This window comes from Carboxydothermus pertinax, assembly GCF_001950255.1.
Classification (GTDB): Bacteria; Bacillota; Z-2901; order Carboxydothermales; family Carboxydothermaceae; genus Carboxydothermus; species Carboxydothermus pertinax.
Window position 1 is genome coordinate 56,505 of the sequence record NZ_BDJK01000009.1, and the last position, 56,236, is coordinate 112,740.

Annotated in this window: 63 protein-coding genes and 3 tRNA genes (2 of these 66 only partly in view); 57 read left to right on the plus strand and 9 right to left on the minus strand. The window is 41.1% G+C overall.

The features are described 5' to 3' along the window. The 8 genes from cpu_RS03295 to cpu_RS03330 form a co-directional block, all read left to right on the plus strand. On the plus strand, positions 1-150 hold the 3' portion of the coding sequence (locus tag cpu_RS03295) for a pro-sigmaK processing inhibitor BofA family protein (RefSeq protein WP_075858584.1). 54 nt of this gene lie to the left of the window's left edge; the window shows 150 of its 204 coding nt (coding positions 55-204); the start codon falls outside the window, past its left edge; it ends in the stop codon at positions 148-150. A 99-nt stretch (positions 151-249) separates the two neighbouring features. Continuing rightward, entirely contained in the window at positions 250-1,635 is a 1,386-nt protein-coding gene (locus cpu_RS03300) for an NAD(P)/FAD-dependent oxidoreductase (RefSeq protein WP_075858585.1), read from the plus strand. A 12-nt stretch (positions 1,636-1,647) separates the two neighbouring features. Continuing rightward, a complete protein-coding gene (locus cpu_RS03305; RefSeq protein WP_075858586.1) occupies positions 1,648-2,931 on the plus strand; it encodes an adenylosuccinate synthase in 1,284 nt (427 codons plus the stop codon). A 2-nt stretch (positions 2,932-2,933) separates the two neighbouring features. Then, complete coding sequence (locus tag cpu_RS03310) at positions 2,934-3,791, plus strand: aminotransferase class IV (RefSeq protein ID WP_075858587.1); 858 nt, start codon at positions 2,934-2,936, stop codon at positions 3,789-3,791. Then, positions 3,791-4,261, plus strand: coding sequence for an HAD family hydrolase (locus cpu_RS03315; protein ID WP_075858588.1), 471 nt, complete (start codon positions 3,791-3,793; stop codon positions 4,259-4,261). Before cpu_RS03310 ends, cpu_RS03315 begins: the two co-directional genes overlap by 1 nt. A 76-nt stretch (positions 4,262-4,337) precedes the next feature. Continuing rightward, positions 4,338-4,413 (plus strand) — tRNA-Lys (locus cpu_RS03320). Positions 4,414-4,423: 10 nt separating this feature from the next. After that, positions 4,424-4,498 (plus strand) — tRNA-Glu (locus cpu_RS03325). A gap of 4 nt (positions 4,499-4,502) precedes the next feature. Continuing rightward, a tRNA-Gly gene (locus cpu_RS03330) sits at positions 4,503-4,577 on the plus strand. A gap of 142 nt (positions 4,578-4,719) precedes the next feature. Here cpu_RS03330 and cpu_RS03335 read toward each other — a convergent pair. Beyond that, a complete protein-coding gene (locus cpu_RS03335; RefSeq protein ID WP_075858590.1) occupies positions 4,720-5,070 on the minus strand; it encodes a coiled-coil domain-containing protein in 351 nt (116 codons plus the stop codon). A gap of 264 nt (positions 5,071-5,334) precedes the next feature. On the opposite strand from cpu_RS03335, the gene scfA reads away from it, so the two are divergent. The 6 genes from scfA to cpu_RS03365 all read left to right on the plus strand — a co-directional run bounded on the left by scfA (position 5,335) and on the right by cpu_RS03365 (position 9,934). Further along, on the plus strand, positions 5,335-5,466 hold the full coding sequence (gene scfA, locus cpu_RS03340; RefSeq protein WP_075858592.1) for a six-cysteine ranthipeptide SCIFF: 132 nt from the start codon (positions 5,335-5,337) through the stop codon (positions 5,464-5,466). Between the two features lie 107 nt (positions 5,467-5,573). Beyond that, complete coding sequence (gene scfB / locus cpu_RS03345) at positions 5,574-6,947, plus strand: thioether cross-link-forming SCIFF peptide maturase (RefSeq protein ID WP_075858594.1); 1,374 nt, start codon at positions 5,574-5,576, stop codon at positions 6,945-6,947. Positions 6,948-7,043: 96 nt separating this feature from the next. Beyond that, positions 7,044-7,586: a hypothetical protein gene (locus tag cpu_RS03350; RefSeq protein ID WP_075858596.1), complete on the plus strand. Its 543-nt coding sequence runs from the start codon at positions 7,044-7,046 to the stop codon at positions 7,584-7,586. Between the two features lie 100 nt (positions 7,587-7,686). After that, positions 7,687-8,337 (plus strand): M23 family metallopeptidase, encoded by a 651-nt coding sequence (locus cpu_RS03355; RefSeq protein ID WP_075858598.1) that lies wholly within the window; start codon positions 7,687-7,689, stop codon positions 8,335-8,337. 143 nt (positions 8,338-8,480) lie between these two features. Then, a complete protein-coding gene (locus cpu_RS03360; protein ID WP_075858600.1) occupies positions 8,481-9,080 on the plus strand; it encodes a tetratricopeptide repeat protein in 600 nt (199 codons plus the stop codon). Positions 9,081-9,163: 83 nt separating this feature from the next. Next, positions 9,164-9,934 (plus strand): gluzincin family metallopeptidase, encoded by a 771-nt coding sequence (locus cpu_RS03365; protein ID WP_075858602.1) that lies wholly within the window; start codon positions 9,164-9,166, stop codon positions 9,932-9,934. A gap of 73 nt (positions 9,935-10,007) precedes the next feature. Here cpu_RS03365 and cpu_RS03370 read toward each other — a convergent pair whose 3' ends face one another. After that, positions 10,008-10,265 carry an AbrB/MazE/SpoVT family DNA-binding domain-containing protein gene (locus cpu_RS03370; RefSeq protein ID WP_439951466.1) on the minus strand — a complete coding sequence of 86 codons (258 nt, stop codon included), beginning with the start codon at positions 10,263-10,265 and terminating at the stop codon, positions 10,008-10,010. 185 nt (positions 10,266-10,450) lie between these two features. On the opposite strand from cpu_RS03370, the gene metG reads away from it, so the two are divergent. From metG to cpu_RS03400, 6 genes are all read left to right on the plus strand, one after another. Then, positions 10,451-12,418 (plus strand): methionine--tRNA ligase, encoded by a 1,968-nt coding sequence (gene metG, locus cpu_RS03375; RefSeq protein ID WP_075858606.1) that lies wholly within the window; start codon positions 10,451-10,453, stop codon positions 12,416-12,418. Positions 12,419-12,667: 249 nt separating this feature from the next. After that, on the plus strand, positions 12,668-13,432 hold the full coding sequence (locus cpu_RS03380; RefSeq protein ID WP_075858608.1) for a TatD family hydrolase: 765 nt from the start codon (positions 12,668-12,670) through the stop codon (positions 13,430-13,432). Positions 13,433-13,539: 107 nt separating this feature from the next. Continuing rightward, positions 13,540-14,064 carry a cob(I)yrinic acid a,c-diamide adenosyltransferase gene (cobO, locus tag cpu_RS03385; protein WP_075858610.1) on the plus strand — a complete coding sequence of 175 codons (525 nt, stop codon included), beginning with the start codon at positions 13,540-13,542 and terminating at the stop codon, positions 14,062-14,064. Between the two features lie 322 nt (positions 14,065-14,386). Beyond that, positions 14,387-15,394, plus strand: a complete 1,008-nt coding sequence (locus cpu_RS03390; RefSeq protein WP_075858612.1) for a resuscitation-promoting factor — start codon at positions 14,387-14,389, stop codon at positions 15,392-15,394. 230 nt (positions 15,395-15,624) lie between these two features. Further along, complete coding sequence (gene rsmA / locus cpu_RS03395; protein ID WP_075858614.1) at positions 15,625-16,515, plus strand: 16S rRNA (adenine(1518)-N(6)/adenine(1519)-N(6))-dimethyltransferase RsmA; 891 nt, start codon at positions 15,625-15,627, stop codon at positions 16,513-16,515. Positions 16,516-16,601: 86 nt separating this feature from the next. Continuing rightward, on the plus strand, positions 16,602-17,093 hold the full coding sequence (locus tag cpu_RS03400; protein WP_075858616.1) for a ribonuclease H-like YkuK family protein: 492 nt from the start codon (positions 16,602-16,604) through the stop codon (positions 17,091-17,093). Between the two features lie 51 nt (positions 17,094-17,144). Here cpu_RS03400 and cpu_RS03405 read toward each other — a convergent pair whose 3' ends face one another. After that, complete coding sequence (locus cpu_RS03405) at positions 17,145-17,837, minus strand: DUF6385 domain-containing protein (protein ID WP_075858618.1); 693 nt, start codon at positions 17,835-17,837, stop codon at positions 17,145-17,147. 121 nt (positions 17,838-17,958) lie between these two features. Here cpu_RS03405 and cpu_RS03410 point away from each other — a divergent pair, with 121 nt between their 5' ends. From cpu_RS03410 to cpu_RS03430, 5 genes are all read left to right on the plus strand, one after another. Continuing rightward, positions 17,959-18,780 (plus strand): DNRLRE domain-containing protein, encoded by an 822-nt coding sequence (locus cpu_RS03410; protein WP_075858620.1) that lies wholly within the window; start codon positions 17,959-17,961, stop codon positions 18,778-18,780. Between the two features lie 154 nt (positions 18,781-18,934). After that, positions 18,935-19,777 carry a sporulation peptidase YabG gene (yabG, locus tag cpu_RS03415; protein WP_075858622.1) on the plus strand — a complete coding sequence of 281 codons (843 nt, stop codon included), beginning with the start codon at positions 18,935-18,937 and terminating at the stop codon, positions 19,775-19,777. A gap of 13 nt (positions 19,778-19,790) precedes the next feature. Further along, positions 19,791-20,078 carry a hypothetical protein gene (locus cpu_RS03420; protein WP_075858624.1) on the plus strand — a complete coding sequence of 96 codons (288 nt, stop codon included), beginning with the start codon at positions 19,791-19,793 and terminating at the stop codon, positions 20,076-20,078. 15 nt (positions 20,079-20,093) lie between these two features. Then, a complete protein-coding gene (locus tag cpu_RS03425) occupies positions 20,094-20,963 on the plus strand; it encodes a glycosyltransferase family 2 protein (RefSeq protein WP_075858626.1) in 870 nt (289 codons plus the stop codon). A gap of 60 nt (positions 20,964-21,023) precedes the next feature. After that, positions 21,024-21,890 (plus strand): glycosyltransferase, encoded by an 867-nt coding sequence (locus tag cpu_RS03430; RefSeq protein ID WP_075858628.1) that lies wholly within the window; start codon positions 21,024-21,026, stop codon positions 21,888-21,890. A 35-nt stretch (positions 21,891-21,925) separates the two neighbouring features. On the opposite strand, the gene cpu_RS03435 is transcribed toward cpu_RS03430, so the two are convergent. Continuing rightward, positions 21,926-22,603 carry a hypothetical protein gene (locus cpu_RS03435; protein ID WP_075858630.1) on the minus strand — a complete coding sequence of 226 codons (678 nt, stop codon included), beginning with the start codon at positions 22,601-22,603 and terminating at the stop codon, positions 21,926-21,928. 253 nt (positions 22,604-22,856) lie between these two features. Then, positions 22,857-23,243 (minus strand): hypothetical protein, encoded by a 387-nt coding sequence (locus cpu_RS03440; RefSeq protein ID WP_075858632.1) that lies wholly within the window; start codon positions 23,241-23,243, stop codon positions 22,857-22,859. A gap of 523 nt (positions 23,244-23,766) precedes the next feature. Here cpu_RS03440 and cpu_RS03445 point away from each other — a divergent pair. Further along, positions 23,767-24,171, plus strand: a complete 405-nt coding sequence (locus cpu_RS03445; protein WP_075858634.1) for a ferritin family protein — start codon at positions 23,767-23,769, stop codon at positions 24,169-24,171. Between the two features lie 52 nt (positions 24,172-24,223). On the opposite strand, the gene cpu_RS03450 is transcribed toward cpu_RS03445, so the two are convergent. After that, positions 24,224-24,514 carry a YbaB/EbfC family nucleoid-associated protein gene (locus cpu_RS03450; RefSeq protein ID WP_075858636.1) on the minus strand — a complete coding sequence of 97 codons (291 nt, stop codon included), beginning with the start codon at positions 24,512-24,514 and terminating at the stop codon, positions 24,224-24,226. A 102-nt stretch (positions 24,515-24,616) separates the two neighbouring features. On the opposite strand from cpu_RS03450, the gene cpu_RS03455 reads away from it, so the two are divergent. Next, on the plus strand, positions 24,617-24,865 hold the full coding sequence (locus cpu_RS03455; RefSeq protein ID WP_075858638.1) for a hypothetical protein: 249 nt from the start codon (positions 24,617-24,619) through the stop codon (positions 24,863-24,865). Positions 24,866-25,060: 195 nt separating this feature from the next. On the opposite strand, the gene cpu_RS03460 is transcribed toward cpu_RS03455, so the two are convergent. Next, entirely contained in the window at positions 25,061-25,612 is a 552-nt protein-coding gene (locus cpu_RS03460) for a CAP domain-containing protein (RefSeq protein WP_075858640.1), read from the minus strand. Between the two features lie 141 nt (positions 25,613-25,753). Between cpu_RS03460 and cpu_RS03465 the strand changes: the two genes are divergently transcribed. The 5 genes from cpu_RS03465 (at position 25,754) to rd (ending at position 29,890) form a co-directional block, all read left to right on the plus strand. After that, positions 25,754-27,280, plus strand: coding sequence for an SPOCS domain-containing protein (locus cpu_RS03465; protein WP_075858642.1), 1,527 nt, complete (start codon positions 25,754-25,756; stop codon positions 27,278-27,280). Between the two features lie 249 nt (positions 27,281-27,529). Beyond that, positions 27,530-28,051, plus strand: coding sequence for a rubrerythrin (gene rbr / locus cpu_RS03470; RefSeq protein ID WP_075858644.1), 522 nt, complete (start codon positions 27,530-27,532; stop codon positions 28,049-28,051). Positions 28,052-28,104: 53 nt separating this feature from the next. Then, positions 28,105-28,437: a rubredoxin-like domain-containing protein gene (locus cpu_RS14180; protein WP_075858646.1), complete on the plus strand. Its 333-nt coding sequence runs from the start codon at positions 28,105-28,107 to the stop codon at positions 28,435-28,437. A gap of 147 nt (positions 28,438-28,584) precedes the next feature. Further along, the gene (locus cpu_RS03480) at positions 28,585-29,709 is read left to right on the plus strand and encodes an NAD(P)/FAD-dependent oxidoreductase (RefSeq protein ID WP_075858648.1); all 1,125 of its coding nucleotides are present in this window, start codon (positions 28,585-28,587) and stop codon (positions 29,707-29,709) included. A 22-nt stretch (positions 29,710-29,731) separates the two neighbouring features. Beyond that, positions 29,732-29,890, plus strand: a complete 159-nt coding sequence (rd, locus tag cpu_RS03485) for a rubredoxin (protein WP_075858649.1) — start codon at positions 29,732-29,734, stop codon at positions 29,888-29,890. 130 nt (positions 29,891-30,020) lie between these two features. Here the strand turns inward: rd and corA are convergent, their stop codons facing one another. After that, positions 30,021-30,989, minus strand: a complete 969-nt coding sequence (corA, locus tag cpu_RS03490; RefSeq protein WP_075858650.1) for a magnesium/cobalt transporter CorA — start codon at positions 30,987-30,989, stop codon at positions 30,021-30,023. Positions 30,990-31,121: 132 nt separating this feature from the next. Here corA and cpu_RS03495 point away from each other — a divergent pair, with 132 nt between their 5' ends. The 16 genes from cpu_RS03495 (at position 31,122) to cpu_RS03570 (ending at position 46,370) form a co-directional block, all read left to right on the plus strand. Then, on the plus strand, positions 31,122-31,589 hold the full coding sequence (locus cpu_RS03495) for an SH3 domain-containing protein (RefSeq protein WP_075858651.1): 468 nt from the start codon (positions 31,122-31,124) through the stop codon (positions 31,587-31,589). 180 nt (positions 31,590-31,769) lie between these two features. Continuing rightward, on the plus strand, positions 31,770-33,122 hold the full coding sequence (locus cpu_RS03500; RefSeq protein ID WP_143299296.1) for an LCP family protein: 1,353 nt from the start codon (positions 31,770-31,772) through the stop codon (positions 33,120-33,122). Between the two features lie 159 nt (positions 33,123-33,281). Next, on the plus strand, positions 33,282-34,385 hold the full coding sequence (locus tag cpu_RS03505) for a FlgD immunoglobulin-like domain containing protein (RefSeq protein ID WP_075858654.1): 1,104 nt from the start codon (positions 33,282-33,284) through the stop codon (positions 34,383-34,385). Continuing rightward, positions 34,378-34,812 carry a 3-hydroxyacyl-ACP dehydratase FabZ gene (fabZ, locus tag cpu_RS03510; protein ID WP_075858655.1) on the plus strand — a complete coding sequence of 145 codons (435 nt, stop codon included), beginning with the start codon at positions 34,378-34,380 and terminating at the stop codon, positions 34,810-34,812. Before cpu_RS03505 ends, fabZ begins: the two co-directional genes overlap by 8 nt. Positions 34,813-34,891: 79 nt before the next feature. Then, positions 34,892-35,938, plus strand: a complete 1,047-nt coding sequence (locus cpu_RS03515; protein WP_075858656.1) for a glycosyltransferase family 4 protein — start codon at positions 34,892-34,894, stop codon at positions 35,936-35,938. A 70-nt stretch (positions 35,939-36,008) separates the two neighbouring features. Beyond that, positions 36,009-37,094 (plus strand): CDP-glycerol glycerophosphotransferase family protein, encoded by a 1,086-nt coding sequence (locus cpu_RS03520; protein ID WP_075858657.1) that lies wholly within the window; start codon positions 36,009-36,011, stop codon positions 37,092-37,094. Positions 37,095-37,111: 17 nt separating this feature from the next. Further along, the gene (locus cpu_RS03525; RefSeq protein WP_075858658.1) at positions 37,112-39,034 is read left to right on the plus strand and encodes a DUF5693 family protein; all 1,923 of its coding nucleotides are present in this window, start codon (positions 37,112-37,114) and stop codon (positions 39,032-39,034) included. 5 nt (positions 39,035-39,039) lie between these two features. After that, on the plus strand, positions 39,040-39,771 hold the full coding sequence (locus cpu_RS03530; RefSeq protein ID WP_075858659.1) for a WecB/TagA/CpsF family glycosyltransferase: 732 nt from the start codon (positions 39,040-39,042) through the stop codon (positions 39,769-39,771). After that, complete coding sequence (locus cpu_RS03535; RefSeq protein WP_075858660.1) at positions 39,771-40,484, plus strand: phosphocholine cytidylyltransferase family protein; 714 nt, start codon at positions 39,771-39,773, stop codon at positions 40,482-40,484. Before cpu_RS03530 ends, cpu_RS03535 begins: the two co-directional genes overlap by 1 nt. A 10-nt stretch (positions 40,485-40,494) precedes the next feature. Beyond that, the gene (locus tag cpu_RS03540; RefSeq protein WP_075858661.1) at positions 40,495-41,544 is read left to right on the plus strand and encodes an iron-containing alcohol dehydrogenase family protein; all 1,050 of its coding nucleotides are present in this window, start codon (positions 40,495-40,497) and stop codon (positions 41,542-41,544) included. 63 nt (positions 41,545-41,607) lie between these two features. After that, on the plus strand, positions 41,608-42,483 hold the full coding sequence (gene galU, locus cpu_RS03545) for a UTP--glucose-1-phosphate uridylyltransferase GalU (RefSeq protein ID WP_075858662.1): 876 nt from the start codon (positions 41,608-41,610) through the stop codon (positions 42,481-42,483). Positions 42,484-42,663: 180 nt separating this feature from the next. Further along, on the plus strand, positions 42,664-43,401 hold the full coding sequence (locus tag cpu_RS03550) for a DUF421 domain-containing protein (protein WP_075858664.1): 738 nt from the start codon (positions 42,664-42,666) through the stop codon (positions 43,399-43,401). A 2-nt stretch (positions 43,402-43,403) separates the two neighbouring features. After that, positions 43,404-44,789: a phosphoglucomutase/phosphomannomutase family protein gene (locus cpu_RS03555; RefSeq protein ID WP_200800632.1), complete on the plus strand. Its 1,386-nt coding sequence runs from the start codon at positions 43,404-43,406 to the stop codon at positions 44,787-44,789. A gap of 256 nt (positions 44,790-45,045) precedes the next feature. Then, positions 45,046-45,639 (plus strand): YeeE/YedE thiosulfate transporter family protein, encoded by a 594-nt coding sequence (locus cpu_RS03560; protein ID WP_077177152.1) that lies wholly within the window; start codon positions 45,046-45,048, stop codon positions 45,637-45,639. After that, the gene (locus cpu_RS03565) at positions 45,640-45,861 is read left to right on the plus strand and encodes a sulfurtransferase TusA family protein (protein ID WP_075858667.1); all 222 of its coding nucleotides are present in this window, start codon (positions 45,640-45,642) and stop codon (positions 45,859-45,861) included. A gap of 5 nt (positions 45,862-45,866) precedes the next feature. Continuing rightward, positions 45,867-46,370, plus strand: a complete 504-nt coding sequence (locus tag cpu_RS03570) for a YeeE/YedE thiosulfate transporter family protein (RefSeq protein WP_075858668.1) — start codon at positions 45,867-45,869, stop codon at positions 46,368-46,370. Here cpu_RS03570 and cpu_RS03575 read toward each other — a convergent pair. Then, positions 46,367-47,275: a LysR family transcriptional regulator gene (locus cpu_RS03575; protein ID WP_075858670.1), complete on the minus strand. Its 909-nt coding sequence runs from the start codon at positions 47,273-47,275 to the stop codon at positions 46,367-46,369. The two genes, cpu_RS03570 and cpu_RS03575, sit on opposite strands and share 4 nt — an antisense overlap. A 208-nt stretch (positions 47,276-47,483) precedes the next feature. On the opposite strand from cpu_RS03575, the gene cpu_RS03580 reads away from it, so the two are divergent. The 9 genes from cpu_RS03580 to cpu_RS03620 form a co-directional block, all read left to right on the plus strand. Further along, positions 47,484-49,655: a molybdopterin-containing oxidoreductase family protein gene (locus cpu_RS03580; protein WP_075858671.1), complete on the plus strand. Its 2,172-nt coding sequence runs from the start codon at positions 47,484-47,486 to the stop codon at positions 49,653-49,655. Next, positions 49,648-50,187: a 4Fe-4S dicluster domain-containing protein gene (locus cpu_RS03585; RefSeq protein ID WP_075858672.1), complete on the plus strand. Its 540-nt coding sequence runs from the start codon at positions 49,648-49,650 to the stop codon at positions 50,185-50,187. Before cpu_RS03580 ends, cpu_RS03585 begins: the two co-directional genes overlap by 8 nt. Positions 50,188-50,199: 12 nt before the next feature. Then, positions 50,200-51,057: an NrfD/PsrC family molybdoenzyme membrane anchor subunit gene (gene nrfD, locus cpu_RS03590; RefSeq protein ID WP_075858673.1), complete on the plus strand. Its 858-nt coding sequence runs from the start codon at positions 50,200-50,202 to the stop codon at positions 51,055-51,057. Between the two features lie 15 nt (positions 51,058-51,072). Then, entirely contained in the window at positions 51,073-51,651 is a 579-nt protein-coding gene (locus cpu_RS03595; protein ID WP_075858674.1) for a TorD/DmsD family molecular chaperone, read from the plus strand. A 177-nt stretch (positions 51,652-51,828) separates the two neighbouring features. Beyond that, positions 51,829-52,209: a DUF4405 domain-containing protein gene (locus cpu_RS03600; protein WP_075858675.1), complete on the plus strand. Its 381-nt coding sequence runs from the start codon at positions 51,829-51,831 to the stop codon at positions 52,207-52,209. 90 nt (positions 52,210-52,299) lie between these two features. Continuing rightward, positions 52,300-53,133, plus strand: coding sequence for an N-acetylmuramoyl-L-alanine amidase (locus cpu_RS03605; RefSeq protein ID WP_075858676.1), 834 nt, complete (start codon positions 52,300-52,302; stop codon positions 53,131-53,133). 107 nt (positions 53,134-53,240) lie between these two features. Next, complete coding sequence (locus cpu_RS03610) at positions 53,241-54,350, plus strand: DUF2680 domain-containing protein (RefSeq protein ID WP_075858677.1); 1,110 nt, start codon at positions 53,241-53,243, stop codon at positions 54,348-54,350. Between the two features lie 114 nt (positions 54,351-54,464). Continuing rightward, a complete protein-coding gene (locus cpu_RS03615; protein WP_075858678.1) occupies positions 54,465-55,154 on the plus strand; it encodes a response regulator transcription factor in 690 nt (229 codons plus the stop codon). Between the two features lie 4 nt (positions 55,155-55,158). Continuing rightward, positions 55,159-56,236 carry the 5' portion of a sensor histidine kinase gene (locus cpu_RS03620; RefSeq protein ID WP_075858679.1) on the plus strand. 257 nt of this gene lie beyond the right edge of the window, so 1,078 of the gene's 1,335 nt are visible here — the first part of the coding sequence; it begins with the start codon at positions 55,159-55,161; its stop codon lies beyond the right edge, outside the window.

The window sequence follows — 56,236 nt, forward strand, 5'->3', positions numbered from 1 at the left end:
TTTATCTTTTTAGGGATATTTAATTTAATAGGTAAAAAGTTTAGCTGGCATCTCGCGGTAAACCCGGTAACTGTATTTATTGCAGGAATCCTGGATTTACCGGGGATACTATTACTGGCGGCCTTGCGTTATATCGCTTTTGTTCTTTAAAGTATACACATAAAAAGGGGCTCTTTAGCCCCTTTTTTTCTTGACACATTTGTACCTAGCTGCTATTATAAATTGGGTTTTCAAGGAGGTGGCCTGTCGATGAAAAAATATGATGTTATAATCGTTGGGGCAGGACCGGCAGGAATTTTTGCCGCCCTGGAGATTACCCAGACTAAACCCGATGCCAAGGTATTAATTTTAGAAAAAGGTCCTGATGTTAACAAAAGGATCTGTCCATCCAAAGAAAAGGGTATACCGTGTATCAACTGTAAGCCCTGTGCCATTGTTACCGGCTGGGGAGGAGCGGGAGCTGTTTCCGACGGTAAGCTTACCCTGTCCACCGAAGTGGGTGGGCATCTAGGTGAATATATTGGAGAAAAGGAATTAAACGGGCTCATAAAATACGTTGACGATATATATCTTAAGTTTGGCGCCCCGGACGTGGTTTATGGGATGGACCGGGAGGAAGAAATCCGGGAAATTCAAAAAAGGGCTGTTTTAGCCGATTTGCGGCTGGTGCCGGCGCCTATTAGGCACCTAGGTACCGGTAGAGCATTAGAGATTGTGGCAGCAATGAAAGAGGAACTACTGAGCCGGGGTGTGGATATTGCCACTCATACGCAAGTGGCAGAAATATTAGTTAATCACGGAAAAGTAAAAGGAGTAGAGACCACTTCTGGCGAATATTATGAAAGTACGGCAGTGGTAGTAGCTCCAGGCCGGGAAGGGTCCGAGTGGCTTTTAAAAGAATCTCTGAAGCTTGGTCTTAAAACTGCTGTTAACCCGGTAGATATTGGGGTGCGGGTGGAGCTTCCGGCGGTAGTGTTTGAGCCAATTACGAATGTAGTTTACGAATCAAAGTTCATCTACTACTCCAAAACATTTGAAGACAAAGTCAGAACTTTTTGTATGAATCCCTACGGAGAGGTAGTGCAGGAGAATAACGATGGGATTATTACCGTAAATGGCCATTCCCATGCCCATAAGAAAACCGAGAACACCAACTTTGCCCTGTTAGTAAGTAAAACCTTTACTCATCCCTTCAAAGAGCCTATTGCCTACGGCAAATACATTGCTCGCCTCGCCAACTTATTAGGAGGTGGGGTACTGGTACAACGGCTTGGGGATTTAATTGATGGTCGCCGGACTACCGAGGAGCGGTTAAAAAAAGGTCTGGTACGACCAACTTTGGAAGATGCAACGCCTGGAGACTTAAGCTTAGTTTTTCCCTACCGCCATTTAATGGCGTTGGTAGAGATGTTACAAGCTTTAGACAAAATTGCCCCGGGGGTATTTAACCGCAATACCTTATTGTACGGGGTGGAAGTAAAGTTTTATTCTTCGCGCTTAGAGTTAAGTCCAGTTTTGGAAACCAAAATCCAAAACCTTTTTGCCGCTGGCGATGGTGCTGGAGTTACCCGGGGGCTGGTGCAAGCATCCGCTTCGGGGGTAGTTATTGGCCGAGAGCTGGCAAAACGCCTTTAAGGGGGAATTTAATTGAAAACTGTGGTTTTAATTGGAACCCAATGGGGGGACGAAGGCAAAGGAAAAATCACCGATTTTTTGGCGGAGAAAGCTGACCTGGTAGTACGCTACCAGGGGGGGAATAATGCTGGACATACCGTTGTGGTGGGGGAAAATTCTTTTAAGCTCCACTTAATTCCTTCGGGTATTTTATACCCGGATAAAATTTGCGTAATTGGCAACGGTGTGGTGATTGACCCCAAAGTTTTAAAAGAAGAACTTTTATATTTAAAAGAACGCGGAATAAATACCGATAATCTAAAGATTAGCTTAAGAGCACACATCATTATGCCCTACCACAAAAAGCTTGATGAATTAGAAGAAGAAGATAAAGGAGATAACAAAATCGGTACTACCAAGCGGGGAATTGGCCCGGCTTACCGGGATAAAGCATCCCGTACCGGTATTCGGGTCTCGGACCTTTTAGATAAAGAACTTTTTGCCGAAAAATTAGCTTTAAATCTTAAAGAAAAAAATAATCTTTTGAAAAAGATTTATGGGGTAGAAGGCTTTAGTTTTGATGAGTTATACCAGGAGTATTTAGAATATGCCGAAATCATAAGGCCGTATGCTACCGATACCTCCAGGCTTATAAATGATTCCATTGAGGATGGGAAAAAAATCCTTTTTGAAGGAGCCCAGGGGACGTTACTGGATCTTGACCATGGCACCTACCCCTATGTTACTTCCAGCCACCCGGTAGCCGGGGCGGCATGTATTGGAGCCGGTATTGGTCCGACCAAGATTCACAAAGTAATTGGAGTGGTAAAGGCTTATACCACGCGGGTAGGTAGTGGCCCCTTTCCTACAGAGCTTTTAGATGAGACTGGCGAGTTTTTACGAAAACAGGGGTACGAATTTGGCACTACCACCGGTCGGCCTCGCCGCTGTGGTTGGTTTGACGGGGTAATTGCCCGCTATGCGGCTCGGGTAAATGGTTTATCCGGCCTTGCGGTTACCAAGCTTGATGTTTTATCCGGTCTTGAAACCGTAAAAATAGCGGTAGGCTATCGGTTTAACGGGGAAATCATCCGGGAATTTCCCGCAAGTTTAAAAGAACTTTCCCAGTGCGAACCAGTTTATGAGGAACTTCCCGGGTGGAAAGAAGATATTAGCGGAGCTAAAAAACTTACTGACCTTCCGGAAAACGCCAGGAATTACTTAAAGAAAATTGAAGAAGTTACCGGCGTTCCTGTTGCTATTATTTCTGTAGGAACCCGCCGGGATCAAACTATTATTTTAGACCAGGTTTTTTAGAAATGGACAAAATATTTATAAACGGCAAAGTTCTTCCCCGGGAAAAGGCGGCAATATCCCCTTTTGACCGGGGTTTTTCCTATGGTGACGGAGTCTTTGAAACCATTGGCGTTTTTTCCGGAGTGCCTTTTTTGTTGGAAAAGCATTTACAAAGGATGTTTTTGGGGCTTAAGCTTTTAGAAATTAAATTCCCCTTGAGCCGCGAGCAATTTATCAGCACCGTTTTCAAGTTTTTAAGAGAAATGAAAGTAGCCGATGGAGTTTTAAAGATTATCGTAAGCCGGGGCGAGAGCGAGCGGGGACTTTTGCCAGCCAGGGATTTAGAACCGACGGTATTAATGAGTTTGTCGCCCCTACCGGCAAGGGATTTTAAACCCATTAAAACAGCGTTTCTTTCTGTACCGGTATTACCGCCTAAACTGGTAATAGGGCAGATTAAAACTTTAAACCAGCTTCCCCAGGTGTTAGCGGCTAAAGAATGTCAGAAAAAAGGGATTGTCGAAGGTATCAGGCTTACTATAGAAGGCTATTTAGCCGAAGGTAGTATGGCTAATCTTTTCTGGGTCAAAAACGGGGTACTGAAAACTCCTGAAAAAAACCTGGTTTTACCTGGAATTGCCCGGGAGCTTATTTTACAACTGGCTCGAATCGCCGATATTCCGGTGTCTGAAGGGAAATATCCGGTAGAAGAAATATATGGGGCAACGGAAATATTTTTTACCAATTCGGTACGGGGGATTATACCCGTAGGTCAACTCGACCAGCGAGAATTACATGACTATTCGGTAACCAAACGCTTATGGGCTTTATACGAAGCTTATTTGGAAAAATACATAGCTGAAAATAGGGGAGAAGGATAATGTTAACCGTAGAGATTCCAGGAAGATTTACTTTGAATCTGGCTTATCTGGTGCTGGATTATAATGGTACAATTGCTGTGGACGGAAAACTGTTGCCCGGGGTAGGAGAGCTTTTAGTTGAGCTAAATAAATTTTTAAAAATTTACGTTTTAACCCGTGATACCTTTGGAAAAGTAAGGGAAGAACTGGCTTTATTTCCTTTTGTGGAATTAATAATAGTGGGGGAGCCAGGGGCCCAAGAAAAACGTAAGTTTTTAGAAAAGCTCGGAGCGGAGAAGACGGTAGCCATTGGAAATGGTTATAATGACCGGCTAATGTTAAAAGAAGCAGCTTTAGGGATTTTAGTTATTGAAGAAGAAGGGGCAAGTATTGAGGCCTTACTTAGTGCCGATATCATAGTTAAATCGCCGATAGATGCTTTAAAGCTATTAACCAATAAAGGCCGAATGGTGGCGACTCTTCGTTGTTAATTATTAACAGGATAAATTCTCAATAAAAATTGTTGACACTAGGGGTGATTTATTGTAATATTATTTGTGCACGGATGAGCCATTAGCTCAGTTGGTAGAGCACCTGACTTTTAATCAGGGTGTCGGAGGTTCGAGTCCTCCATGGCTCACCATTTTATTTATGGCCCCATGGTCAAGTGGTTAAGACACCGCCCTTTCAAGGCGGTAACCCGGGTTCGAATCCCGGTGGGGTCACCATTTGGCGGGAGTAGCTCAGTGGTAGAGCATCGGCTTCCCAAGCCGAGGGTCGCGGGTTCGAATCCCGTTTCCCGCTCCAGAAATTAAAAGGGTTCCGGGACTTTTAGTTGGTGCCGGAACCCTTTTTTGGTGCCATTTTGGTGTCATTTTTTAACGCCGTATCTATTTTGGCGGTAGCAGTTTTTTTTAACCTCAAGGGTAACCTGCGAGTAATTTTTGCTTTATGGTTTAATACGCTTGAGATTGAATATATCGGCATCGTGATGAGCAAGTTTAAACAGGACATAATCTAACTTTTCTGTGTGTTCTTTAAGCGTTTGTTTAACTTCTTTCATATCGCTTTTAAGTTCGTCTACATCTTTTCTAAGTCCTTCTACATCTTTTCTAAGTCCTTCTACATCTTTTCTAAGTCCTTCTACATCTTTTCTAAGTCCTTCTACATCTTTTCCAAGCCCTTCTACATCTTTTCTAAGCCCTTCTACTGCGGCGTTGGTATTGCCGACTATGCGGATTAATTCAGTTAGCATGTCCGTAATTTGATCTAAGCGGGCTTCGGTTTTGGTAATATCCATGTAATCATCACCTACCTGTAGTTATTTTCTTCTTCCAATAGCCTTAAGCAAGTTTTTTTGTGGTTAGTCCTTTGATTTGTCTGAGTTCTATTATTCTTTCAGCAAATGTATCTGAGTATTGGCTTTAAAATTAGCTTCAATAAAATCTTATCATAAAATAGTACTGGTTTAAAATAGAAATATTGTAGAAAAATAAAAATTTGACGCTGCAAAAACTTTTAAGCTATAATAATCAAGGAAAGTTTGCCAAAGGAGGTTTTTTAGATGAAGCATATTAAGTCTTTAAAAGGAAGTCTTAGCCATTTTGAGGGTAAAGGTTGCGGCAATTGCCAGGCATCTTGCCAATCGGCCTGCAAAACTTCCTGCACTGTAGGAAATCAGGTTTGTCAGAACTAACCTAAGATTAACCTAATCCAATGGGTTAGGTTAATTTTTTTATTTAAGTCTATTTGTAAGACCGTCTCCGACCGCAGACGAAATAGGTGGATAAAGGAAGGGTTAATATGCACATTTATCGTTATAAAGGAACCAATATTGCCATAGATGAATTTTCCGGTGGCATTCATGTCTTAGATGAAATTACTTACGAAATTCTCAAAGATTATGATGGGTACCAGGGAAAAGCTCCTTTACAAGATCTTACTTTAGAAAAGGTTTTACCAAAGTTAGAGGGGCGTTATTCTCCAGGGGAAATAAAGGAAGCATTAGAGGAAATAAAATCTTTAATTGCCGAAGGCCAGCTTTTTTCCGAGGATAAGTTTCAACAACACTATAAGCCTCCGAAAACTGAAATAAAAGCTATGTGCCTGAATATCGCTCATGACTGCAACATGCGCTGTCGCTACTGCTTTGCGGGAACAGGAAGTTATGGCCATGAACGGGGGCTTATGTCCCTTTCTACCGCCCAAAAGGCCATTGATTTTTTAATAGAAAATAGTGGGCAGCGAAAAAACCTTGAGGTGGACTTTTTTGGGGGCGAACCTCTTTTAAACTGGGAAGTGGTTAAGGCGACTGTTATATACGGTACAGAAAAAGCCCAGGCTTTTGGTAAAAATATAAGCTTTACCCTTACCACCAATGCCATCCTCCTTACCGATGAAGTTCGGGAGTTTTTAGCCGAGCACAATATGGGGGTTGTGTTAAGCTTAGATGGCCGGGAAGAGGTCCACGACCGAATGCGTCCACTACCCGGTGGCAAAGCGTCTTATAAAACAGTACTTACAAATATCAAAAAATTCCTGGAGAAATGGGGGGAGCGTTCCTATTATATCCGTGGAACTTTTACCGCCCAAAATCCGGACTTTGCCGAAGACTTTAAGGCTTTGGCCCAGGAAGGATTTAAATCCATTTCCTTAGAGCCAGTGGTACTGCCGGAATCTTCCCCCCTTGCTTTAAAAGAGCAGCTTTTACCTGTCTTAAAAGCTCAATACGACGAATTGGGAGAATATTTATATAAGCTCTGGCAGGAGGGAAAAAATGTGGAATTTTTCCACTTTAATTTAAATCCCTATGAAGGGCCATGTCTTCATAAAAGGCTTTCCGGCTGTGGAGCAGGTTTTGAGTATGTGGCGGTATCTCCAGAAGGAAATATTTATCCCTGTCACCAGTTTGTTGGCAAAGAAAAGTATCGAATGGGGAATGTAAATGAAGGGATTATCCATAAAGATATTCCAGAGACCTTTAAAAACGCCCATATTTATAATAAAAACGATTGTACCTCCTGCTGGGCCCGGTATTACTGCAGCGGTGGCTGCCATGCTAATAATCTTAATATGACCGGAAATATTTTAAAGCCCTATAAAACCTCTTGCGAAATGATGAAAAAGCGGGTAGAAATTGCTCTCTATCTAGCCCTAAAGAAAGAAGGTCTTATTTAAAGCTCCCTTTTGGTTGGGGGCTTTAACCTTTTTTAAGGTAAAAACATACTTTAGTAGTAAGTAAAATAATTTTTTACCCAAAAGGAGGGATTTACCTTGAGTTTACCTACACCTGTTCCTATTGGCGTTGGTGCTGGACTTTCCCTGGATGTAGAGTATATTAAGCCCCGCGAACAGCTATTAGGTGGTCGGAGAATTTTGGTTTATCCGGTAAAATTTATTTGCGGCTTCATTCCAAACCCTTCAGGACCTCCAGAGGCAACATTGCCACCGGGCGAAGAGCCGCCATTAAAGCCTGCTAATTATGCCACGGCGATCAATGTAATAAACCTTACCGATCATACAATTTCCTTTAATAAAAAGGCGGTAATAGCGCTGCCGGAAGGAGAACACAATAATCCTATAATCGGAGATAAAATTACTGAAACTTTACTTCCCAATGCAGCATTGGAAATAGACTGTAACGATATTGTTAATAATCTCTTATATGGAAAAAACCTTCCACCGGTAACGCTTTTAAAGGGGTTTGTGGTAATTGAAATTCCGAAATTGGTAAGCTGTGTGAAGGATTTTCACCCGCTGGAGGTAGTAGCAATTTATACTGCTCTTCATAAACAATTTGTTTTATCAAGTGTATAAAGGGCAGGGGTATACCCTGTCTTTTTTTTTGCTTTTGTTGGACAAAAAGAAAAAATTTTGGTAAAATATTTAAAGATTATGGTCAATTTGGAGGTTTTAAATGAGGTTAGCTAAGAAGCTATTTCTAATAACGGTGGTAATGTTTGTAGCCTATATCATTGTCTTAGGCAATACCTCTCAAGGTATTTTCCATATTGAAAAAGCTAAAGTTTTTCCCAATGCTTTACTTGTTAGCTTAGAGCCAAGTTTGGTTTTAGCTCAAAGCAATACTACTAAAAACCAGTTTAATAATGCTAAGGTAAAAAAAGTTTCCCCAAAGGTTGCGGTGAAAAAAACCCAGAAAACGTCCCGGAAGGCCCGCTTAATAGCTTCCCGGGATGAAGCGGAAAGATTTATCTGGCCTGCACGCGGAGGAATTAACTCCCCCTTTGGCGAGCGCTGGGGTAGGATGCATGAAGGTATAGATATTGATGGCTCTACCGGTGATCCGGTACGGGCCTCCCGGGAAGGGGTTGTGACCTTTGCCGGCTGGGAAGATGGCTATGGGAAGCTTATTGTCTTGGACCATGTCGGGCCTTATAAAACTAAGTATGGCCATCTGTCCAAAATTTTGGTACGAGTCGGGCAGAGAGTAGAAGCAGGGGAAGTAATTGGTCTAATTGGTAGTACCGGCCGTTCTACTGGTTCCCACCTGCATTTTGAAATCTTAATTAACGGAAATCCGGTAAATCCTTTAAGATACTTACCGTAAAATAAGAAAAGTAAAGCGGGCTTTTAGCTCGCTTTCTTTATATTGATAAAATTTATTTGTTAAAAAATTAACATAATAAAGCAGGATTCGGAAAAAGAAAGAAGAATTTATATATAGAAATTGACTGCGTAAGGGGAGATAAAATGAGTATTTTACAATTAAGAGCAAAAAAGCGGCAACAAAAAATAATTTTATGGACAATTGCTTTATTTTTGGGGTTTGGCTTGGTGGCATCATCGGTTGCCTGGACTATTGGCAACAATACCGGAACCACATCAACCCAAACCAATCAAGGAATTGACCCGGCAATTGCTTTAGAGGCGGAAGTACTGGCAAATCCTGCAGATGTAAATAAGATGTATCAGCTAGCTATTACTTTATTTGATAAAGGCACACCGGAAGGATACTTAAAATCTGCCTATTATTTAGGCAAAATTTTAGAGCTAAACAGCACTAATGTTCCGGTGATGGTTGACCGGGCAATTGCCCTTTTTTATATCGGTCAGGTGGATGATGCCATAAAACAGGTTCAAGAGGCGTTAAAAATTGACCCCAATCACCCTAAAGCTCATTTTAATTACGGGATCTTCCTGGGGTACGGTAAGCAAAATTATAAAGAAGGAATTGCCGAACTCCAAAAAGCAATAGCTTTATCTGACCCTACATCTCCTGATGTGCAAAACGCAAAACAAATAATTAGTGATTTTGAAAAAAGCTTAAATAGTGGTAGCGGTAAAAAATAAACTGCCAGAATTTTAAACTATCATAAATATTAAAAATAATATAATATAATTGTAAAAAAGGCCCCATAGAGGAGGAAATCCCCATGCGGGCTTTATTATTTGCCCGAAGAAAAGGATTAATTTTTATTTTTTTAGCGGCATTTCTTTTCCTGGGTCAAATTTCCTTTAAAGAATGGCTTACATTAAAACAAGAAGTTTTTTTGTTAGGGTATAGATTTACCCAGGCAAAAATTTATCTGTATCAAGATATAACTGTAGTAAGTAAAAAGCCTATACCCCAAAGCTATTTAATAAAAGTAAACAACCTTTTTCAAAAAGAAAAAAAGTATTTTTCTTATGAAGGTAAAGAGCGGGTAGTAATTATTTTTCAAAAAAAACAAAGTTTAGGGGGGTTATTTTCCCCGCCAAGTGAGGGGTATTACTGGGGAGGAGTTGTTTATCTTTCTGAGGATTTAGAAAGTAAAGCCTTAGCCCATGAAATGGCCCATTTTTTACTAGACCTTAAAACCGGTGGTAAACTTTCGCGCTATTTACACGAAGGGCTTGCCCAGTGGATAGAAGTTAATCTTGGTTTACCCCCTGCTTTTTTGGGAGATGAAAAGAAAGTATTTATTTCAATTCTTGAATTAGAAAAAAACCTCGATGATGCCGAAAATCAGTATGCTGCTTATCGGCAAAGTTATTATTTTATCAAGTTTTTAGAAAAGAAAAAGGGTAGAGAGGGGATAGATAAATTTTTAGAGGAAGTAAAAAGAAGCGGAAAAGATAAAGCTTTTATAAAGGTTTACGGTGAACGGGAAAAAGATCTCTTTAAAAACTTTATAATTTGGTATAAATTAAATATGCCGTTTTAGAGGGTTGAGGTTCCAACTTCCAAAAGGGTTGCCCCTACAAAAAATATAAAAAGCGAAGCAGATGCTTCGCTTTTTATATTGCTTTTGCGTCCTCAGCCAAAGATTTTAAGCAGTCGGTGCAAACGAGCTTACCTTTATAATGATGTACGTTTGCGGCGTTACCGCAGAAAATGCAGGCAGGTTCGTACTTTTTGAGGATGATTTTTTCGTTGTCAACGTAAATTTCCAGAGCATCCTTTTCTTCAATGCCCAAAGTTCTTCTCAGCTCAATGGGGATAACTACCCGGCCGAGCTCATCTACTTTTCTGACTATTCCAGTCGATTTCATGATGAATTCTCCTCCTTTATTATTGCAATATTCGACAAAATTCTTTCAGCTAAATATTACCAAAGTTAACTCTAATAGTCAATAAGGTTTGTCCAATTTTATTAAAAAATTCTAAGCAGTTGACGGTTATTGTTAAGTTTGGTACGATATCACCAAAAAGTACCTGTAAGGCAGGAGGCGTGTTTTAAGTGGGTAAGAGTTTTTATATAACAACACCAATTTATTATCCCAGTGATACCTTACATATTGGTCATGCTTATACCACAGTGGCAGCGGATACCATGGCCCGGTTTAAGAGGATGACAGGGCATGATGTCTGGTTTTTAACCGGTTCCGATGAACACGGTCAGAAAATTGAAAGGAAAGCTAAAAGCAAAGGGCTTTCTCCCAAGGAATATGTTGATCCGATTGTCGAAAGCTTTAAAGAATTATGGCGGCTTTTGGACATCAGCTATAACGATTTTATCCGCACTACCGAAGAGCGGCATAAAAAAGTGGTACAGGCGATCTTTCAAAAACTGTACGAGCAGGGAGATATCTATAAGTCTGCCTATGAAGGCTGGTACTGCACTCCCTGTGAAACCTTCTGGACCGAAGGAAAACTTATTGACGGCAACTGTCCTGACTGCGGCCGACCGGTAGAGTGGGTACGGGAAGAAAGCTATTTCTTTAAAATGTCAAAATACGCGGATAAGCTTTTAAAGCATATTGAAGAAAATCCGGAATTTATTGTTCCCGAATCTCGTAGAAACGAAATGATAAATTTTATAAAGCAGGGGTTAGAAGACCTGTGTGTTTCGCGGACGACCTTTAACTGGGGGATACCGGTACCTTTTGATCCAAAGCACGTGGCGTATGTTTGGGTCGATGCCCTGACCAATTATATTTCCGCTTTGGGTTATGGAACAGAAGATGACAAGCTTTTCCAGAAATACTGGCCGGCGGATGTCCACTTGGTCGGTAAAGACATTGTCCGTTTTCATACGGTAATCTGGCCAATAATTTTGTTAGCCCTTGGGGTAGAATTACCCAAAAAAGTGGTAGGTCACGGCTGGTTTGTTTTAGAAGGGGGCAAGATGTCTAAGTCAAAAGGCAATGTTGTTGACCCGGTAAAATTAATTGAAAAATACGGAGTGGATGCGGTTCGCTACTTTTTAGTCCGGGAAATGCCTTTAGGTTTGGATGCGGTTTATTCGGAAGAAGCGTTAATTAATCGAATAAATGTTGACTTAGCCAATGACCTTGGTAATCTTTTAAATCGCACCCTGTCCATGTTGGAAAAGTTTTTAGGGGGCGAAATACCTCTACCGTATGAGTATGAAGAAATCGACAGAGAAGTAATTGACCTTGCTCAGGCGCTGCCTAAAGAAACGGAAGAGTTAATGAATAAGTTTGACCTGGCGGGGGCGTTAGCTAATATCTGGCGGCTTGTTACCAGGCTAAATAAATATATCGATGAAGTGGCTCCCTGGAGTTTAAACAAGGAAGGCAAAATTGAGCGGTTAAAGACCGTCCTTTACGTGGTGCTGGAAGGATATAGGTTTATCACCGTTTTACTAAAACCCGTAATGCCCAACTTCCCGGCAAAAGTTGCAGCTCAGTTAGGTGTTAGTGAGGAAGACCTCTTTACCTGGGAATCTTTATCCAACTGGGGACGACTCCCGGCAGGGGTAAAAACGAAAAAAGGTGAGCCGTTATTCCCCCGCCTTGACCCTGAAGTAATGTTAAATCCCGTAGGGGACGTAGAGCCAACTTCCGGTGGCGAAACCGCAGGTGCGGCTTTAGCTGATAAAAAGGAGGAAATATCTGTGACCGAACAAATCCCAGAAAAATCTCTCATTACTATAGACGAATTTGCTAAAATAGAGCTAAAGGTTGCTAAGGTTCTTGAGGCTGAACGGGTTCCCAAAACTGATAGGCTTTTAAAGCTAAAAGTTACCCTTGGAGACGAAGAACGCACCATTGTCGCCGGTATTGCCCAGTATTATGAACCAGAAGCCTTAGTAGGAAAACAGCTGGTTATTGTAGCAAACTTGCAGCCAGCAAAATTACGGGGTATCGAATCCCAGGGTATGATATTAGCAGCTTCCGGCAATGGAAATCTTCAAGTATTATTTGTTGACGACCAGATCCCACCAGGAAGCAAAGTAAAATAAAAACGGAAATTTGCAAGTCTCCCCCTTGTTAAAAGTTTGTAGGGCAGGTATTGCTCCTTATAAAGACAATTGGTCAAAGGATCAATTGATCTTTGAGAAAGAAAATTTTATTTTCTTATCTCTTCTGTGCGAGCCTGCCCTACAAATAAGAAGTGAGCAGTGAGAGGTGTGAAAGGCCGACTTCTGTCGACCAAGAAAAAAGCGCACGGAAGTGCACCCTACGAAAAATAAAAACTAGGAGAGATGCCTATGCTTATTGACAGTCACGCCCATTTAAACGACCCAAAATTTAAAAATGACTTAGAAGAGGTTTTAAAACGGGCCCGGCAAAACGGTGTAGTAAAGATTATCACTGTAGGCTATGATCTTCCCACATCGGAAGAAGCAGTAAGATTAGCGGATAAATATCCGGAAATTTACGCCGCTGTAGGCATCCATCCCCAATATGCCAAAACCCTAAATGACCGGGTTTATGATCGTCTCTACCAGCTTTTAGACCATCCCCGGGTAGTGGCCTTAGGGGAAATTGGCCTTGATTTTTACCGGGATTTATCACCGCGGGATATCCAGCGGGAAGCTTTTATCCGCCAGTTAAAACTTGTCCGGGAAAAAGGAAAGCCGGTTATTATTCACGACCGGGATGCCCACCAGGAGGTTTTTGACATCTTAAAGGAACATGCAAAGGGCGTTTTCGGGGTAATACACTGCTTTTCCGGCTCGGTGGAGCTTGCAGAAAGGTATATTAAGGAGCTTAATTTTTTCATCTCCTTAGCGGGACCTCTTACTTTTAAAAACAATGTCAAAGGAAAAGAAGTCGCTAAAAAAGTGCCGCTGGACTACCTTTTAGTGGAAACCGACTGTCCTTATCTAACCCCGGAACCTTTTCGGGGGCGGAGAAACGAGCCGGGCTTAGTAACCCTGGTGGCCGAAGAAATCGCCCGGATAAAAGGTTTGCCCAAAGAAGAAGCCTTTTTGGCTTTTACTGCCAACACAAAAAAGCTATTTAATTTGTAGGACCATTAGAGAGGTCAAAGATTAGAGGTTGGAAATTGGAATTAGGTTTTTTCTAACCTCCAGCTTCCAACTTCTAATAGGCCACTGTTAAAAGAGGGGGAAAAATTATGGGGAAAGAGAAGGGGCTTGTCCTGGTTTTTACCGGAAATGGCAAGGGTAAGACTACCTCAGCTTTAGGCATGGCCTTTCGGGCCTGGGGGCAGGGGATGCGGATTTTAGTTTTACAGTTTATTAAAGGTGGCTGGAAATATGGAGAGTTAAAAGCTGCCGAAGCTTTAGGGGAGCGTTTTGTTATGCGCCAGCTCGGGGAAGGCTTTTTATCCGAAGAAAAATTTGACGAGCACCGTAGGGCTGCCCAGGAAGCTTTAATTGAGGCTAAAAAAGAGATTCTCTCAGGAAACTGGGATATGATAATTCTTGATGAAATCATTTACTCCATTGGCTATGGCCTTGTTGACGAAGAACAGGTGCTGGATTTAATAAAAATTAAACCGGAAAAACTCCATCTAGTTTTAACGGGAAGAAATGCCTCAGAGCGGATAATTGATGCGGCAGATTTAGTCTCAGAAATCCGGGAAATAAAGCATCCCTACCAAAAAGGTATTCCTGCCCAAAAAGGAATCGAGTTTTAAAAATACCCCCTGAACCATCAAAGTTCAGGGGGTTAAAGTTTTTTTTGTCAAAAAACAGGATTATCGGGGATATAAGGTTTTTTGATGACTTATTTTACGAAAAGCTACTTATAATTTTCTCCTAAAGCTACATAATTTCACAATTCTCTTCTTTTGGATAGAGATTGTTTTGTTGTAAAACCAAAAAGAATGGCATATAATGTAGTAAGGTTTTTTGTTATACTGGGAGGAATTTACTATTAAATAACCGAATATAAATTTAAAAAATTAATTTTTCTAATTTTCAACTCTATACCTCCAACTTCTAATAGGTGGTGAATAAATGAAAGAATGGTATATACCTGATGTAAAGACCGCAGTAATTCCCAGGTATAAAAAGAGAACCGGGGTTCTGGGGCTGGCATTGGGGCTTATTTTAATTTTAATTTTCGGCGTAAGCTATTATATCTATATCGTAAAAGAAGTTACCATTGTGGACGATGGCAAAACGTTGGTGTTAAAAACCAAAGCCGCAACGGTAGAGGAGCTTTTAAAAGAAACAAACCGTATCTTAGGATTAAAAGATACAATTAATGTACCGTTAACCGCTAAATTAAAAGAAGGAGAAAAGATAGTCATTAACCGGGCTAAACCGGTGAAAATTGCTGTTGATGGACGAGAAATTAAGCTATTAACCGTTGCTAAAACCATTGCCGATGCTATTAAAGAAGCGGGGATTACCGTTGGCCCTCAGGACATTGTAGAGCCTTCCCCTTCGGAATTAGTTGGCATTAATACCGAAGTAAAAATAATTCGGGTCAAGGTAGAAGAAAAGACCCAGGAGGTAGCTCTGGCTTTCCGGACTATTAAGAGGCCTACTAACGGCCTTTTTAAAGGCCGGACCAAAGTTTTAACTAAAGGGAAAACTGGCCTTGCCCGCACTTACTATAAAATAACTTATTACGACGGTAAAGTGGTAAAAAAAGAAGTGGTAAAACAAGAAGTGGTTAAAAAACCGGTGGATGAAGTAATCCTCGTTGGAACTAAAGACACCGTCTCCCGGGGAGGCAAAGTTATTAGATTTTCCCGGGTAATAGAAGTAGTGGCTACTGCCTACACCCATACCGGCTACCGTACAGCTACCGGAGTTTATCCCCACCGGGGTGTGGTGGCGGTGGATCCCGATGTTATCCCTTACGGTACCCGGCTTTATATCGACGGCTACGGCTATGGTACCGCTTTAGACACTGGTAGTGCCATAAAAGGGGCCAGGGTAGACCTTTTCTTTGATAGCTACGGCGAAGCGATAAGCTGGGGGCGAAGATTTACCCGCGTATATGTGTTAGAATAAAGGCAGGAAAACTGCCTTTTTTCTGTTTATAATATAAGTAATAATAGTAGAACCGACTCTGTCGACGTAAATAAAATTGGCAGCTAAAGCTACCTCTAAAAAACAGTGATTGGTGGCAAAAGTGTAATAGCCTTTATAATTTATAATTTCTAACCTCAAATCTCTAACATCCAACTTCCAATAGGGCTGCCACTACAAAAATAACAATTTTTACAAAAAAGGAGTTAACCATGAATCTTTGGTCGCCCAATACTCTAAAAGAAATCTTGGCAAAACATAATCTTACCTTATACCACGGCTTGGGCCAGCATTTTTTGACCGATTATGGGATATTATCTAAAATAATAGAGAAAGCAGAAATTAAAAAAACCGATGGGGTTTTAGAAATAGGGCCGGGAGCTGGAGTATTAACCCGGCTTTTAGCCAAGGCTTCAAAAAAAGTCGTGGCTCTGGAAATTGACAAAAAGCTTTTACCGGTCCTAGCTGAAACTACCGGGGACCTGGGGAATGTTGTGGTGGTAAATGCCGATGCCCGGGAAGTAGATTTTGACCGGGTAATGGCGGAGCATACCAACGGTGAATTTGGCTTTCAGGGAAAACCTTACTTAATCGTAGCTAATTTACCTTATTATGCCACGAGCCCTTTAATCTTTAAAGTGTTTGAAGAAGGGTGTAATGTTTTCAGCATGACCTTAATGATGCAAAAGGAAGTTGCCGAAAGAATAATAGCAAAACCCGGTAGCAAAGCTTATGGCAGCTTGTCGGTTGCCTGCCAGTTTTTTTCTGATCCAAAAATAGTTTTAAAAGTTCCGCGTACTGTTTTTTTCCCGCCGCCGGATGTGGAGTCGGCGGTGGTAAGATTTACATTAAAAGAAAATCTACTTACCCCAGATGAGCGGCAAAACTTTTTCCGGGTGGTCCGGGCGGCTTTTGCAATGCGCCGAAAAACCATCGCCAAATCGCTGTCCGGGGTTTTGGGCTTAGAGCGGGATTGTGTAGAGGAGATTTTATTAAAGACCGGGATAAATCCCAGTTTTCGGGCAGAACAAGTAAGTCCGGAACATTTTTACCACCTAAGCCAAATAATGATGAGATGCCTCACAAAGGAATTAGGCAGCTAAAGCTACTTCATAAAAAGAAAATGTTTTTACTGACCACCGACCACCGACATAAAGAAAAAGCGTAATGATAGAAAAGAAGGGATAATATGCCCAAAAAGCGGGAAGAAATTTATTTTAGCCCGACTAAAGGCCTTCTTACCTTTACCCGGGTGATGGAAGATATCGAAGCCTACATTGCAGGACTCCCAACGTCTTCTTATAAAATTATCATTGGCTCCGACTCCCAGGCTAAAAACGATGAAACGGTGTTTGTGACGGCCATTGTAGTGCACCGGATCGGCAAAGGGGCTCGCTACTACTATAAGAAAAAAAGCGAGCGGCATGTAGTAAGCTTACGGCAAAAAATTTTTTTTGAAACCGCTTTAAGCTTGGAAGTTGGAAGCCAGGTTGCTCACTACTTTTCCAAACACGGACGTTCAGAACTGCCGGTGGAAATCCACATCGATGTAGGCAATAAAGGCGAGACCCGGGAGCTCATTAAAGAAGTGGTAGGGATGGTCTTAGGCTCCGGCTTTACTCCTAAAATTAAGCCGGAAGCGTATGGAGCAACGTCGGTGGCGGATAAGTATACCAAATAGCTAAAGCCTGCCCTAACAAAAACCCTCTTGCGTAGAAGCAAGAGGGTTTTTTTACGACTGTCCTTGGAAAATGACGCTTAAATCGGTGGATTGGCCAGGAAGGGTGGATTTATACGCTACCCGGATGTATCTAAGAAAAGTAGAAACAGTAAAAGCAGTGCTGCTTCCGGGAGTGAGGGTTACTTCAGCTGAATCGTCCAGCCAGTCGGAGTTGTTGGGGCTTATCTGGAGCTTTACGGTAGCTGAATTGGTGGCGCCGGTATTTTTTACAAACATGGTGTAGGTGGCCATAGTTGATACGTCCTGGGCTGTGGAGCCGGTGTAGGTATCACCGGTGATTACCGCTTCGGTATACTCGCTAAATGTACGGATTGTAGATGACAGAAGGTTTCCGCTAGCATCGGTTTTAATGGCCCGATTCTGGGTGCCGTCGTAACCATAAATAAGGATGTTATCTTGGATGTTGGAAAGATTTCTGATATCAAAGTCAGTAGCGGTAATGTTTAAAGCGGTGGCACCGTCGGTGTAAACGGCAACGTAACCGGAACTATTGGTTTTTAGAACCTGGTTGGTGGTACCATCGTTGCCGTAAACCAAGATACTATCGGTGGAATTTGCTAAAGGTCTGATATCCGGACGCCCTGTATCATCTGTTTTAAGTGGCCGAACAACTGTACCATCAAAGCCGTACGCCTGGTTTTTTAGTTTTTCTGGCTGATCCTGCAAAACTTTAAAGTTAGGCATTTAAAAAACCTCCTTTATTAAGATTAGGGTGTTCTGATTTATTTTATGAGAAGAAACCATGAGGGGTTACTAAACCAATAAAGGACTATTTGAATAAACTAAAATAGAGGGGGAATGAAAAATGGCTACCAAAACCATAAAACCTCCAAGAAGTGATACGTATGTGGTGTATCCAAATATTTACGGTTCAATCTTTGGGCAAAGAGAGCTATTTGTCGGAAGGTCCTATAATAAAACTTACCGCTCCTATATATTTTTTGACCTGACCGGTCTTGAAGGCTATGAGATAAGGTCAGCAACCTTGTCTTTATATCTTTTTTTTAACTCCATTCCTGCAATTGTAAAAACTTTAAAATTATTTCGGGTAATTTCTTCCTGGGATGAAAAACTTTTAAACTGGTACAACCAACCTTCCGTTGCGCTACCTGAGGAAGGAGAAGTTACTATTACCGGGGAAGTGAACACCTTTATAGATTTTAATATTACAAACCTGGTAAGAAGCTGGCTTATTGGGGATAGTGCTAATTTTGGAGTGCTTTTACGGATGGCCAATGAGGTCCAAAATAATTTAATTGGCTTTAAAAGCCGGGAAGAAGGTTATTCCGATTACTGGCCAAAACTTACAGTAGAGTACACCAGAAATTTAAATGATAAAATTGACCAAGAATTTATTGTTGTTGCAGGGATAAATTGGAAATATCTTCCTGCGATAGATGTTTTAACTTTAAATTATAGCTTTATTATTGAAAATTTCGGAAGCACACCCGGAGAGGTTGTTTTAGAAGTTGGCGCTGATGGTGTTTCGTGGGTGAGGGATAGCGAAGTAAAACTGTTATTGCCAGGACAAATTTTAATCCTTATTCCCAACGTGATTACCCGATATGCTCGGGTGGCTTATCGAGGTTCGCAATTTAAAATTTATTTTCAGGGACGAAACTTTTAAAATTTATGGAAGAAAGTTCGGAATTCCATAACAGAAAGTAAAAAACAAAAGCTCTTGCCGTTTAAAAAATGGTAAGAGCTTTTGTTTTTTTAATGCTTCACCAATATTTTTAAGATTGAATATTTTAATAAAAAAGAGTAAAGGAGGTACGCCAGTGATTTCAGTAGGTGATATAGTTGCTAGAAAGTCTTATGGGATGGATATTTACTTTCGAGTAGTGGAGGTTAATAAAAAAAATAATGTGGAAATAGCTCATTTAAAAGGCATAGATGTTCGCTTATGTGCCGATGCTCCCTTAACGGATTTGGTGAAAATTAATACGGCTGATTACCAGAGATATCTAAGTCGCATAATGGATAAGGTCCGGGAAAAAAAAGATTATATAAGGAAAGAAAGGAACTTAAGGTATTATATGCGGGGAGACCAGGGGGAGCAGTATTTTAAAAGGCCGGGAACGGTTTTGCACTTAGATGGAGATCCCAATTATTTAGAAATGTGCTTACACACTTATCAGGAGTTAAATATACCGTCATATGGCTATGTTGTGCCAGAAAAAGACCAGCCAGAGCGCGTTGAAGAACTTTATTATAAGCATTTACCGGATATTGTAGTATTAACCGGACACGATGCTCTTTTAAAAAATAAATCAAATCTTAAAGATTTAAATAGTTATCGCAACTCCCGCTATTTCGTAGAAGCGGTTAGAATTTTACGGCAAAAGATAGACCGGGATAAAGATAATCTTGTTATTTTTGCTGGTGCCTGTCAATCGTATTTTGAAGCTTTACTTGAAGCGGGAGCAAATTTTGCAAGTGCTCCGGAAAGGGTTTTAATCCATGCCTATGATCCTGTTTTTGTTGCTGAAAAAATAGCTTATTCCTCAATTTACGATCCCTTAACGGTGAGAGAAGTAGTAATTAACACTATAACCGGGTCTAAAGGTATAGGTGGAGTAGATACCCGGGGTAAATTGCGGCTTGGTTTTCCTATGGTTTAGGAGGGATAGCTAAATGAATACTGATAAGTTTGAAAAAGGATTTTTTGAAGGGAAAAGACTTGGGTATACCGAAGGTTTTGCTGAAGGTTTTGAAGCGGGGTATGAAAGGGGATTGGTGGAAGGCAAAGCTTTGGGCTTTAATGATGGTTCACTTTCCATTTTAACCATGGAGGAGCATAAGCTCTGGCATGAATTTTTAACCTTAATGAAAAAGTATGGAAATGAAATAACCATTAATGGCCCAAAAAGTTTGGAGGTAAAAATGCTTTTAAAAAAATTGGGGATAACTTTAAGAGAGTGATGGGAGGGCAAACCATTGGCATTAGCCTCAATAATTATTATTTCCTATAATGAAGGGCAGTGGTTACGAAAAACTGTTGAAAGTTTTCTTGCGGCAAAAACCAAAATACCTTTTCAAATAATAGTTGTAGATGATGGTTCTACAGACCAGAGTACTGCTTTTTTAAACTCCAGTCGGTATAAAAATATTGACCTTATTAAATTAAAACGGTCCGGCATAACCAAGGCCAAAAATATAGGAGCAAGTCAGGCCAAAGGAGAGGTTCTTCTTTTTTCCGATGCCCATATCCTGGTTGAAGATTTCTGGTTAGACAGGATGTTAGAAGACCTCAAAGAAAAAACGATTTTATCTCCTTTAGTTGCTTCTTTGTTAGAACCCCATCGTGTTGGAATGGGGCTTACATTAAATGAGGAACTTTTACCGTGTTGGCGAAGTTATAAGACCAACGTTGTAGAAAAGGTTCCGATGCTACCCGGGGGATTTATGTTAATTAAAAAAAGTGATTTTGATGTTCTTGGTGGCTATGATGAGGATTTGAAAATTTGGGGATACGATGATTGTGAATTTTCCCTTCGGGCCTTGCTTTTTGGTTTTAATTTGTTAGTTACCCCCAAGACCAAAGTTTTTCATTTATTCAGAAGTGGCCAAACTTATAAAGGATATAATGAAAATGTCTTATTTAATTTAGGATGGCTTGCCTGTTTACATTTTAAGACTCAGAGAATTTTAAAGGTGTTAACTAAAATTAACCGTTTTCCCCGGGCTTTTACAATAACCGAAAAGCTAGCAAAGGAGCAAAAACTTTGGCAGCTTCGAGAAAAATATTTAAAAATAAGGGTTTATGACGATGACTGGTACTTTAGCACTTTTGGAATAGATTTTTAAAATTAAAAAAAGGTTCTTTTACCCCCGAAATTTCATAAATTAAACTGAGGGGGTATTTTTATGTTTTCGATCATAATAACCACGAAAAATGAAGGTATAAATCTGAAGAATACAATTTTTTCTTTAACCCATAACCGGGTGGGAAAGCCCTTTGAAATAATTGTAGTAGATGATGGTTCAACCGATCACTCCACCGCTTTTATCGAAAAAGACTCAAGATATAACCAAATAAAACTAATAAAAACCGAAGGGATAGGCCTTGCCCGGGCCAAAAACTTGGGGGCCAAATATGCTTCGGGCAAATACCTGGTTTTTTCTGATGCTCACATGAGTTATCAGTCTTTTTGGCTTGATTACTTAGAAGGTGTCTTAGCGGAAAAAGATGTAGGGGGCGTATGCCCGGCGATTGCTTCCCTTGCCGAACCGGATAGGATTGGTTATGGGCAGACCCTTTCGCCAGAATTTCGCCTTGTGTGGCTCTCTAAACCCAAAGAAGTAGTCGAAGTTCCTGTAATGCCCGGAGGGCTGATGGTATTAAAAAGTAAAGTGTTTTTTGAATTAGGTGGTTTTGAAGAATTAATGGAGAGGTGGGGGTGGGAAGATGCCGAGCTGTCCCTGCGACTCTGGCTAATGGGCTATCGCCTCTTAGTAGCGCCTAAAGTTGTAGTTTATCATTTATTTCGGGAGCGTCAACCTTACCCTACCAGCAGAAAAGCTACCATAAAAAATCTTTTTATTTTGGCCCTAAACCATCTAAGTGAAGAACGGGTGAAAAAAATTTTAAAGCTTTATAGCCACTGGTCGGATTTTCCCGAAGCTTTTGGGGAAATACTGTTTACCTATCCCTGGACAAGAAGGCAGGAACTTTTTAAGGCCAGAAAATATGATGATGACTGGTTTTTCAAGAAATTTAAAATTGTTTTTTAAATGAAAAATCCCCCCGGTATAGAGGGGGGAATTTTTTATGGGGTTCCGGTAACTTGTGGTGGCGGGCAGGAGGTGCATTCATTATCCGGGGTATTGGGATTATCCTGACACCAGGATGGACACTCGGTAGTTTCCAGATAATCCGGGCATTCGCCTGCTGGAGGTCCTTCGCCGGGAGTACAGAACTCGGGTGGGCAAAGAGGCAGACAGACCACTGCTTTACAGTGTTTAAACGCCATAAATTCTTTTTCCACAATTACTCTGATGCGGACAACGGGAGAACCCGTGCATTGCCCCTGACAGGAACCGGTGGTATCCATTTCAACGGTAGCAAAAATTACATGGATTTTAGTGGCGGTTGCACATTCTTCCTCGCAGCAGTCGCACTTAGCAACGATGCAGTCGGTTTTAGCTAATGGTACGTTTATATCAAAATCAAATTGCTCGTCGGCAGTACCTACCTGGGTTTGGTTATCAAATTCGTAAAGGACCCTCACCCTGTAGGTACCTTTAATGTTCATGCAGCCATTAACCTGTTGAACTGAAATAATATTTAAGTCATAAACGATAGCTTTTAAAATACAAGCGTCAATTGGAATGCAATTGCCATTGGTATCTTTACAGAGAATGTGGGTGTTGTGGAAGCACTTTATCCCTGACTCGGTAACCGCGTCCATGACCACCGGACAGCAGTTTACTTCAACCTGGCGCATGTAATTTCCTCCCTTCCAAAGCTTTTATTTGTTCGGTGCTATTGTATAATATGAAGTTTTTTAGAAAAGGGTGCTGTCAGAAACCTTTAAAAAAATTTTTTCATATTCTAATAGCAAAGGGGAAAAGGGAGGTGCAAAGACATGACTGTTCGTCACCACCACCACTGGGTCGTAACTTTCTTCTTCCTTTTGCTCTTCTTGGTATTACTGGATGGAGACTGCTAGATGCGCCAGACCAGCGGATTTTTTTTTCCTACTTTCGGTGGTCGTCTTTCTTCCCCTCCTTTTCCGGAGGGAGTTCTTTTTTTGGGGGTTCGGAAGTTTGAGCTAAAAAATTGGTTAAAAGGCTAATTAATGCCGGGTTTAAATTTCCGCTACCACCACCTTTACTTTGCACTAAGGAAGTGAGTATGGGCATAAGGGAGCTTAAATCACTTGCCTGGGGAGCAGAGCTTGGAACTGCCCTTTGAAAACTGTTAGGAGAAAGCCGTTGCAGTACCAGGTTGGTTACAGCGGTGATATTTAGTAAAAGCATAGTTAGTAAAACCTTATCGGCATCGATGCTCCTTTTTCCTTCCAGTTCTAATAGGTATAAAAACGTGTCTATTAAGGAGCCACTACTTTCTTTTTCCTCAGCCATTTTACCACCTCGGCTTATTAGTGTCTTTTAACATTTTATGTATTTAAAGAATATTTTAGAACTGCTGTAACCTCTTAGCTTTTATTTTCATAAGTTAAATTAGACAGAGTAAAAGGAGGGACGCTAATGTCAACACACGGAGGTAACAGATGGTTCTTGCTATTCATCCTAATCCTTTTGATCTTTGGTCTGAAGGATCATCATGAGGACCACGACCATGAAACTTATAATTCTGAAAAGGGGGTAGTGTAATGGGCTTTCAAAAAAGAGGCATGGATTTCTTTTTGTTCCTAATCCTCATCCTCTTGATCTTTGGCATAGAGGATTAATTTGTAAATACTCGGGAGCGGGTGAAAGGAGGTCAGCGTATGGGTTTCAGTGGCAATCATGAGCATCATCACCAACGTCCTATGAATTTCTTACTATTTTTCTTTTTAATTTTATTAATCTTTGGTATGGAAGAGTAAATTAAAAGCCCTCTCTGGAGGGCTTTTTTTATAAAAAACAGGAAGAAGGGGTGAATATGGATTACGATAAACTCGTAACTATGCTCGATAAAGCGCTTAAAGCCGAAAAAGAAGCCGAACTTTTTTACACCGAAGTGTTAAAAGCTTCAAATGATTATTTAATACGTGAAGCATTTGTTGAAGCCCGCCATGATGAAAGGGAACATATTGTAAAATTGTCTGATCTATACAGGGATTTAACCGGTAAAAACCCCGTAATAAGTGGAACAATACCAGAAAAAGTTACCAACATGAAAGAGGCTGTACAAAAAGCAATTGCCGGTGAAGAAGCGGCAATTAGAGATTATCTGGATCTTATTAATTATTCAACCTTAGAAAAAGTTGATCGGGTTATTTATGAAATTAGAAATGATGAGATTGTGCATTTGGAAAAATTTCAAGCTCTTTATAATACCCTTTAGCAAAAAATGACCCTCTCAATTTTCCGGTCTGGAATTGAGAGGGTTTTTTGGTTTAGCTAAAAAGATTAAAAAGATTACTTAATGGGGAGCTGGCAAGGTTTTTTTCTACTTCCTGGGCAATTATTTTTTGCGCTCTTTTAGCAGCCAAGTTAAAAGTTTCTTTTAACAATTTTTCTAAATAATCTACTTTTTCTTCTTTAAAAAGAGAAGGGCTTATTTTTATTTCCATTACTTCCATCAATCCGTTTAAGACTACTTTAATCCCGCCACCGGGACTTACTGTTTCAATTTTTTTAGCTAAAAGTTCCTTTTTTCCCTGGGCCAAAAGTTTATCTAAATCCAATTTCTCCACCTCCCAAAAGTTCTTTAATACCATATTATGCGGCAATTAAAAAAAAGAACCACGGTACCTTTTTTTTCATAATTTAATAAAGGAGGTGAAGTTATGGAGGAGGCGATAAATGCTCTACCCGAACAGGCTTCATTTAATTTTGCCTCAAATAAAAACTTGAAAATTCTTCTAATTATTGTGGTCTTAATTGCCCTGTCCGAAGATATGGATCGTCACATACGGTCGGTAAGCTTTACTTTAGATACGTTTAAGAAAACCTTATCTACCATAAGTTTTACTATTTCAAACTTACGCGAAATCCTCGAATACAAACCCGGTAGTAACCCCAGTGAAGCCTCTTGAATATTATAAGGTAGAAAGCAAAAGGAGGGAGAAAGATGAGCTGGAGAAATAATGAATGGATGTTTTTCTTCCTGTTCATTTTAGTTCTCTTCGTCTTAAATGAAGACTAACTTAAAAACCCGCCTCCCGGCGGGTTTTTAGGGACAGTCCCTAAAATTACCGTACAAGGATAATTCGGGGACTGTCCCTTTTTTACTACTTTCCGCAGAAGTGCTGGACCCAGAGCTTACCGTAACGGCCGCCGGTAACGGAAGCTACCCCGATATGGGTGTAGCGGGGGTCTAAAATGTTGGCGCGGTGGGTCGGGCTGTTCATTAATGCCGTAAAAGCCCGGTCCACGGTAGAGTTCTGGGCTAAATTTTCTCCGCCGATCCACCGGTAGTCTTTTATCCCGAAAGCAATCATCATCGTAGAAGGTTTGCCGTAAGTGGGGGAGTAATGGCCAAAATAGCCAAGCTTGGCCATATCCTGGGCTTTAAGCCGGGCCGTTTGCACCAGCCTTGGGTCTAAGGTTAAAGGTTTTAAGCCATTTTTAATTCGAGCCTGGTTGGTAAGTTCTAAAAATCTTTGTTCATCAGCAGTAAGTACAACTCCAGGGGTAGGATTGTTAACCGGTGCCGTTGGTACAGGGGTAACCGAAGGAGTGGTTTTGGGGATGATTACAATATTTAGGGTATAAGCAAAAGCCGGAACAACAGTTGCCAGCAAAAGAAAAATTAAAAGTATAAGGAAAACAAACTTTTTCATAAATTATCCCTCCCTAGTTTTAAGCTACGGCTTGTCTTAATTATAAAAGATAAATATGATTAAATTAATCCTAAAAATTCTGGAAAAACGCCTTTTAGTTACGATTCATACTATAAATTAAGAAGAAAAGGAGGTGAAAAAATGGATGTTTTTAAAGAGCAATTAAAGGTAAATGTTTTGGTTGGCGAAGTGGAAAAAGAACTAAAGCTATTAAGTACAATTGATCTTCCTTCCTACTTGCCACCAATTGGAAAGGTAATAAGAACCTATGCTGAAAGTAAAATTCAGAAGGCCATGGTTGAAAACGGCAAGATTAGGATAAATGGGACTGTTACCGTTCATCTTTACTACTTAGCTCAAAAGCGACACGATGAAGTGCAGCATTTTGCAAAGAATCTACCTTTTGAGGATTTACTGGATTTACCCGGGATTAGCAAAGAGGCTATGCTTAAGACAAATTCAGAGGTTATGGATTTTAAGGAAAGTGCAGAGGCTAACGGGAAAGAGTTTTCGGTGGAAATAACTCTTAAAAATAAGGTGCGGGCGGTAAAACCTACTGTGATGGATGTGGTGATTGACGTGCCAGATAACTTCCTTCCGGAAAAGAGTTTAATTAAAGTAGATGCAGTAATCGGGATGGGTGAAAAAGAAAAATCCTATCAGAGCAGGGTTAAGTTGCCTCGCGAAAAACCCGATATCGACGGTGTTCGGGATGTTACCGGAGAATTTCGGGCTAGAACCTTTCGAACTTTAACCGGGAAAGTGGTGGTGGAAGGGGAGATAGCAGTAAACGTCACTTATTACCATGAGGACCACGAATATACTGTTCGTTTTGTTCTTCCAGTCTTTGAATTTGTGGAAGTCTCCATGGCTCAGGAAGGAATGATGGCCGAGGTAGGCGGTGAAGTGTTAGAGATAAAAGCAGCAAAACTTAGCGAGCGAGAACTAAAAATTGAAGCTCGCCTAAAATTTTCGGCGCAGGCTTTAATGGAAAAGCAGCTAAGAGTAGTAACCAAGCTTACCGGTGCCAATTACACCACCATGAAGCTTTTAGCAGAAAAAGTGGTGGGTGAAAATGCTGCCCAAGCTATTGCGCAAAAAGAGTGTAAACTTGATGAAGAAGTAAAAATCCTGCATATTCATCAGGAGAAAGTTATGGTTAATACTTCCCGCTTAACGGACGGGCAGGCCGAAATTAATGGGGAGACAATGCTTGGGGTAATGTATTTACCGGAAGGATCAGCAGAAGTCCACCATCTTGACCTTTCAGTACCTTTCAGGCTTACAATAAACGTTCCCGGTGCTCAACCGGGACAAAATCTATCTATCTGGCCTAAAGTGGAATATGTCGATGTTAAAGTTGTGGATAATTGCATCCTTAAAGCTGAAGCGGTAGTTCAGGTTAGAGTCAAAGCTACCCAAACGATATCCCAGGAAGTAGTAACTGAGGTGGGAGAAGTGGCCGGTATGCCTCCCGAGATGCCTCCGTCAATTCCGAAAACAATTAAGTACGAAATTAAACCTGGAGATACTTTTTATAAAATTGCCAGGAAAATCGGAGTGCCGGTGGAGGAAATCTTAAAGCTAAATCCTGGCAAAGATCCGTATAACTTAATGCCCGGGGATATTATTTTAATTCCCGTAACGGCAGGTCCACCCCTTGGATAAAAATTTAAAGCGGGCGGAAATCCCGGTTTCGTCTAAGGGGCTTCCTCAACGAAACTTTTGGGATTTCTTCCCGCTTTGTTTATAGTTTTATTTCAAAAGCTAATTTTTATACTTTGGCAAATAATGTTAGAAAATTTAAGAAAAATTTTTTGAATAATAATAGTTATTATTAATTTTTTTTGATTGATTTTAAAGAAAATAATTACTATAATAAAGGTAACAAAATTTTACCAAGGAGGAGGGGTTTAAATGGGTAAAACGAGAGACAATTTACTGGCAGCCTTTGCTGGTGAAAGTCAGGCGAGAAACAAATATACCTTTTTTGCCGCCGTTGCCAAAAAAGAAGGTTTAATGGAAATTGCCAAATACTTTGAAGAAACGGCACAAAACGAAAAAGAACACGCTGAACAGCTTTTTAAGCTTTTAGGGGCTTTAGGAGATACCGCAGCTAATTTAAGAGCGGCGATGGACGGAGAAACCTACGAGTATACCGATATGTATCCTGAATTTGCCAAAATTGCCCGGGAAGAAGGAGAGATTGAAGCGGCAGAGCTTTTTGAAAGACTGGCTACCATTGAAAAATTCCATGCCCAGAGGTATCAAAAGCTTTTGGATATGGTAAATCAGGGGAAAGTACTAAAGCGGGATACGGCTATTCGCTGGCAGTGCAGTGAATGCGGATTTATTGTGGAAGGGACGGAACCGCCGGAAGTCTGCCCGGTTTGCAAGCACGCTAAAGGCTACTACATGCCTTTAAGTGAAAACTATTAATGGTCGTAACCGGTAAGTGGTTAGTACCGCAATTAAAAAAGGAGGGATATCAAATGCTTTTTAAATGCTCGGTGTGTGGATTTATCTGGGATGGAGACGATGCTCCCGATAAGTGCCCTAAATGCGGTGCTCCTAAGGAAAAATTTAATAAGCTTGATGATGATGTGGCCGGACTTGTCTTAAAGTCCCGAGAGACCAACGATATACATATGAAACTGGCGGTGCACTTAGAAATTATCGCTGATCTTGCTAAAAGGGGTTTGGAAATTAAGTTAGATCCGGGTTGTGTAGATGTTTTTGAAAAGGCCCAAAAAGCCGCTTATGAACTTCGGCAAATGGTGAAAGCCGAGCTTGCTACCCACATGACCAAGCAAAAATGGGGGTAAATTGGAAGTTTGAGGTTGGAGATTGGAAATAATTGCAGGGCTGGCTTCAGCAGTTGGCCCTGCAAAGGCAGTTAAAGCTGCCTTTTTCAAACCGTAAGGCTAAAACAAGCAGCGGTAGGAAGCTGCTTGCACAGTGAGGTCGATAAAATGAAAATTGTGATTATCGGTGGAGGAATTGCCGGGGTATCCGCAGCTACAGCTGCCCGGGAGGTTAGTGATGCAGCGGAGGTCACCCTTATTTCAGAGGAGAATTATTATCCCTATTACCGCCTAAAGCTTTCGGAATATTTAAGCGGGGAGCTGGATGAAGAAAGCTTACTCCTTCACCCCCCTTCCTGGTATGAGGAACGGAAAATAAAAGTAATCCTGGGGAAAAAGGTAACTGGTGCTCGCTTGGAGTCCCGGGAATTAACCCTCCACGACGGAACAATAATTCCTTTTGACCGCCTGGTTTTAACTACCGGAAGCTATGCCTTTAAGCCTCCGGTAACTGGTTCAAACCTTGCTGGGGTATACACCTTAAGGAACTTAGAGGATTTAAAAGCTATTCGAGATAAAGCGGGAAGCGCCAAAAAAGCTCAGGTTATCGGCGGAGGAGTTTTAGGCTTAGAAGTAGCCTACTACCTTGGCAAAAGGGGGATAGAAGTAGGGGTCGTTGAACATAACGACCGCCTGTTACCTCGGCAGGTGGATCAGGAAGGTTCAGAGATTTTAGCAAATGCCGCCAAGACTTCAGGGGTAGAGCTTTATCTTGCCAAAGATCTAGATCGGATTGAAGGTGTAGAACGAGTAGAAAAAATAGTGTTTAAGGACGGAAGTGAAATTCCTGCCGATATGGTAATTTTTTCTACCGGCGTTCGACCGTACTTGGAAGTGGCCAACATGCTTTCCCTTGGCGTAAATCGGGGAATCATCGTAAATAAATACATGGTGACTTCCCGGGAAAATATTTATGCTGCCGGCGATGTAGCAGAGTTTGAGGGGCAGATGCCGGGAATATGGCCAGTAGCAATGGAGCAGGGGAAAATTGCCGGAGCCAATGCTGCCGGAGCGTCAAAAGTTTATAATCCTATCCCTCCGCAAAATGTGTTAAAAGTATTTGGGAAAACCGTTTTTAGTATTGGAACGGTATCTGGTGAAGGGGTTACTTCCCGCCGGGAAGATCAGGGAGATAATTTCATTAAATATTACTACCAGGATGGGAAATTGGTAGGGGCACTTTTAATTGGAGATGTTAAACTTGTAAATGAAGTAAGAAAGCTTTTTTCCTAAAAATATTATGGGAGGTATTGGAATGGACAAATATGTATGCACCATTTGTGGGTATGTATATGATCCAGCGGTAGGGGATGATTCTCAGGGCATTGCACCGGGAACGCCTTTTGAAAATTTACCGGCGGACTGGGTATGCCCGGACTGTGGCGCCGACAAAGATGCTTTTGAGAAAATGTAAGCTAAAAAAGCTGCGTGCTCTATAGTACGCAGCTTTTTTTCTTACATCAAGGCGTTCTCTAATATGGTAGGGCTGGCTTCAGCCAGCATTGTATTTTTTCCAACCTCAAACTTCTACTAAACCACTGTTCTTACATCCATTTCTTGTACTTAAACCACCGCACCATGCCGTAGGAAATGGCAACTAAACCCGCGGTGATAAATCCGGTGGAAATAAAATGATTTTGTGCCGGAAAGGGAACGTTCATCCCAAAAAAGCCGGTGACGAAGGTTAGCGGCATGAAAATGGTAGAGATAATCGTTAAGACCCGCATGGTTTCGTTGGTACGGGTGGTAATAATTGAGTTATAAGTCATTAAGATTTGATCAAGCATATCCCGCTGACTGTCTACCGAATCGGTAGCCCGCTCTAAATGGTCGGCTAAGTCGGAAAAATAAGGTTTTATTTCTTCGCTTAACGGAAAAGGTGGACGGATTAAGTTGCCAAAGATTCTTTTTTGGTGAGAAATTGCCCGGCGGATAGCTAAAATTGTCCGCTTTAAATCGATGAATTCATCGGTAATTTCCCTATTTGGTTGTTCGTAAATTTCATCTTCAAGGTCTTCAATCCGGTTTGTTACCTGTTCTAAAATTGGGAAATACTCATCTACAATGCCGTCAATAATTGAGTAAAGAAAATACTCGGCTCCCTTTACGCATATTTCGGTACTTCTCCGGCAGACCAGGGCAAGTCTTCCCAGGCTGGGCAGAGTGCTTTTATGGACAGTAACGATAAAATTTGGTCCAAAATATACGCCCAGCTGGACTAAAAGAATTTCTTCTTCCTGCTCTTCGTCGTAACGCAGGGCATGGAGAAGGAAGAAATAATAATTTTCATACTTGTCCACTTTGGCCCGGGGGCTGAAAGTCAAACAGTCTTCGACCGTCAATTCGTGAAAATCAAAGATGCGGGCAAGGTAATAAAGCTCTTTTTCCTCAAAGTTGTACAGATCTACCCACAGCATACTTTCCGGATCTGCTAAAAGCTCAGGAAGTTTGGCTAAATCCACATCGTGCTCCATAGAATTTGTTTTGTGGTTATAGTAATAAGTTTTTATCATTTTTCCACCCCCTTTGGCCGAAATCTCCATAATTTATTATAGAAGGAATAACAGTAATTTGCCAGTTTTTTTGGACAAATCCACCGAAAAAGTGATAAAATATAGTTAAAACGATTTAAGGCGGTGGTTTTCTTGAAAAAAGGCATTTATGTGATTTTGGGCTTAATAATTGCTTTTGGAACCGGGTTCTTCGTTGGAGGAAAAATCTTAGCCCAAAATGATGGCGTTATACCCGGTTCTCCCCAGGATCCACTGGTAGCCAAAAGTTATGTGGATAAACAAATAAAAGCAGTTACCGACCAGGTATATGACCTGCAAGCTCGCATTGCCGCTTTAGAGAAAAAAATAGCTGAACTATCGGCACCTAAGCCTTCCACCACTACAACCACTACAACCACTACAAAGACAGGAATTGTAACTGTCGATAAACTTTATTTACGGAAAACACCACAAATACTTAGTACCAATGTTATTACCAAATTATCCAAAAATACTCGTTTGACCGTTTACCTTAATAAATCTAACAGTACTTGGTATTATGTCAAAACCCCCACTGGGGCATACGGCTATGTAAGTAAAAGCTACGTTAAACTTCAGTAAATACCCCCTTGCAAACCAGACCAAAGTGGTCCTATGGCTACCGGAACTCCCGCCTATTATTTTGGAGAATAAATTTAAAAATGGCGGAAGGGATAATTTCCTTTCCGCTTTTTTCTTTTTTCCTAATATTTTAATATTGTGGAAGCATTTAAAATAAAGTAAAATAAATGAGGAAACGAGGTGAGAAATTTGGATCCGGCAATAGAAAGGGTACAAAAGAAGATAGCAAAAAAGAAAATGCGGCGGAGAAAAATTGTGTTAGTGACGATTTTAGCACTGTTTTTAGTTGCAGGTATTGCTTTTGCGTATTTTTATTATACCATGAATGACGTTTTTTCTCCGCCAAGGGCCCAGGGTGATAATGTGGCTGTAGCCAGTGAAAAGCCTGGCCGGGTAAATATCCTTCTCTTAGGGGTTGACGACCGCCATAGTAAAAACCGAAATGAGAGGACCGATACAATTATTTTTGCCAGTATTGATAGTCAACTAAAAAAAGTAGTTTTGGTTTCTATTCCCCGGGACACCCGGGTGAATATTCCAGGTCACGGCTGGGATAAAATAAACGCTGCCCACGTCATAGGCGGGGTAGACTTAACCAAGCAAATGGTTTCCGAGCTTTTAGGGAAGCCGATTGATTACTACATGTTAGTGAACTTTGAAGACTTTAAAAAGGTAATTGACACTTTGGGTGGAGTCACCATTGATGTGGAAAAAAATATGTATCACGCCGATGAATACCCTTACACCATAAATCTTAAAAAGGGTCTTCAGCACTTAGATGGAGAAAAAGCATTAATGTATGTTCGCTTTAGAAGTGATGCATTGGGGGACATAAGTCGGACCCAAAGACAGCAAAAATTCTTAAAAGCTTTAGCCGAGCAGGTTCTGCAGCCGGGAACAATTTTAAAGCTTCCCAAACTTGTACCGGAAGTTATCCAAATGGTAGAAACCGATATGTCCACCAAAGACATGATGTCCCTTCTTGCCTTTAGCCGGGAGCTTAATAAAGACAGCATTATTACCCAGACCCTACCAGGGTATTTCTATAACTATAATGGTATTAGCTACTGGCAGGCGGATTTAGAAGCTGCCAAAAAATTAGTAGATATGCTGTTTGAAGGCCAAGTAGAACAAAATATAGTTCTTGGTACCAAGGAAGAAAACGCGGGGATTAAAATTGTAAAAAAGAAACAAACCGTTAAGACTTCCAAGCCTTCAACTACAAATAAATATCATGAAAAACCTACTACAAATGATAACACTTACCAACAAAATCCAAGAGATAATTCCAAGAACACCGGTAGCGGCAATACGCCTCCCGCTTCAAACTCGGAAAATCTTCCCAATACCACACCCCCTCCAACCCAAAACAGCAGCGAGCCCCAAACTACTCCACCTGGTAACTCAAATAATACCACCGACGGGACTATCTATCAAAATAGTCCCGTCGGTTATTCCCCGCCTGCAGAGCAACAAGTGCCCCCGCTTAACAGTAATACTGAAACTACCACCGGGGAGACCTATAACAACTAATCCTCCGGGGGAGATAGGTGAAAAAGATTACGCTTTTCGTTATCATCCTGATTTAGGGTTAATAGTATTATCATTGAACCTGAGCAGTAAAAAGCAGGGAAAAAGCTTAAAATGTTGAATATAAAATTATTATGTTTTGTTTAAAACCTGGGGGTAAAAATGAGATTCTGGTTAAAAATTATTTTTCTCCAATTAATTATATTTGTTGTGATATTTTCTATAGGAGTTTTTTTCATTGAAGGCGATGCTTTTGACTTTTTTACCCCTGAAGATTTAAAGATTTTTAAAATAATTGGTTTTGGTCCTAAAAATACTTCAGTTAAAATCTACTTTAATTCGCCGGTTTTTGCCAGGGGTAAGCTCAAGATCTATAATGAAGTTAACGATCTAGTCCGGGAAATTAACTTAGCTGTTATTAAAAAAGGGACTAATGAAGTAACCTGGGATGGAAAAGACGATGACGGCAATTTATTAACCGATAAAAAATACCGCTTTGAAGTAGAAGCTGAACTATACCACATACCGGTGTTTTTGTTTCATGATATCAGACCTCCTGGGGTGGATGATAAAAATATTTATGCCGTCTATCCCCAAACCCTTGACCGGATTCTGGAATTAATTAAAGAAGGGGGTTATGAGACGGTTACAGCCAGCAAAATAGCTGATTATATAAGTGAGAGGAGTTTACCTCCCGAAAAACCGGTGGGTTTAATTTTTATTGACGGATATAAAGGATTTTTTAACGAAGGGGCAGGATTACTAAAATCCTATGACATGCCTTTTAGTTTATTTCTCATAACGGGCTATATAGGCGTTCGGCCGGAAATGATGACCTGGGAAGAAGTACGGGCGGTCAGTCAGCTGGGACTGGCTGAATTTGGGATTGAAGGGGATAAAATTTCTAATAACGGTTTTTGGAGGCAAAAATCAGGGGAATCGATAGAGCAGTATAAAAGCCGGATAATTAATGATGTTAATACCGCAAGAGATAAGGTGGGAAAAAATCTTAGTACCGGTGTAGAAGGATTTTTCTGGAAAGTAAATCAAAATAATTCTTTAAATATGGAAGCAGTCAGGCAAAGCGGCATTAAATATCAAGTTCTGGTAAATTACCACTTGGTTAATGAAATTGGTCAGGGAGATATCATTTACGCTTATCCGGTGTTAAAAACTACTGATATTAAAGAAATTGAAAACCGGTTAAATAATATTGTAGAAAAGAAAATTATTTTTAAAGGGGTGTTAACGAGAAATAATGGCTAACGAGAAAGGAGATATTATCGAGGTTATGAATATTCTACCCCACCGGTATCCTTTTTTGCTGGTGGACAAGATTCTTGAGGTTTTGCCAGGGCAAAAAGCGGTGGGGATCAAAAATGTAACAATCAATGAACCTTTCTTTCAGGGGCACTTCCCTGGACGGCCTATTATGCCTGGGGTTCTTTTATTAGAGGCCATGGCCCAGGTAGGGGCTGTGGCAATTTTAATGGATGAAAGATTTAAAGGAAAACTTCCTATGTTTGCAGGAATTGATGCTGCCCGGTTTCGAAAACCGGTACTACCGGGAGATCAGGTGGTTTTTGAAGTAGAGCTTTTAAAAATAAAAGGTTCCCTGGGGAAAGCTAAAGGTTTCGGTAAGGTTAGCGGCGAGGTAGTTGTCGAGGCAGAAATGTTATTTGCCCTTGCTTAAGAAAATATTTCTATTGAGAAATAAAAAGAAAGTGCTAAAATAAACTATAGGGCTTATTTTTAATATGGGGATGGTTTAAATGTTAATTATAAAAACTATTGAGATATTCGCTATAGCGTTTATTTTAACTTTAATTTTAACGCCTGTAGCCAAAAAGGTAGCGGTGAAACTTGGGGCGTTAGACATACCTGATGCCAGGAAAATTCATAAGGCCCCAATCCCCAGAATGGGGGGCTTGGCAATTTTTTTAAGTTTTACAATTTCAATTTTATTAATGTTGCCAATAGACCAAAAAATCCTGGCAATTTTGGCCGGTAGCATTATTTTAATATTATTTGGAATTTTAGATGATATTTTTAGCTTAAACCCCAAAATAAAGTTACTAGGGCAAATATTTGCAGCAATTATCCCGGTGGCTTTTGGGATAAAGGTAAATTACATTACCAATCCCTTTGGCGGTTTAATTTGGCTGGGAGATGCTTCTTATCTTTTAACTATTTTCTGGATAGTAGCAATCATTAATGCCATTAATTTAATTGATGGACTTGATGGATTAGCCTCTGGAACTGCCGCTATTTCTGCAGTTTTTATTGGTATTGCCGCATTAACGAGGGGAAATGCAACTGCTTTTTATGCTGCAGCGGCTTTAGTGGGAGGTTCTCTTGCCTTTTTAAGATATAATTTTAATCCTGCCAAGATTTTTTTAGGCGATACCGGCTCCATGTTTTTAGGTTATTGCCTTGGAATTTTATCGGTAATGGGTACAGCTAAAAGCCCAACACTCATTTCTATTTTTATTCCAGTTTTAGTTATGGCTATTCCTATTTTTGATACTTTATTTGCCATTATCAGGAGGTTTTTTGCAGGCCGTCCGATTTTTAAACCCGATAAAGGACACTTACACCATTGCATTTTAGAATTAGGCTACTCCCAAAGAAAAACTGTTTTGATTATTTACCTTTTAAATATCTTCCTGGGGATTGTTGCCTTGTATGTAAATCTTTTGACCTTTACTCAAGCGGTATTGCTTATTGTTGTAATTCTTTTGGCAATAACCTATGGTGCCCAAAAGATAGGGGTGTTAGGGGAAAATCTAGGTAAAGAGAAAACAATAATAAATAATTAAAAATAATTAATAAGAAAACTTTTACCAGTCCACCCTAATGAGGGTGGATATTTAATTTGGAGGCGGCGTCATGATTGGATTTTTAATTAATACTAAATTTCACTATACTTTATACGAACCAATTATGAAACATTTAAACAAAAGCGATTACAAGATTATTTTAACCGAGGGATACATCCGCAATGTCCGGGAAGCAAGAAGCTTCTTAAAAGAAAAAGGGATCGACTTTTGGCAGATGACCGATAAAAATGAACAAAATTTAATTAAAGAAAATATTAAAGTATTTTTAGGCCCTTTTTTCTTTCCAACGGTTTACCGGTTAAAACCCGAAGCACATCATTTACGTCTGGTCTATGGCTTAGCTAAAGATGGTTGGAATTATGCCTGGTGGAATATCTTTTTTGATTTAATTTTTGTCTATGGGGAATACGATGCAAAGAAACTTTCCTTTTATGCGCCGGTGGTGAAAGCAGGGAACCCGAAATTTGACCGTTGGTTTAAGGGGGAAGTAGAAGAGAGCAGACTAAAAGACCAAGCTAAGGGGCGACCAATAATACTTTATTTACCCACCTATGGTGAACTATCTTCCTGGCCGGCTTACCAAAAAGCCCTGGAAGATTTAAGTGAAGATTATTTTGTAATAGCAAAGCTCCATCATGGACTAAAAGTTTCGGGAGAAAATAAATTGATTATCCTCGATGAATCCTCTGATTTATTAAGTCTTTTAAAAATTGCTAATGTGGTAATTTCCGATTATTCGGGGGCAATCTTTGATGCGGTGCTTGCAGGAAAAAAATTGCTATTACTTAATTTACCTGATATACCGGAAACGCTTAGTTCTAAGGAGAGTTTAGAAAACGTCATCCGGGGTTATTGCCTGCAAGTAGATGAACCTGGGAAGATACGCGAAAAACTAGAAGAAATATTACACCACGATGCTTTTTTAAGTAAAAGGGAGGAGATAAAGCCCAAAATTTTTAGCAATATTGAGGGAAATTCAGGTAAACTTATTGCCGATACTCTTCTTGAATTTTTAACAAAAGAAAAACGTCTTCCTCCGGGTAAAGTTCAATTAATAAAGCAATTTGAACAAATTTCCTTACCAAAGCTTATACGCAATAAAAAAATTTATGGTTTTTTAAATAAAATATTTTAGTTAAGGTGGGGTTTTAAATGAAAAGTGGGAGAATAATTTTGGCGATTTTACTTTTACTTACCTTTACTGTTTCGGTAGTCATTTTGCCCCCGCGTTTTGCCGAAGATAAGAAAAAAGAAACAGGATTTTATTTGGATTATGAAACTCTTTTAAATCTAAGTACCTCTTGGGGTTTATCTCCAGAGCAAACTATAAACAAATTAAAAAAATTAGGCTTTGTGGGCCTTGCTTTATATGAAGAAAATGGAAGCGGTTCGGAAGTATTTAATCAGGAAGCTGTTCTTTTATCGGGGGTAAAAGTAATTGAAAACTATCCGGATTTAAAAGACTTTATTGAGCCAAAGTACCCTTATACTTACTTAATTACCAGGAATAAAAACATAATAAATTCCGTTACCCAAGTGTTAAATGCGAGGAGTGTTAAAAACCAACTGCAACAAATAAAAGGTAAGTACCTGCTTAAAATTTACTTTCCCTATGACAGTTCCGATAAGTTATTATTGGGTTTTAATCCTGAAGCCCTTTCCTTTGCTCAAAACAATAATTTAGATTTGCTCCTTTTTGTACCCCAATGGAGTATTGGAGAGGAAAAAGAAGTAAAAAGTTATGTTACTTATCTAAAAAACTTTTCTGCGGCTCCCAAGGTTGTTTTTGCTGATAAAAATTTACCGGAAAACAGTAAATATACAAAAGATTTTACTAAAGCTTTTTTAAAAGAACACTTTAGAATCGGTCTCTTAGATGGTATTGAACAGCCTCAAGTAAATGCAATTGTAAATCAAACCAAACTTCCGGTATTCCGGGTACGGCAGGTAACAATAAATAATGTTGAAGGGGCTAATATTTTAGCAAATCCTGATGAAAAAATAGAAAGTCTAAAAATTGGCATTAGAGACCGAAGAAATAGAGCTATTGTTTTTAAAATACCTAATAAAGAACTAAGTAAGACAACGGTTTTAGCTTTTGAAACGGAAGTTTCTAATACCTTTGAGGTGATGAAAAGCTTAAACTATAAATTTGTGCCAGTGGCTCCTATAGAAAAAGTACCGGAAAAGAAAAACGAAAAACTCCTGTTGTCTATTTTGTTAATTATCTTATTCGGGTATTCGCTAACTTTATTTAATCTTTTAGACAAAAAGACCTCTACAATTTTAACCTTGTTGGCACTTTTGGTGGGTATAGGTTTCTTTAAATTAAATTACGATTTTTACTTTAAGCTTTGTGCTTTTGGCGCTTCTATCTTATATCCTTTAATTGCATTATTAAGTATAGATATTAGAAACTCAAAATCGCTTATTAGGGCTTTGATTTCCGTTATTGGTATTATTTTAGTTAGTGTCTTTGGCGGTTTTACAATATCAGCTTTTTTAACCGGAAATAATTACTTTGTTCATGCTGATTTGTTTCGGGGTGTAAAATTATCTTTTCTCCTACCAGTGCTCTTATATGCCATCTATGCGGCTAAGATTTTGTTAGTTCGTGAAAAAAGTCTAAAACAAGTGGTTTTTGATTATTTGGGTTTAGAATTAAAACTATGGCAATTGTTTGCAATTATAATTGTGTTTGGAGTTGGAGCTTATTATCTCCTGCGTACAGGAAATGCTTCGGACACGCTGGTATTGCCTGGAGAAATAAAACTTCGTACTTTATTAAATAAATACCTTTATGTAAGGCCAAGATTTAAAGAATTTGCTATCGGTTATCCTTTGCTCTTGTGGGGACTTTGGACCAAAAGTCGAAGGGAATTTCGTTATCTTGCCTTGGTGGTTGGTAGTTTAGCCCCGGTTACAGTTATAAACACCTTTTCCCACCAATACGACCCTCTCTGGGTGAGTTTAATTAGAGCCGGAAACGGATTGTTATTAGGAGTCCTTTTAGGAATTTTATTAATAGGTTTTAATTTATTGGCTTTAAATTTAATTAAAAAATCGTCAAGGTGATTTTGATGTCTTTTATAAAAATTTATGATTTTCCTGTAGCAAACTTAAGTTTAAAAGAAGCTGTCGACGCTGTAATAAAGTTAATTGAGGAGCCAAAAAAAACCCATATTATAACCATAAATCCGGAAATGATTTATGCGGCTTTAAATAATCCAAATCTAAGTAAGATAATAAAAAGTGCTGATTTAATTTTACCCGATGGTATAGGGATTGTTTTAGCTGGAAAAATAAAAGGCCAGGAATTTAAAGAAAGGGTACCTGGCATTGAACTGGCCGAAGAAATCGTGAGAAAAAAAGATAATTTAAAAGTATACTTAATTGGAGCAAAGCCGGGTGTTGCCGAAAAAGCTGCAATTAAGTTATTGGAGGTTAATAATACCACGGAAATTGTAGGGATTGAAAACGGCTACTTTGAAAAGGAAGAGGAAAAGATTGAGCAAATAATTAATAGTAAACCCGAACTTGTGCTGGTAGGAATGGGATTTCCAAGGCAAGAAATCTTTATCAGGAATTTGCTTTCTAAATCCCCCCAACCTTTAGTGGCAGTGGGTGTTGGCGGCAGTTTTGATGTTTGGGCGGGAGTATCTAAGCGAGCACCGGAATTTATGCAAAAGGCGGGTCTAGAATGGCTCTGGCGGCTAATCCAGGAGCCATGGCGGTATAAGCGGATGATTGTCTTACCTAAATTTGCCCTAAAGGTTTTTGTGGATTACAAATTAAGAGGGAGGAAGGATTAGTGAAATTAGTTATTTTAGCAGCCGGGGTTGGAAGTAGACTTTATCCTTTAACTGCCGACCGGCCAAAAGCAATGGTGGAAGTTAACGGGAAAACGATCATCCAAAAACAAATTGAGGAAGCCTTAAAACAGGGTATTGTACCGGAAGATATTTATGTGGTAGGAGGCTACCAGATAGAGGCGTTAAAAAAAGTACTACCTTCTGGGGTGAATTTAATAGAAAATCCTGATTATGCTACCAAAAATAATGTTTATTCGGTTGCCTTATTAAAAGAATATTTAAACGACGGCTTTATCCTTTTTAATTCCGATGTAGTATTTGCACCGGAAATATTAGAAGAGCTTGTGCGCGAAAATTACCCCGACGTATTGGTTGTTGATGACGTTAACCCCTTAGATGAAGAAGATATGAAAGTAGTAATTGAAAACGGCTTTATAACCCATATTAGCAAAAAAGTAGATCCCAAAAAAGCTCATGGGGAATATATAGGAATATTAAGGTTTGGTAGCAATACGGCCCAAAAGGTTATTACCCGCTGTAACGAAATGGTGGAGAATGGCGAAATAAATGGCTGGTATGAAACGGCTTTAAATACGCTTCTACCAGAGTTAAAAATTCGTCCCGTATCCACCAAAGGTTATTTATGGACGGAAATTGATGATTTTAAAGATTTAGAATATGCCCGGGAAATAGCCCAAAAAATAAACTGGTAAGGGGATTTCTATGCCGCTTTTTAACCGTTTTATAAGTTTACCGCTTTTTATTAGAATCGAGGAAAATCTTCGCTATTCTTTAAAAACTGTCATCCGGGAGAGTAATTTCTATTTTGAAAACCCCCTTTTTATTACCGGTGGGGAAAACACTCGTATAGTTGCCCGGGAAGTGGCCGAAGGCTTTCAGGCTCCTAAATTTCAGTTTTACTATATAGCTGATAATTCTTTAGGAGAAATAAATAACTTAAAAGAAAAAATTAATGGGGTAAACCCCGACCTTTTAGTTGCAGTTGGCGGGGGGCGGGTTATTGATGTAGCCAAAGTGGTTGCCACGGAAAAGTTACTACCTCTAATAACCTTTCCCACCACCCTGGCCAACGACGGAGTAGTGAGCCCGGTGGCGGTAATCCGGGATGGAGATAAGCTTAGAAGTATTGGGGTTAATATGCCGATTGGGGTGCTGGTTGATCTGGCAGTGGTTAAAAATTCTCCCGAGCGTCTTATAAAAGCTGGTATTGGCGACTTAATCTCCAATATTACGGCGCTTGCCGACTGGGAAATTGCCTGCCGGCGGGGCAGAGATAGGATGGACGGTTTTGCTTATATGCTTTCGGAAAAAGCAGTGTATTCAGTTTTAAATTATACCGGTAAAAGTATCTGGGAACTTGATTTTTTAAGGCTTTTAGCCGAAGGCTTGGTTTTATCCGGGATTGCCATGGCTATTACTGGGACCAGCCGGCCTGCCAGTGGCGCCGAACATTTAATTAGCCATGCTTTAGATAAATTATATGAACGACCGGCCCTTCACGGTGAACAGGTGGGAGTTGCAGCCTTATTTACTGCAAAGCTCCAGCGCCAGAATTTAGAAGGATTATTAAACTTTTTTAAAAAATTTGGGCTTAAAGCCTCACCGGAAAGTTTAGGTTTAACAAGAGAACAGTTTTTAGAGGCGGTTAATTTAGCACCAGGCATGCGCCCTGAACGTTATACAATTTTAAATGAAGATATATTAAAGACGGCCGGTGAAGTTTATGATGCAGTGTATGGGAATTTGCCATAATAAGGTAAATTTATTATAATTACTAAGTGGAGGGTTAAAAATTTTTTCGAGGGGGTAGGCGATTTGAAAATCAAAAAAGCCATCATTCCTGCAGCTGGATTGGGAGTTAGATTTTTACCGGCAACCAAGGCTCAGCCTAAAGAAATGCTGCCCATTGTTGATAAACCTACAATTCAGTATATCGTAGAAGAAGCGGTAGCTTCTGGTATTGAGGACATCTTAATTGTCACCGGTAAAAACAAACGGGCCATTGAAGACCATTTTGATAAATCCCCGGAATTAGAAATGTATTTAGAAAAGAGAGGGAAAGACGACCTTTTGGAGATTGTCCGCTCCATTGGCAATATGGTGGATATCCACTACGTCCGGCAAAAAGAGCCTCTAGGGCTTGGACATGCCATTTACTGTGCCCGCAAATTTATTGGCAATGAACCTTTTGCGGTTTTACTGGGTGACGACTTGATGAAAGCTAGAACTCCGGTCTTAAAGCAAATGATTGATCTTTATGAAAAAGTGGAAGGAAGTATCGTGGCCGTACAGGAAGTAGAGCCTCAGGATGCAAGCAAGTACGGAATTTTAAAGGCAGAGTATGCCGGAGAGCGGCTCTATCGGGTCCAGGACTTGGTTGAAAAACCCAAACCCGAAGAAGCACCTTCCAACCTGGCGGTGATGGGCCGCTATATTATCGAGCCGGAGATTTTTGATTTCTTAGAAAAAACTCCTCCCGGAGCCGGAGGCGAAATTCAACTGACCGATGCTTTAAGAATGCTGTGTCAGGTAAAGCCAATATATGGTTATGTGTATGAAGGTATGCGCTATGATGTGGGCGACAAACTTGGCTTTTTAAAAGCGACCGTGGAATTTGCCCTGGACCGGGAGGAGCTGGCCAGCGGGTTTAAAGCTTATCTTAAAGAATTAGTGGCAAAGGAAATAGATTAACACTGCCCAAAAGGGTAGGCTAAAAACCACACCGTAGAAACTTCCCTTTAGTAATCGAGCTCTTTCGAGTTCATCCATAGGATCACCTCTACTGTTAGGTTATCCCTGTTATGAAAAATTTATGCAACCGGCGGAATAAAACCCGTCGGTTTTTTTCAAAATAGGGGTGGAGGTGTTCCTGTGCACGATGTAACTGAGGTCATCTTACGTTCACTGGCTGCCTTTATAGCTGTACTTATCATTACCAAACTCATTGGGAAATCCCAGCTTGGCCAGCTAACCATTTCCGACTACATAAACGGTATTGTTATTGGCTCGATTGCTGCCAATGTTGCGGTGGACCTTCGCACCAATGTAGTTCACTATCTGACGGGCATGGCAGCCTTTGGGGCACTTACCATTTTAGTGCAGTGGGCTGGGCTTAAAAACCGGAATGTACGGAAGCTTCTTCAGGATGAGCCTACAATTGTCATCCATAACGGCAAAATCTTGGAACACAATATGAAGCTGATGCGCTACACCATGGACGACTTAATGATGCAGCTTCGGGAAAAAGGAGCTTTTAACGTAGCCGATGTGGAGTTTGCGGTAGCTGAACCCAATGGAGAGCTTTCGGTTTTATTGAAGTCCACCAAACGGCCGGTAACTCCGGAAGATTTGGGATTAAATCCGCCCTATGAAGGAGTACCGGCAGAACTGGTGGTTGACGGAGAATTAATCGAGCAAAATTTTGAGCAGCATGGACTAGCTAAAGAATGGTTTTTTAACTACCTAAAAGAGCAAGGGATAACTAACTTAAAAGACATAGCGTATGCCCAAATTGATGCTAACGGTCAGGTATACATAGACTTAAAGCATGATAAGCTTACCCTGACGGTAGATATTACCGACAAAAAACCCAAGAGAAAAGGGGGATAACTTTGATAAAATTTGGCACCGATGGGTGGAGGGGAATTATTGCCCGGGATTTTACCTTTGCCAATTTAGAAAAGGTAAGTCTGGGGTTAGCCGCTTATTTGCAGGAAAAGTACCGCAATGGAGCGGTGGTGGTAGGTTATGATTGCCGCTTTTTATCCGACCGGTTTGCAGAGACCGTGGCGGAAATCCTTTTAAAAAGTGGTTTTGACGTTTATCTTCCGGAGAAATTTGTGCCCACTCCTTATGTAGCCTTTGCCATTAAAAAATTAAACGCGATTGGCGGGGTAATGTTAACCGCCAGCCACAACCCGCCGGAATATAACGGCTTTAAATTTATCCCCGACTATGCCGGACCGGCCCTGCCCGATGTGACCGACCGCTTAGAGCAGTTAATAAACAGTGAAGCCAAACCCGCAAAAAGAGAACCTGGGAGAAAGCTTACTTTAAACTTAGAAGACAAATACATCCTACATTTAATTAACCTGACCGGCTTAAATCCGGGGCAGGGCCTGATTGTAATTGACCCGATGTACGGGGCCGGTCAGGGCTATCTGGAAAAAATATTAGGGGATTTCGGTTATAATCTTTATACCCTTAGAAACTACCGGGATCCTCTCTTTGGCGACGGTATGCCCGAACCCAAAAAAAAGGAGCTCCAGCCGCTGGTTGAAGAAATAAAGCGGCGAGGGGCAGATTTGGGCCTGGCCTTAGATGGGGATGCGGACCGGTTTGGGGTGGTGGAAGGGGAGCGGCTTTTTACCGCCAATGAAATTTTAGCCCTTACCTACCACTATTTACTTGAAAGCGGGCGGGGAGGCGATGTAGCCCGGACGGTGCCCACCACTCACCTTTTAGATAAGATGGCCCGGGCTAATGGCTATGAAGTGATTGAAACACCGGTAGGTTTTAAGTACATCGGCAAAGCCATAAGAGAAGGAGCAGTCTTAGGCGGTGAAGAATCCGGGGGACTGTCGATAGCGGGGCATGTGCCGGAAAAAGATGGAATCTTAGCCGATCTCCTAGCGGTAAAAATCCGGGAATATTTTAAAAAGCCCCTATCACAGGTATTAGAAGATATTTACGACCGCTACGGCCGGGTTTACTCCCGCCGGGATGACTATAAAACTACGCCGGAGCAAAAGGAAGAAATTTTAAAGCGAATGTCTTCGCTAAAACTTACGGAAATTGCTGGTGAAAAGGTCGTCCGGGTAAGCCGAATTGACGGGGTAAAGTGGGAACTTCAAAGGGGCGGCTTTGTCCTGGTGCGAGCTTCCGGCACGGAGCCGGTCTTTAGAATTTACGGTGAAGCTGAAACTTCCGCCAAATTGGATTCACTTTTAAACGAAATGAAAATACTCCTTCTAGGGACGGTTCGGACGGTTCTGTGAGGTCATTTTGAGGAAAATTGAAAATAATAAGAGCGGGCTTTGACCCGCTTTTAATTTAGCCGGCAGGAGCCGTTCCTAGGAATACACCGACCACTGACCACTTATGCCATACCACCATTAACGGGCGCACTCCGGTGCGCTTATTTTTATGTCCGGCAAAGACGATACCAACAGGTGGCGAAGGGCAGCGGTTTGGAAAAACTTTTTAACAGCCTAATTGCCTAACATACGGTATAATGTTGTTAGGTGATAAAAAGTGCAAAAAAAGGCAGCTTACGGCTTATTAATATTGTTTCTTTCGGTGCTACTCTTTTTAGTTTATCAAAACCTTTTCACCCAGGCGGCGGTGTTTGCTTTAGGCCTTGGTTTTGGTTATGCGGTTAGCCGTTCCCGCTTTTGCTTTGCATCAGCTTTTCGGGATTTAATCATGTTTCGGGATAAAGCCATGAGCCGGGGAGTTACAGTCTTAATCGCTGTATCTGCTGCTGGTTTTTTTGTAATCCAATTGTTAGCTGTATTAGGGGGACATGCACCTCCGGGGAAAATAAATCCGGTGGGCTGGCATTTGGTCATCGGCGGCATTATTTTTGGCGTTGGTATGGTTTTAGCCGGTGGCTGTGTGATTAGTACTTTAGTCCGGGTGGGAGAAGGGTTTTTCCACTACTGGGGAGTATTGCTGGGAATAGTAATTGGCTCAGTCCTAGGAGCCTTTGGTTATGGCTTCTGGAAAGATAGTTTAACTGCTGCCAAAAAGTTCTGGCTTCCCGGGATTATTGGCTGGATACCGACACTCCTTATCTATGTAATAGTATTTTTCTTTTTGTTTAAAGCTTTGCAGGAGGAGAGGTAAATGGAAATCAAAGTAGACTTAACCGGTGAAGTCTGCCCGGTTCCCCTTTGGCGGGTGCAGGAAGAATTAAAGAAAATGCAGCCGGGAGATAAGATTATCGTAATCACCGATTTCAGCCGTTCAGTACGTAACATAGTTGATTTAGCGGTAAGGCTTAAATACGATTACGACTTAGAAGAAATTTCTCCCGGTATCTGGGAAGTTAGCGTTATAAAGGGGTAGGACCGATGAAAAAAGTTGACCTTGGCTGGTCGGAAATCAAAGGTGGAATAATTCTTGGTATTTTAAATATTTTATTATTACTTACCTGGGGGAAGCCCTGGGGTATCACCCACATCCTTACCGACTGGGGTACCTGGTGGCTAAAAGTTTTGGGTTTTTGCCCGGAGAGGTGGGCTTATTACCAGGAGGTTTATCCCAATTCTTTTTTCAAAACTACCCTGTTTTCCCACGAAAATCTCTTGGTAGTTGGAACCATTTTAGGAGGGCTTTTTGCCGCCCTCTGGCACAACGAATTTCGCCCCAAAAAAATAAAATCCCCAGGGAAATTTTTGCTGGGGATTATTGGAGGCGTTTTTATGGGCTTTGGGGCTAGACTTGCCCTTGGCTGCAATATTGGCAACCTGGTAGGGGGTATAGCCTCCTTTTCTCTTCACGGCTGGATTTTTGGCGGCTCTTTAATTATTGGCACGTATCTTGGTATATTATTTTTAAAAAAATATGTCCTTTAACAAAACTCTAAAGCCGCAGGACCGATAATAAACCTTAAAAACCTTTTGGCCAGTGGACTAAAGGTACGGTCTTTGCGGTAAACCAGTAAAAACGGCATAGTAAGCTCCATATCTTTTAAGGTAAGGTAGTGGAGCTCTTTGCGGTGATACTCTTTTTTAACCGCTTCTAAGCAGGAAATAGAGACACCGTGTCCTTTTTTTACCGCTTCTAAAACCCCTTGAAAGCTTCCTAATTCTAAAACAATATTTAACTCAGAAGCCGGGATTCCGGTTTTTTTAATTGCCTCAAAAAACACTTCCCGCACCGAAGAGCCCGGTTCGCGCAGGATCAAAGGAAGTTTTTTAAGTTCCTCAATAGTAATTGAATTTTGCTGGGCCTGGGGAAGTTCGGGGGAGGTGATTACTACTACCTGACTCTCTCCCACTTTTTTTATTTCTAAATCGGGATTTGTAAATTCTGGGCCTTCTGCCAATCCAAAATCCACTTTCCCATCCAGGACCAAAGCAATAACCTTCTGGGAGTTATCCACTTCAATTCTAATATTGGCTTCGGGAAATTTTTCCTTAAAGCTCCAAACGTTACAGGGCAGGGCAAAATTGCCAATAGTGGTGCTGGCTCCAATGACAATAGTTTGGGCATTGGTACCAAGTAAATTGTCTATCTCCCTTTCTAACTTTTCGTGTTCAGCCAAAAAGTGCTGGGCGTATTTATAAACCAGCTCGCCGGCGGGGGTAAGCTTTACCCCCGTTGCTGACCGTTCAAATAATTTTGTGCCGTAAAAATTTTCCATTGCCTGCACTTGAGCCGAGATTGCTGGCTGGGTCAGGTGCATTAATTTAGCTGCTTTTGTGAAACTCCTTACTTTAGCAATTTGACAGAAAAGTTCAAACTGGTATAAATTCATGCTTTCTTCCCCCGTTGCTTATATCAATATTTATTATATCATAACTTTGCTGAAAATTAATTTGGGCAAAAACAATTCAAAGAATAATTTTATGGGTATAAATTTGTCTTTATAACCCCATAAGTCTTTGCGATTACCTTCACAAACCGAACCTGCTTTACAATTAAATCAGATAGTGAAAATCAGCACGAGTAAAGGGGGAAGGAGTATGAAGCTAACCCGGAGGAGCTTTTTAAAAGCCTCTGCCGCTACCGGTGCTCTGGCAGCCTTATCCGGCGGTGTAATGTCCTTTGAGCGCTGGTCGGCAAAAGCTGCCGAATCTTCCGATGTAAAGATGATTCCCAGCATTTGTGAAATGTGTGGCACCAAATGCGGCATCATCGTCAAAGTCAAAAATGGCCGGGTGGTAAAAATCGAGGGAAACAAAGACCATCCCAACGGCAAAGGCAAAATCTGTGCCCGGGGTAATGCCGGGATGAAACTTTTGTATGACCCGGACCGCTTAAAACAGCCACTTAAAAGAGAAGGGGACAAATTTGTACCGATATCCTGGGAGCAGGCGTTTCGTGAAATTGGCGAAAAGCTCAAAGAAATTAAAGCCAAATATGGACCGGAGGCGCTGGTGTGGAGTACTCACCCAGAACTTGTTAATGACTACGAAGTAATCTTTAACCAGGCCTTTGGTTCGCCAAATTTAAGCCCCCATGCTCCGACCTGCTACTCTCCGCGGAATGCGGCTTATAAAGCAATATACGGGGACGTACCTACTGTCGATTACGGCAATGTTAAGTACTACATTTCCTGCGGTCGCAATCTGGTGGAAGGAATAAGCGTAAGCCAGGTTACCGGTATCATGAAAGCCAAGGAAAAAGGGGCGAAAATAATTGTCCTGGACCCCCGGTACTCCAATTTTGCGGCGCTGGCGTCCGAATGGGTGCCCATAAGACCGGGTACCGACCTTGCGTTCCTTTTGGCGATGATCTACCTCATTATTAAAAATGAGTGGTACGACAAAGAGTTTGTAGCTAACTACACCGTTGGCTTTGATGAAGTTGCTGCAGAAGTGGAAAAATACACTCCGAAATGGGCCGAAGAAATAACCGGTATTCCGGCGGCAACTATTGAGCGGATTACCGAAGAATTTGCCAAAGCCAAACCGGCTGCGGTGATAGACCCGGGCTGGCACACCTCGCGTTATATGAACAGTACCGAAATGGTAAGAGCTGGAGCAGTGATCAATGCTCTCATGGGTAACCTTGGCCAGAAAGGCGGCCTTAAATTTTCCAAGTATAATTTTACCAAAGTCGAAGAGCGGGAAGGTCTCTGGCCAAAGCTGGAAAAACCAAAGGCTAAACGCTTTGACGGTGCTGGCGGCGAAAAATGGCCACTGGCGAAAGGCCTTGGGATGATTCAGATGCTTCCGGAGCATATTTTATCCGGCGAGCCTTACCCAATTAAAGCGTATATCGCCAACCACCACAATCCGGTGCGCTCGGCGGGTAATTCTAAAAAGTGGATTGAAGCTCTAAAGAAACTGGATCTGGTTGTAGTAATTGATGTGCAGATGAGTGAAACTGCTCTTATGGCACACTATGTCTTACCGGAATCCACTTATCTTGAGCGGTTTGATCCGCCGCAAATTGCCGGGAATGCTGTAGCTCTGCGGCAGCCGGCAGTAAAACCGCTTCATAATACTATGGGGGCTGACGATATAATTAAAGAGCTGGCGCATGAGGTGGGTATCGGGCAGTATTTTAACTATACGTTGGAGCAGTTTTCGGATCAGATGTTAAAACCCTTTAACGTAACCTTTAAACAACTTATGGAAAAAGGTGTTATTGCTTTAGACGATGGAAAGCCTGTCAATAAAGTTCCGGAAATTAAGACTGAATCCAAAAAAATCGAGCTTTCTTCACCGGCCTTTGAAAAAGCTGGTACCAAAAGGGTACCGACCTGGGTACCGCCTGGCGTGACTGAAAGGAACGGAAAGCTTCGCTTCCTCCATGGCCATACTGCAGTGCATACCCATACTTCCACCTTTAATAACGAGTACCTGCATGCTCTCATGCCGGAAAACGTCCTTTGGATCAATACCCGGACCGCAGAAAAGCTTGGCATCAATAATGGTGATTTAGTCGAAGTAAAATCGGACTACGGCAAAGTTACCATAAAAGCCAAAGTAACCGAAGCTATTCACCCCGATGCGGTTTTCATGGTGCACGGCTTTGGCGGTTTTTCGCCGTACCAGAAAAAGGCGTACCATAAAGGTGCCAGTACTTCCTTTATCGTTCCTAACCATGCAGAACCGCTTTCGGGAGCTTCGGCCGACTGTGAAGTACTGGTGGAGGTAAGAAAGATAGGAGGTGGGGCCAATGCCTAAGTATGCAATGGTAATTGACATGACCAAATGCGCTGCCTGTCAGGCCTGCACCGTTGCCTGTGAAGCGGAGTGGGGGTTACCTCCCGGGGAAAAATTTACCCGCTTAGAAGAGCGGGAAACTGGTAGTTTTCCCAATGTTCAACGCGAATTTTTACTAATTCAGTGCCAGCACTGTGATAATGCACCCTGTGTGGAGGTATGTCCAACCGGAGCGACTTATAAAAGGGATGACGGCATAGTCCTGGTAGATGAAAAACGCTGTGCCGGTTGCAAATACTGCATGGTAGCCTGTCCCTACCAGGCCCGGGTGATAAATCATGAAAAAGGTGTCCCGGAAAAATGCCGGTTTTGCTATCACCGGGTAGAGCAGGGGAAAAAGCCTGCCTGTGTCTCTACCTGTATCGGCGAAGCCAGGTATTTTGGAGACTTAGATAATCCCAACGATGAAATCCACCGGATTATTCAGGAAAAACAAGCTAAGCCGTTGCGGGGGGATTTGGGCACCAAACCCTCCATTTACTACGTACGCTAAGGAGGGACTCAAATGGCGTGGGGAATAATAATTGCGATCTACCTGTTCTTAGCCGGAGCGGGAGCTGGAGCCTTTTTAATAGCGGTCATGACCGAGCGTTCCGGGGTAAATAAGGATAATGAAGCATTAATTAAAGCCGGAACCATCCTGGCTGCTCCGCTGGTAGCCATAGGTACCCTTTTCCTGGTTCTGGACCTTACCTGGGTGGAAGCTGGGAAATTTGAACCCTGGCGGATTTTCGAACTTTATACTCACTTTACTTCCATGATTACCTGGGGTACCTGGATTTTAACCTTATTTATGCCGGTAGCGTTTGTCTATGGCTGGATGAAGCTAAAAAATCCTTACTATACTAATACTGTTTTGCGCTGTGCCGGAGCGGTTCTGGCTTTTGCTACTTCCGTATACACCGGGGTACTTTTAGGGGTAGTTAAAGCCGTTCCCTTCTGGAACAATGCGGTAATCCCGGTACTTTTTGTTGTATCGGCCTTAGTTACAGGGATGGCTACGGCAATTTTAGGAAGTTTTGCTTTTGGTGGCAAAACTTTACCCGATTTCTTCAAGCCTTTGCATACAGCTTTAGCCGTAATTGAACTTTTACTCCTCTTCTTTTTGCTGATGGTAGCGGTAAATGGTCCAGAGGCGGCAAAACAATCGGCGGATATGATTATTTCCGGGAAATACAGCTTGTACTTCTGGGGAATGCTGGTGTTATTAGGTATTATCTTGCCAGGGGTGATTGGAGCAGTCTCTTCACCCAAAGCCGGCAAAGGAGTAAAAGCATTAGATGCCCTATTAGTGCTGTTAGGCGGTTTTACCTTAAGGGCTTTAATCTTGCTGGCAGCAGTTCCCGTAACTTTAATGAACTAAAAGGGAGGAAGGGCTATGGAACATAACCGGGTCGAAATTTACCGAATCCTTGCGGCGGCAATGAGCGAACCGGATCAAGAATTTTACCGCTGGTTAAAAAAGGACGGGGTAGAAGCTTTTAAAGAATTAGGGGTTAATCTTGGGGAAATTCCTAATTTACCGGAACTTTCTCAAAGCTACCAGGAGTATTTTGGCTTATATGCTCCCAAAGTAAGCCTTATCGAATCGGTATACCGCAAATGGTCTCGTGATCCCGAGGTAGACCCGGTTATGGCCAATAGTCGCGGCTTTCTCATGAGCGACCACGCATTGCATGTGGCGGCTTTATACGAAAAAGCGGGACTTATCATTCCCGAAGATTTTTCGGGAATGCCCGATCATTTAGTATTGGAGCTGGAGTTTATGGCGATGTTAGTAGAAAATAATCATCCCGGCCAAAAAGATTTTTTATCCGACCACTTATCGTTTATTGAACAGGTGGTGGAAAAAGCCAGAGAAGAAAACCTTCAGGGTATTTACCGGGAAATAGTTGAATTTTTAGGGAAGTTTTATCAGGAAGAAAAAAACTTAATCTTGGGAGAGAAGGGAATTTAAAAAAGAAGCAACTGAAAATCCAGAAAGAAATTAGTGCTAATTTTAAGGCTCTAAAGGCTTTAAGCTTTTAGAGCCTTTTTTAATCTTGAAAACTTCTTAACATTTTCCCGAAATCATTTTAAAACCCTTTTGCTAAGATTAAATCCGTCAAAAACACTACAAAGGAGGGTTTAGTCTATGACCAAAGGGGAAAGAAATTTTTACTTTGATGTCATTTTGGGGATTGTAGGAATCACCTGTATTGTTACCGGAATTATGATGGATCTAAAACTTCCCTTGGACACTTCTTTAATGTACTACTTAAACCCGCTGCATAAGGTAACGGGCTACATCTTTACCGTATTGGTTGGAGGCCATTTGATTTTTCATTTCCGCTGGGTAAAAGCTCTAGGCAAGAACATTTTAAAGAATCGGAAAAAAACCCTGGTGTTTGCGGGAGTAGTCACAGCCTCAATTATTGCTCTTTATTTGACCATGACCTTTGGTCCTTTACCGGGACCCGGGATAAAACTTCCCACGGAAGGTATTAAACCTACTTATTTTTCGCAACAATTTTAGACCGGCAGTTTGCCGGTTTTTTTGTTTTTATCCCACTCCCTAAAAGCTCTGCATATTTTATTAATAGAAACTATTTTAGGGGGAAAGAAAATGGCAAGTTTAAAAAGCTTAAAAACCGATTTTGATTTAATTTCCAGGATTACTTTGGAATTTAACCAAAAACCTTCCGTAAAATCCTTTATCTTAGAAAATCCCCACCGGGTAGTTCTTGATTTTTCAGGAGTGCAGGGAGTCGGCCAAAAACAAATCCCGGTGAAAAAGTACAAAATAAGAGAAGTTCGTCTTGCTCAATTTAAACCGGAAATTTTGCGCCTGGTAATCGAAGGGGAAGAAAAACTTTACTATGAAGTAAAAAACAGCGGCAGTACAGTAATTTTAGAAGTATGGGCCAGGCTTTTAGACGGAAAAAGTATAGTATTAGATGCCGGACACGGCGGCAAAGATCCGGGAGCAGTGGGGGCTTTTGGCATAAAAGAAAAAGATGTTACCTTAAAGCTTGTGCTTTCCGGTAAAGTCCTGGTGGAAAAATTAGGCGGTAGAGTAGTGCTTACCCGGGACAGAGACATTTTTGTTCCGCTGCCCCAGCGGGTAAAGTTTGCTAATAACTCGGGAGCCAATGCCTTTATTTCGGTTCACTTAAATGCGGCTACCGACCCCACTGCCCGTGGGATAGAGACCTACTTTAAAGCAGGGCGGGAGGACAGCGAAAGCCTGGCAGCTAAACTGCAAAAGCAGCTAATCGATGAATTTGGCTTTAAAGACCGGGGGCTAAAAACTGCAGCTTTTTATGTTATAAAAAATGTACGCCTGCCGGCGGTTTTGGCAGAAATTGGCTTTGTCACCAACCCCGAGGAAATAAAAATAGTAAATTCTTCTGACGGCTTAGCTCGTTTTGCCCGGGCACTGGCCAAAGCTCTTTTATAATCTTGACAACTTTTTAACATTTCCCTGAAATCTTTTTAAAACCCTCTGGTTATGATATAAATGTAAGCTCCAGCTGGAGCCAAAAATTAACCTGGAGGGTGATTAAAGTGAAAAAAGAATGGGGAAAAAAAGTAATTGCGGGAGCTACTATTATAGGTTTACTTGTGACTGCTGCTCCAGCAGTTTACGCGGCCACCACTAATGATGGCAGTACCTCAACAACTTCAAAAATCGTTGAAACTTACCGCGGTTTTGGCAAACATTTTGGCCGGGCTTTTGGTGGCATGATGGACAATGTTGCCAAGTTTCTGGGAATTGACGTATCTACCTTAATGAGCGAACGGCACAGTGGCAAAACCTTAGCCCAAATTGCCAAAGAAAAAGGTAAAACCGAAGATGAACTGGTAAATTACTTAGTGGAGCAAAAGAAAGCCAAAATTAATCAACTGGTAAAAGACGGTAAAATTACTCAGGCTCAAGCGGATGCTATGCTCCAGAATATTACCGAACGGACCAAACAAATGGTTAACAGCGTAGATCTTGGCCCCAAAGGTTTTGGCCACCGGGGTTTTGGAGTAGTAGGACCGGATGAGTTAGCCAGCTTTTTAGGAATTAATGTAAACACCTTAATAAGCCAGCAGCAGAGCGGAAAAACTCTGGTAGAAATTGCTAAAGCTAAAGGGAAAACCGAGACTGAGCTAATAAACTTTATCGTCACCAAAGAAAAAGAAAAAATTAACCAGCTTGTAAAAGACGGCAAAATAACCCAAACTCAGGCGGATAATTTCTTAAAGAACATAGAAACCCGGGTTAAAAACATGGTCAACAGTACGGCCCTTGGTCCCAAGGGTTTTGGACATCGAGGCGGCTTTAGGGTAACTCCCGCTGAGTTGGCCAGCTTTTTAGGAATTGATGTAAACACCTTAATAAGCCAGCAGCAGAGCGGAAAAACTCTGGTAGAAATTGCTAAAGCTAAAGGGAAAACCGAGACTGAGCTAATAAACTTTATCGTCACCAAAGAAAAAGAAAAAATTAACCAGCTTGTAAAAGACGGCAAAATAACCCAAACCCAGGCGGATAACTTCTTAAAGAACATAGAAACCCGGGTAAAGCAAATGGTTAACAACACCGCCCCAGGTCCCAAAGGTTTTGGTCATCACGGCGGTATGGTTGGTAGAGGTGGTATGGATTTTGACCATGCCCCTATGTTTCAATAACCTCTTACTTAGAAACCTTGCCCTAAACGGGTAAGGTTTTTTCTTTTATATTTTCTTTATAAGTTTGTAACAAAAAACTGGTATAATTACATAAAAAACGTTGGAGATGATTTTATGGCCAAAAAAATTTTAGTGGTGGATGATGAGCCGAAAATTGTCGCCATGGTTAAAAGCTATTTAACCAAAGAAGGATACGAGGTCCTGGGAAGTTTTAACGGCAGCGATGCCCTGAAAGTCTTTCTGCAGGACAAACCGGATCTCATTGTCTTGGATTGGATGATGCCGGGAATGGATGGCATTGAGGTTTTGCGGGAAATAAGAAAAGAAAGCCAAATTCCCATTATCATGCTTACCGCTAAAACCGAAGAAGTAGATAAATTAATTGGCTTTGAGCTTGGGGTAGATGACTACGTAGTAAAACCTTTTAGCCTAAGAGAACTGGCGGCAAGGATCAAAGGGATTTTAAAGCGGGTAGAGGCAAAACAGTCTTCTAAAGCGGAAGTTTTAATTGAAGGCGAGCTTACTCTATACCCCCAAACCCGGGAGGTTTTTTACCAAGAGAATCCAGTAGACCTTACACCAACTGAGTTTAAGTTATTAGAAGCGCTGATGAAAAACCCTGGCAAAGTTTTTAGCCGTCTTGAACTTTTGGAGTATGCTTTAGGCGAGGCGTATGAAGGGTATGAGCGTTCAATAGATACCCATATCAGTAATCTTAGGAAAAAAATCGAAAAAGATCCTGCCAATCCAGAATACATCCAAACGGTCTTTGGGGTAGGCTACAAATTAAAGCCCAGGGGATGAGGAGATGAAAATCACTGTAAAAATCACCGCTGCTCTTTTGGCTGTAGCGTTATTGTCAGTGTTGGTAACCTCTTTTTTTGCTGTTCAGGAAATAAGCAATTCGTTTAATGCGTATATTAAGCAAAACTTATCTTCTAGAGCTCAGGTCTTAGTAAATTATATTCAAGAACTTTATTTTGCTGGAGGATGGGAAGCGGTCCAGGCAGGATTTCAATTTAACCGGGGAAGAGGTCCTGGTGGTCCTGGGCATATGCGGGGAGAAAGGATCATCATAACGTCAGCGGATGGTACAGTAGTAGTTGACAATGACCTGGAGTACCTGGGCAGAAATGAGAAGCAGTTAAATCTAAAAAACGGGCAGGAGATTTATTTAAACGGCGAAAAAATTGGTACCTTATATTTACAGCCATTTACCATTTACGGCCTTTTAGAAGAAAGTTTTATTGCCTCAGTTAAAAAAGCTAATATTCTTGGTGGGATTTTAGCTGTGGCTCTGGCCTTAATTTTAGGGGTTTTTCTCTCGGGACGCATTTTAGCTCCCCTTAAAGCTTTAATAGCGGTAGTGGGAGAGTTTAACGGAAAAAATCTTCACTTACGGGCGCCCCAAATGACCAAAGACGAGATTGGTGAACTGGCCGCTGCTTTTAACCGGATGGCCGATACTTTAGAAAAAAACGAAAAGCTACGCCGGCAGATGATAGCCGATATTGCCCATGAGTTAAGAACGCCTCTTTCCATCTTGCAAGGAAATTTTGAACTTTTTTTAGAGGGAGTTATCGAAGCAGATCAGGAAAACCTGCAGTCTTTAGCGGAAGAAGTAAAGCGCCTTACCCGGATGGTTGAAGAATTACGGGAACTTTCCCTGGCAGAGGCGGGAGAACTTAAAATTTTTCCTGTTGTGGTTGAATTAAACCAGTTTTTCGGAGAAGTAGCAATGCCGTTTTTACCTATAGCCGAAACTAAAAATATTAAATTTGAACTAAACTTACCGGAAAAAGGGTTGAAATACACCTTTGACCCTGACCGGATAAAACAGGTAGTTTACAACCTTTTAGCCAATGCCTTTCAATATACCGGTGAAG

Excerpts from the sequence above, each read along its gene's own strand:
- cpu_RS03300 (WP_075858585.1), top strand. The coding sequence starts at position 250 with ATGAAAAAATATGATGTTATAATCGTTGGGGCAGGACCGGCAGGAATT.
- cpu_RS03310 (WP_075858587.1), top strand. The coding sequence starts at position 2,934 with ATGGACAAAATATTTATAAACGGCAAAGTTCTTCCCCGGGAAAAGGCG.
- cpu_RS03315 (WP_075858588.1), top strand. The coding sequence starts at position 3,791 with ATGTTAACCGTAGAGATTCCAGGAAGATTTACTTTGAATCTGGCTTAT.
- cpu_RS03335 (WP_075858590.1), bottom strand. The coding sequence starts at position 5,070 with ATGGATATTACCAAAACCGAAGCCCGCTTAGATCAAATTACGGACATG.
- scfA (WP_075858592.1), top strand. The coding sequence starts at position 5,335 with ATGAAGCATATTAAGTCTTTAAAAGGAAGTCTTAGCCATTTTGAGGGT.
- scfB (WP_075858594.1), top strand. The coding sequence starts at position 5,574 with ATGCACATTTATCGTTATAAAGGAACCAATATTGCCATAGATGAATTT.
- cpu_RS03355 (WP_075858598.1), top strand. The coding sequence starts at position 7,687 with ATGAGGTTAGCTAAGAAGCTATTTCTAATAACGGTGGTAATGTTTGTA.
- cpu_RS03360 (WP_075858600.1), top strand. The coding sequence starts at position 8,481 with ATGAGTATTTTACAATTAAGAGCAAAAAAGCGGCAACAAAAAATAATT.
- cpu_RS03365 (WP_075858602.1), top strand. The coding sequence starts at position 9,164 with ATGCGGGCTTTATTATTTGCCCGAAGAAAAGGATTAATTTTTATTTTT.
- cpu_RS03380 (WP_075858608.1), top strand. The coding sequence starts at position 12,668 with ATGCTTATTGACAGTCACGCCCATTTAAACGACCCAAAATTTAAAAAT.
- cobO (WP_075858610.1), top strand. The coding sequence starts at position 13,540 with ATGGGGAAAGAGAAGGGGCTTGTCCTGGTTTTTACCGGAAATGGCAAG.
- cpu_RS03390 (WP_075858612.1), top strand. The coding sequence starts at position 14,387 with ATGAAAGAATGGTATATACCTGATGTAAAGACCGCAGTAATTCCCAGG.
- rsmA (WP_075858614.1), top strand. The coding sequence starts at position 15,625 with ATGAATCTTTGGTCGCCCAATACTCTAAAAGAAATCTTGGCAAAACAT.
- cpu_RS03400 (WP_075858616.1), top strand. The coding sequence starts at position 16,602 with ATGCCCAAAAAGCGGGAAGAAATTTATTTTAGCCCGACTAAAGGCCTT.
- cpu_RS03405 (WP_075858618.1), bottom strand. The coding sequence starts at position 17,837 with ATGCCTAACTTTAAAGTTTTGCAGGATCAGCCAGAAAAACTAAAAAAC.
- cpu_RS03410 (WP_075858620.1), top strand. The coding sequence starts at position 17,959 with ATGGCTACCAAAACCATAAAACCTCCAAGAAGTGATACGTATGTGGTG.
- cpu_RS03420 (WP_075858624.1), top strand. The coding sequence starts at position 19,791 with ATGAATACTGATAAGTTTGAAAAAGGATTTTTTGAAGGGAAAAGACTT.
- cpu_RS03430 (WP_075858628.1), top strand. The coding sequence starts at position 21,024 with ATGTTTTCGATCATAATAACCACGAAAAATGAAGGTATAAATCTGAAG.
- cpu_RS03435 (WP_075858630.1), bottom strand. The coding sequence starts at position 22,603 with ATGCGCCAGGTTGAAGTAAACTGCTGTCCGGTGGTCATGGACGCGGTT.
- cpu_RS03440 (WP_075858632.1), bottom strand. The coding sequence starts at position 23,243 with ATGGCTGAGGAAAAAGAAAGTAGTGGCTCCTTAATAGACACGTTTTTA.
- cpu_RS03445 (WP_075858634.1), top strand. The coding sequence starts at position 23,767 with ATGGATTACGATAAACTCGTAACTATGCTCGATAAAGCGCTTAAAGCC.
- cpu_RS03455 (WP_075858638.1), top strand. The coding sequence starts at position 24,617 with ATGGAGGAGGCGATAAATGCTCTACCCGAACAGGCTTCATTTAATTTT.
- cpu_RS03460 (WP_075858640.1), bottom strand. The coding sequence starts at position 25,612 with ATGAAAAAGTTTGTTTTCCTTATACTTTTAATTTTTCTTTTGCTGGCA.
- cpu_RS03465 (WP_075858642.1), top strand. The coding sequence starts at position 25,754 with ATGGATGTTTTTAAAGAGCAATTAAAGGTAAATGTTTTGGTTGGCGAA.
- rbr (WP_075858644.1), top strand. The coding sequence starts at position 27,530 with ATGGGTAAAACGAGAGACAATTTACTGGCAGCCTTTGCTGGTGAAAGT.
- cpu_RS14180 (WP_075858646.1), top strand. The coding sequence starts at position 28,105 with ATGCTTTTTAAATGCTCGGTGTGTGGATTTATCTGGGATGGAGACGAT.
- cpu_RS03480 (WP_075858648.1), top strand. The coding sequence starts at position 28,585 with ATGAAAATTGTGATTATCGGTGGAGGAATTGCCGGGGTATCCGCAGCT.
- rd (WP_075858649.1), top strand. The coding sequence starts at position 29,732 with ATGGACAAATATGTATGCACCATTTGTGGGTATGTATATGATCCAGCG.
- corA (WP_075858650.1), bottom strand. The coding sequence starts at position 30,989 with ATGATAAAAACTTATTACTATAACCACAAAACAAATTCTATGGAGCAC.
- cpu_RS03505 (WP_075858654.1), top strand. The coding sequence starts at position 33,282 with ATGAGATTCTGGTTAAAAATTATTTTTCTCCAATTAATTATATTTGTT.
- fabZ (WP_075858655.1), top strand. The coding sequence starts at position 34,378 with ATGGCTAACGAGAAAGGAGATATTATCGAGGTTATGAATATTCTACCC.
- cpu_RS03515 (WP_075858656.1), top strand. The coding sequence starts at position 34,892 with ATGTTAATTATAAAAACTATTGAGATATTCGCTATAGCGTTTATTTTA.
- cpu_RS03520 (WP_075858657.1), top strand. The coding sequence starts at position 36,009 with ATGATTGGATTTTTAATTAATACTAAATTTCACTATACTTTATACGAA.
- cpu_RS03525 (WP_075858658.1), top strand. The coding sequence starts at position 37,112 with ATGAAAAGTGGGAGAATAATTTTGGCGATTTTACTTTTACTTACCTTT.
- cpu_RS03530 (WP_075858659.1), top strand. The coding sequence starts at position 39,040 with ATGTCTTTTATAAAAATTTATGATTTTCCTGTAGCAAACTTAAGTTTA.
- cpu_RS03540 (WP_075858661.1), top strand. The coding sequence starts at position 40,495 with ATGCCGCTTTTTAACCGTTTTATAAGTTTACCGCTTTTTATTAGAATC.
- cpu_RS03565 (WP_075858667.1), top strand. The coding sequence starts at position 45,640 with ATGGAAATCAAAGTAGACTTAACCGGTGAAGTCTGCCCGGTTCCCCTT.
- cpu_RS03570 (WP_075858668.1), top strand. The coding sequence starts at position 45,867 with ATGAAAAAAGTTGACCTTGGCTGGTCGGAAATCAAAGGTGGAATAATT.
- cpu_RS03575 (WP_075858670.1), bottom strand. The coding sequence starts at position 47,275 with ATGAATTTATACCAGTTTGAACTTTTCTGTCAAATTGCTAAAGTAAGG.
- cpu_RS03580 (WP_075858671.1), top strand. The coding sequence starts at position 47,484 with ATGAAGCTAACCCGGAGGAGCTTTTTAAAAGCCTCTGCCGCTACCGGT.
- cpu_RS03585 (WP_075858672.1), top strand. The coding sequence starts at position 49,648 with ATGCCTAAGTATGCAATGGTAATTGACATGACCAAATGCGCTGCCTGT.
- nrfD (WP_075858673.1), top strand. The coding sequence starts at position 50,200 with ATGGCGTGGGGAATAATAATTGCGATCTACCTGTTCTTAGCCGGAGCG.
- cpu_RS03595 (WP_075858674.1), top strand. The coding sequence starts at position 51,073 with ATGGAACATAACCGGGTCGAAATTTACCGAATCCTTGCGGCGGCAATG.
- cpu_RS03600 (WP_075858675.1), top strand. The coding sequence starts at position 51,829 with ATGACCAAAGGGGAAAGAAATTTTTACTTTGATGTCATTTTGGGGATT.
- cpu_RS03605 (WP_075858676.1), top strand. The coding sequence starts at position 52,300 with ATGGCAAGTTTAAAAAGCTTAAAAACCGATTTTGATTTAATTTCCAGG.
- cpu_RS03615 (WP_075858678.1), top strand. The coding sequence starts at position 54,465 with ATGGCCAAAAAAATTTTAGTGGTGGATGATGAGCCGAAAATTGTCGCC.